At 69.9% G+C, this 40,411-nt stretch carries 40 protein-coding genes, 1 pseudogene and 1 riboswitch; of the genes and pseudogenes, 21 read left to right on the plus strand and 20 right to left on the minus strand.

The window, feature by feature from the left end:
- The coding region (locus AC3EGR_RS24125) for a c-type cytochrome (protein ID WP_488549076.1) at positions 1–376 on the plus strand (376 nt) is incomplete at its 5' end.
- Between the two features lie 45 nt (positions 377–421).
- On the opposite strand, the gene AC3EGR_RS24130 is transcribed toward AC3EGR_RS24125, so the two are convergent.
- Together AC3EGR_RS24130 and AC3EGR_RS24135 are read right to left on the minus strand one after the other, a co-directional pair.
- Positions 422–964 (minus strand): DUF2946 family protein, encoded by a 543-nt coding sequence (locus AC3EGR_RS24130; RefSeq protein ID WP_488549077.1) that lies wholly within the window; start codon positions 962–964, stop codon positions 422–424.
- Between the two features lie 24 nt (positions 965–988).
- On the minus strand, positions 989–1,747 hold the full coding sequence (locus AC3EGR_RS24135) for a sulfite exporter TauE/SafE family protein (RefSeq protein ID WP_488549078.1): 759 nt from the start codon (positions 1,745–1,747) through the stop codon (positions 989–991).
- Positions 1,748–2,161: 414 nt separating this feature from the next.
- On the opposite strand from AC3EGR_RS24135, the gene AC3EGR_RS24140 reads away from it, so the two are divergent.
- Positions 2,162–3,220 (plus strand): hypothetical protein, encoded by a 1,059-nt coding sequence (locus AC3EGR_RS24140; RefSeq protein WP_488549079.1) that lies wholly within the window; start codon positions 2,162–2,164, stop codon positions 3,218–3,220.
- Positions 3,221–3,227: 7 nt separating this feature from the next.
- Positions 3,228–4,037, plus strand: a complete 810-nt coding sequence (locus tag AC3EGR_RS24145) for a hypothetical protein (protein ID WP_488549080.1) — start codon at positions 3,228–3,230, stop codon at positions 4,035–4,037.
- Here the strand turns inward: AC3EGR_RS24145 and AC3EGR_RS24150 are convergent.
- The 3 genes from AC3EGR_RS24150 to AC3EGR_RS24160 are packed head-to-tail and all read right to left on the minus strand — an operon-like array spanning position 4,034 to position 9,055.
- Positions 4,034–5,662, minus strand: coding sequence for a GMC family oxidoreductase (locus AC3EGR_RS24150; RefSeq protein WP_488549081.1), 1,629 nt, complete (start codon positions 5,660–5,662; stop codon positions 4,034–4,036). The two genes, AC3EGR_RS24145 and AC3EGR_RS24150, sit on opposite strands and share 4 nt — an antisense overlap.
- A gap of 41 nt (positions 5,663–5,703) precedes the next feature.
- Positions 5,704–7,245 (minus strand): CoA-acylating methylmalonate-semialdehyde dehydrogenase, encoded by a 1,542-nt coding sequence (locus AC3EGR_RS24155; RefSeq protein WP_488549082.1) that lies wholly within the window; start codon positions 7,243–7,245, stop codon positions 5,704–5,706.
- A gap of 28 nt (positions 7,246–7,273) precedes the next feature.
- Entirely contained in the window at positions 7,274–9,055 is a 1,782-nt protein-coding gene (locus AC3EGR_RS24160; RefSeq protein ID WP_488549083.1) for an acyclic terpene utilization AtuA family protein, read from the minus strand.
- 101 nt (positions 9,056–9,156) lie between these two features.
- On the opposite strand from AC3EGR_RS24160, the gene AC3EGR_RS24165 reads away from it, so the two are divergent.
- The 6 genes from AC3EGR_RS24165 to acuI are packed head-to-tail and all read left to right on the plus strand — an operon-like array spanning position 9,157 to position 14,245.
- Positions 9,157–10,275, plus strand: coding sequence for an MlaE family ABC transporter permease (locus AC3EGR_RS24165; RefSeq protein ID WP_488549084.1), 1,119 nt, complete (start codon positions 9,157–9,159; stop codon positions 10,273–10,275).
- Entirely contained in the window at positions 10,275–11,093 is an 819-nt protein-coding gene (locus AC3EGR_RS24170; RefSeq protein WP_488549085.1) for an ABC transporter ATP-binding protein, read from the plus strand. The genes AC3EGR_RS24165 and AC3EGR_RS24170 overlap by 1 nt, the downstream gene beginning before the upstream one ends.
- Positions 11,094–11,113: 20 nt before the next feature.
- Positions 11,114–12,067: an MlaD family protein gene (locus AC3EGR_RS24175; protein WP_488549086.1), complete on the plus strand. Its 954-nt coding sequence runs from the start codon at positions 11,114–11,116 to the stop codon at positions 12,065–12,067.
- Positions 12,064–12,687, plus strand: coding sequence for an ABC-type transport auxiliary lipoprotein family protein (locus AC3EGR_RS24180; RefSeq protein WP_488549087.1), 624 nt, complete (start codon positions 12,064–12,066; stop codon positions 12,685–12,687). Before AC3EGR_RS24175 ends, AC3EGR_RS24180 begins: the two co-directional genes overlap by 4 nt.
- Positions 12,688–12,699: 12 nt before the next feature.
- Complete coding sequence (locus tag AC3EGR_RS24185; protein ID WP_488549088.1) at positions 12,700–13,251, plus strand: Crp/Fnr family transcriptional regulator; 552 nt, start codon at positions 12,700–12,702, stop codon at positions 13,249–13,251.
- Between the two features lie 13 nt (positions 13,252–13,264).
- Complete coding sequence (acuI, locus tag AC3EGR_RS24190) at positions 13,265–14,245, plus strand: acrylyl-CoA reductase (NADPH) (RefSeq protein ID WP_488549089.1); 981 nt, start codon at positions 13,265–13,267, stop codon at positions 14,243–14,245.
- Between the two features lie 147 nt (positions 14,246–14,392).
- Here the strand turns inward: acuI and ribB are convergent, their stop codons facing one another.
- The gene (gene ribB / locus AC3EGR_RS24195) at positions 14,393–15,031 is read right to left on the minus strand and encodes a 3,4-dihydroxy-2-butanone-4-phosphate synthase (protein ID WP_488549090.1); all 639 of its coding nucleotides are present in this window, start codon (positions 15,029–15,031) and stop codon (positions 14,393–14,395) included.
- A gap of 102 nt (positions 15,032–15,133) precedes the next feature.
- A riboswitch (FMN riboswitch) is annotated at positions 15,134–15,280 on the minus strand.
- A gap of 78 nt (positions 15,281–15,358) precedes the next feature.
- Here ribB and AC3EGR_RS24200 point away from each other — a divergent pair.
- Entirely contained in the window at positions 15,359–16,306 is a 948-nt protein-coding gene (locus AC3EGR_RS24200) for a DMT family transporter (RefSeq protein WP_488549091.1), read from the plus strand.
- An 84-nt stretch (positions 16,307–16,390) separates the two neighbouring features.
- Here the strand turns inward: AC3EGR_RS24200 and AC3EGR_RS24205 are convergent, their stop codons facing one another.
- Positions 16,391–17,296, minus strand: coding sequence for a 5'-nucleotidase (locus tag AC3EGR_RS24205; protein ID WP_488549092.1), 906 nt, complete (start codon positions 17,294–17,296; stop codon positions 16,391–16,393).
- 3 nt (positions 17,297–17,299) lie between these two features.
- Positions 17,300–18,523, minus strand: coding sequence for a type II secretion system inner membrane protein GspF (gene gspF, locus AC3EGR_RS24210; RefSeq protein WP_488549093.1), 1,224 nt, complete (start codon positions 18,521–18,523; stop codon positions 17,300–17,302).
- 115 nt (positions 18,524–18,638) lie between these two features.
- On the opposite strand from gspF, the gene AC3EGR_RS24215 reads away from it, so the two are divergent.
- The 5 genes from AC3EGR_RS24215 (at position 18,639) to AC3EGR_RS24235 (ending at position 22,269) form a co-directional block, all read left to right on the plus strand.
- On the plus strand, positions 18,639–18,848 hold the full coding sequence (locus AC3EGR_RS24215; protein ID WP_488549094.1) for a DUF3606 domain-containing protein: 210 nt from the start codon (positions 18,639–18,641) through the stop codon (positions 18,846–18,848).
- A 7-nt stretch (positions 18,849–18,855) separates the two neighbouring features.
- A complete protein-coding gene (locus tag AC3EGR_RS24220) occupies positions 18,856–19,359 on the plus strand; it encodes a hypothetical protein (RefSeq protein ID WP_488549095.1) in 504 nt (167 codons plus the stop codon).
- A gap of 19 nt (positions 19,360–19,378) precedes the next feature.
- Positions 19,379–19,924, plus strand: a complete 546-nt coding sequence (locus AC3EGR_RS24225) for a GNAT family N-acetyltransferase (protein ID WP_488549096.1) — start codon at positions 19,379–19,381, stop codon at positions 19,922–19,924.
- A gap of 80 nt (positions 19,925–20,004) precedes the next feature.
- Entirely contained in the window at positions 20,005–21,018 is a 1,014-nt protein-coding gene (locus AC3EGR_RS24230) for an ABC transporter substrate-binding protein (RefSeq protein ID WP_488549097.1), read from the plus strand.
- Between the two features lie 51 nt (positions 21,019–21,069).
- The gene (locus AC3EGR_RS24235; protein ID WP_488549098.1) at positions 21,070–22,269 is read left to right on the plus strand and encodes a multidrug effflux MFS transporter; all 1,200 of its coding nucleotides are present in this window, start codon (positions 21,070–21,072) and stop codon (positions 22,267–22,269) included.
- Here AC3EGR_RS24235 and AC3EGR_RS24240 read toward each other — a convergent pair.
- Both AC3EGR_RS24240 and AC3EGR_RS24245 read right to left on the minus strand, forming a co-directional pair.
- The gene (locus AC3EGR_RS24240; protein WP_488549099.1) at positions 22,250–23,875 is read right to left on the minus strand and encodes an AMP-binding protein; all 1,626 of its coding nucleotides are present in this window, start codon (positions 23,873–23,875) and stop codon (positions 22,250–22,252) included. The two genes, AC3EGR_RS24235 and AC3EGR_RS24240, sit on opposite strands and share 20 nt — an antisense overlap.
- Positions 23,872–24,351, minus strand: a complete 480-nt coding sequence (locus AC3EGR_RS24245) for a MarR family winged helix-turn-helix transcriptional regulator (RefSeq protein WP_488549100.1) — start codon at positions 24,349–24,351, stop codon at positions 23,872–23,874. Before AC3EGR_RS24245 ends, AC3EGR_RS24240 begins: the two co-directional genes overlap by 4 nt.
- A 135-nt stretch (positions 24,352–24,486) precedes the next feature.
- Between AC3EGR_RS24245 and AC3EGR_RS24250 the strand changes: the two genes are divergently transcribed.
- Both AC3EGR_RS24250 and AC3EGR_RS24255 read left to right on the plus strand, forming a co-directional pair.
- Positions 24,487–25,749, plus strand: a complete 1,263-nt coding sequence (locus AC3EGR_RS24250) for a class I SAM-dependent methyltransferase (RefSeq protein ID WP_488549101.1) — start codon at positions 24,487–24,489, stop codon at positions 25,747–25,749.
- A gap of 3 nt (positions 25,750–25,752) precedes the next feature.
- Positions 25,753–26,076, plus strand: coding sequence for a DUF1840 domain-containing protein (locus AC3EGR_RS24255; RefSeq protein WP_488549102.1), 324 nt, complete (start codon positions 25,753–25,755; stop codon positions 26,074–26,076).
- Between the two features lie 69 nt (positions 26,077–26,145).
- Here AC3EGR_RS24255 and AC3EGR_RS24260 read toward each other — a convergent pair whose 3' ends face one another.
- The 9 genes from AC3EGR_RS24260 to AC3EGR_RS24300 form a co-directional block, all read right to left on the minus strand.
- Positions 26,146–27,159, minus strand: a complete 1,014-nt coding sequence (locus AC3EGR_RS24260; RefSeq protein WP_488549103.1) for a Bug family tripartite tricarboxylate transporter substrate binding protein — start codon at positions 27,157–27,159, stop codon at positions 26,146–26,148.
- 90 nt (positions 27,160–27,249) lie between these two features.
- A complete protein-coding gene (locus AC3EGR_RS24265; protein WP_488549115.1) occupies positions 27,250–28,221 on the minus strand; it encodes a tripartite tricarboxylate transporter substrate-binding protein in 972 nt (323 codons plus the stop codon).
- A 162-nt stretch (positions 28,222–28,383) separates the two neighbouring features.
- The gene (locus tag AC3EGR_RS24270) at positions 28,384–29,634 is read right to left on the minus strand and encodes a phenylacetate--CoA ligase family protein (protein WP_488549104.1); all 1,251 of its coding nucleotides are present in this window, start codon (positions 29,632–29,634) and stop codon (positions 28,384–28,386) included.
- A gap of 15 nt (positions 29,635–29,649) precedes the next feature.
- The gene (locus AC3EGR_RS24275; RefSeq protein WP_488549105.1) at positions 29,650–30,453 is read right to left on the minus strand and encodes an ABC transporter ATP-binding protein; all 804 of its coding nucleotides are present in this window, start codon (positions 30,451–30,453) and stop codon (positions 29,650–29,652) included.
- 142 nt (positions 30,454–30,595) lie between these two features.
- Positions 30,596–31,909: an ABC transporter substrate-binding protein gene (locus tag AC3EGR_RS24280; RefSeq protein WP_488549106.1), complete on the minus strand. Its 1,314-nt coding sequence runs from the start codon at positions 31,907–31,909 to the stop codon at positions 30,596–30,598.
- A gap of 21 nt (positions 31,910–31,930) precedes the next feature.
- Positions 31,931–33,007: a branched-chain amino acid ABC transporter permease gene (locus AC3EGR_RS24285; RefSeq protein WP_488549107.1), complete on the minus strand. Its 1,077-nt coding sequence runs from the start codon at positions 33,005–33,007 to the stop codon at positions 31,931–31,933.
- Positions 33,008–33,019: 12 nt separating this feature from the next.
- Complete coding sequence (locus AC3EGR_RS24290; RefSeq protein WP_488549108.1) at positions 33,020–33,949, minus strand: branched-chain amino acid ABC transporter permease; 930 nt, start codon at positions 33,947–33,949, stop codon at positions 33,020–33,022.
- A 1-nt stretch (position 33,950) separates the two neighbouring features.
- Positions 33,951–34,841 (minus strand): ABC transporter ATP-binding protein, encoded by an 891-nt coding sequence (locus AC3EGR_RS24295; RefSeq protein WP_488549109.1) that lies wholly within the window; start codon positions 34,839–34,841, stop codon positions 33,951–33,953.
- A 16-nt stretch (positions 34,842–34,857) separates the two neighbouring features.
- Complete coding sequence (locus tag AC3EGR_RS24300; protein WP_488549110.1) at positions 34,858–36,792, minus strand: AMP-dependent synthetase/ligase; 1,935 nt, start codon at positions 36,790–36,792, stop codon at positions 34,858–34,860.
- Positions 36,793–36,907: 115 nt separating this feature from the next.
- On the opposite strand from AC3EGR_RS24300, the gene AC3EGR_RS24305 reads away from it, so the two are divergent.
- From AC3EGR_RS24305 to AC3EGR_RS24320, 4 genes are all read left to right on the plus strand, one after another.
- Positions 36,908–37,633 carry a Crp/Fnr family transcriptional regulator gene (locus AC3EGR_RS24305; RefSeq protein ID WP_488549111.1) on the plus strand — a complete coding sequence of 242 codons (726 nt, stop codon included), beginning with the start codon at positions 36,908–36,910 and terminating at the stop codon, positions 37,631–37,633.
- A complete protein-coding gene (locus tag AC3EGR_RS24310) occupies positions 37,626–38,405 on the plus strand; it encodes a pseudouridine synthase (RefSeq protein ID WP_488549112.1) in 780 nt (259 codons plus the stop codon). The genes AC3EGR_RS24305 and AC3EGR_RS24310 overlap by 8 nt, the downstream gene beginning before the upstream one ends.
- A 114-nt stretch (positions 38,406–38,519) precedes the next feature.
- Positions 38,520–38,906 carry a photoactive yellow protein gene (gene pyp, locus AC3EGR_RS24315; protein WP_488549113.1) on the plus strand — a complete coding sequence of 129 codons (387 nt, stop codon included), beginning with the start codon at positions 38,520–38,522 and terminating at the stop codon, positions 38,904–38,906.
- Entirely contained in the window at positions 38,903–40,120 is a 1,218-nt protein-coding gene (locus AC3EGR_RS24320) for an AMP-binding enzyme (RefSeq protein WP_488549114.1), read from the plus strand. The genes pyp and AC3EGR_RS24320 overlap by 4 nt, the downstream gene beginning before the upstream one ends.
- Here AC3EGR_RS24320 and AC3EGR_RS24325 read toward each other — a convergent pair.
- Positions 40,117–40,411: pseudogene (locus AC3EGR_RS24325) on the minus strand (hypothetical protein); the annotation flags it as partial. The gene AC3EGR_RS24320 and the pseudogene AC3EGR_RS24325 sit on opposite strands and share 4 nt — an antisense overlap.

The following is a 40,411-nucleotide window of genomic DNA, read 5'->3' on the forward strand; positions in this document are numbered from 1 at the left end:
TGCTGCCGGTGCTGCTGCCGGTGCTGCTGCCGCGCCCGCCGCCGCTGCTGCGCCTGCCGCCGCGCCGGTCGCGGTTGCCGCCGCCACGCCGGCTCCCGCTGCCGCGCCTGCGGCTGCCGCGGCCCCGACCGCCGCTGCCGGCAACGGCCAGCAGGTCTACAACACCGTCTGCATGGCCTGCCATACCGCGGGCGTGGCAGGCGCGCCCAAGCTCGGCGACAAGGCCGCGTGGGCGCCCCGCGTCGCGCAAGGCCTGCCCGCGCTGTACAACTCCGCCCTCAAGGGCAAGGGCGCCATGCCGCCCAAGGGCGGCAGCCCGGCGCCGGACGCCGACATCAAGGCCGCCGTGGACTACATGGTGAGCGCCGCCAAGTAAGCGGACCGCGCACGAGAAAAAAAGCCGGCCTTGCGCCGGCTTTTTTCATGCTTCCGCGCGCGTGATCGGCCGCCCTTGCGCGGGGTTGCGCACGAAGCCGTAGCGTCCCGGCAGGTCTTGCGCGTGCACCTCCTGCGGCTGCCAGCGTCCGGACTCGATCGCATCGGAGGCCTGCACCATGTCCTGCGTGTGCACGAGGCCGATGCCCAGGTCCGTCTCGAGATAGACGCGGCCGCTCTCGTCGACCAGGCACGCCCGCGGCTGCGCCGGCGCGCCGGTGTGGCTGCTGACGCTGCCGTCGTCCGCCAGCCGCCAGATCCACGGCGTGGCCTGCAGCTCCACGTACACGCGCTGGGGCCCGTTCTGGAAGAACCACTGACCCTGCTCGTCGCGCTCGTAGTTGCGGTGGATGAAGGCGATGAGCTTGTCGTGCCGCAGCAGCGAGCCCTTCGCCTGGGGGAAGGGCCCGGCCAGCTGCACGCGATCGTCGCGCATGTACCAGTTGCCGCGCTCGTCGAGCGCGAGCCACCCGTAGCAGTGGGGCACGTTGGGCCACTTGGCCATGGCCTGGCGAACGATGTCGTCCATGCCGGCGATTATCGGCGCGTCCGCTCAGCGCAGGAAGGCGTCGTAGCCGGTCTTGCAGATGAGCGCCGACACCACCAGGATGAACACGATGCGCACGAAGGATGCGCCGTGCTTGAGGGCCAGGTGGGTGCCGACCAGGCTGCCGGCGACGTTGGCGATGGCCAGCACGACCGCGTACTGCCACCACACATGCCCTTTGAGTGCGAACAGCAGCAGCGCGGCAAAGTTGGTGGCCGTGTTGAGCAGCTTGGCGGCGGCCGAGGCGTTGAGGAAGTCGTACCCGAGCAGGCGCACGAACAGGAACACGAAGAAGCTGCCGGTGCCGGGGCCGAAGAAGCCGTCGTAAAAGCCCAGCAGCAGCCCGATCGCGCAGGCCACCGCCGTCTGGGTGCGGCCCGCCAGGCGCGGCGCATGGTCGCGGCCCATGTCCTTGCGCACGAGCGTGTACAGGAGCACGCCCAGCAGCACGACGGGCAGCAGCTTGCGCAGGAAGCCGGAGGGCAGCACGGTCACCGCCCACGCGCCGAAGAATCCGCCGACGAGTCCCGCGAGCGCGGCCGGCAGCAGGGCCGGCCAGTGCATGTCGACACGCCGGCTGAACTGGCGCGCGGCGAAGGCGGTGCCCCAGATGGACGCGGACTTGTTGGTGCCGAAGAGTGTGGCCGGATGCGTGGTCGGGAACACCGCGAACAGCGCGGGCACCAGGATCAGGCCGCCGCCTCCCACGATCGCATCGACGAACCCTGCCAGCACCGAGGCCAGCGACACCAGCAACAACTCCATTGCGTCGATTGTCGCAGTTGGTGCACCAGGCCTTCGGCGACCCGGCCGCCCAAAGAAAAAGCGCCGCGAATGCGGCGCCTTGGAGGGGGTTCGGCCCGCTTTTGCGGTGCCGCGCTGGTCTTCGAATTCTGTGCGGGGTTTGTCTCCTCGGTCCCTCGTTCCGTCTTGCCTTGGGGGGCGCGACGCGAGTGCAAGGACTCTAGCAGTGCGCACGATCGCGGTGCATCGGGACTTTCCCGCCTCGCGCCTGCCCACTTCGTGGCCCTCGCACGCAACCTTTCTGCTGCATCGTGGTGCGGAACCTACGCTTTATATGTGCGTATGTCACTCCTTTGGGCAAGCACAAGCGGATTCCTTAACCTCGACGGTAAGCTGCGCGCGTTGACTGGAACCCTGATGGGAGAGGAGAACTTCATGCAGAACATTTCCATGCGCCACGCGCTGCTCGTCATCCCCGCCATGCTGCTGGCCGCCTGCGGCGGTGGTGGCGGCGGCGGCGGCGGCGCCGCTGCCCCGGCCCCCAGCGGTTCGACCGCGGTGGCTTCCACGCTGGTCATTTCCGCCGGCAACTCCAAGCCGGTGGCCGCCGACGGCCTCGATGCGACGACCAACTCCGGCAGCGGCTCCGCGGGCGCGAGCCTCGTGACCGGCGTGCAGGTCACGGGCGGCAACGGGGACGCGGCTCCCGTGAAGCTGTCCTCCGTGGCGATGGTGCTGGCCTCCAAGGCTGCGCAACGCACCGCGCTGGCCACGGGTGTGGCCGTCAACGAGTCGGGCGCCTGCAGCCTCGGCGGCACCATCAGCATCACCGGTGAAGTCTCCGGCGGCTCCGCCCTCGTGGCCGGCGACCGGCTGACGATCACCGCCACCAACTGCGTGGAAACCGTCGACAACGTCGCCTCCACGATGTCGGGCATCCTGAGCCTGAAGGTGAACTCCGGCAGCTTCAACCCGGACTCGCAGACCTTCCCCAAGCAGATCTCGATGACGCTCACGCTCAACGACCTGCGGGTGCAGAGCGGCGGCATCAGCAATGCGTCGACCGGTGACATGACCATCGACCTGGTGCAGAGCGCGCAGGCGGCCTCGCGCAGCACCCTGTCCGGCACCTCGATCGCGAACACGGTCAGCGGCAGCGGCGTGCCGCGGACCTCGACCCTGAAGAACTACAGGATCGTGCAGGAGACGGTCGGCACGCAGACCTCGATCAACATCGCGGCCGCTTCCGTGATCACGACCAACCCGAGGCTCGGCGCGAACGTGGTTTACCAGCTCAGCACGCCCACGCCCATCGTCACCGAGCTGTCGGTCGTTGCGCGCGGCAGCGTCCGGATCACCGGCGTGAACTCCGGCCTGCTGCTGACGACCACCAGCTCGCCGAACAACTTCACCCTGCAGGTGGATGCCAACGGCGACGGCACGTACGAGTCCTCGTCGACCACGACGACGGCCGAACTGCGCGACCTGCTCTGACGTGCGCTTGACCAGCTCTGCGCAGCGCGGCGTCGCCGCGACTGCGCTGGCGCTTTCCGTGCTGGGGAGCGCAGGCAAGGCGGCGGCGCAGGCCGCCGTTTTCACGTGGGACGTGTCGGCCGGCGCCATGCACCGGCGGCTCGTCGAGCGCGCCGACGACGGCCGGCAGCTCGTGAAGGAAACCGGGCCCATGCTGCGCCTGTCGCTGGCCGGCCAGGTGAACCTGTCCAGCGGCGGCGCGCTGCGCGGCGAGCTGGCTGCTGCCGGCGGCGAGCTCGACTACCAGGGGCGGACCCAGGGCGGCGTCCCGCTGAACACCGACTCGCGCCACCGCGACCTGGAAGCCACGCTGGCCTGGCGCCCGTTCGCGCCTGCCAACTGGGGCGAGGGCTGGATCGTGCTGCGCACGCTGCAGCAGCGCCGGCAGATCGCGTCGACGCCCACGGTGGGCGGCCTGGACGAGACCGCCACGCTGGTGCTGCCCGGCATCCGCTGGGTCGGCGATTTTCAGGCGGCTTCCTGGCGCCTGCGCCCCTCGTTCGAGCTGCGCACCAGCGTGCATCACAGCGTGGACGTGGACTATCGCGGCGTGTTCGACGCGCAGGAACTCGATGGCGGCCACCGCGACGAGCTGCAGCTGGGGGTCGAGGCGTCCGCGGCCGGTTCGCCCTGGAGCTGGTCGCTCGCCTGGACGCGCGCACGGCAGAAGGCCAGCGACACCGACACCGTGCGCCGCGCCGGCGTCGCCGTCGGCACGGTGCGCCAGCCGCGCATCGAGATCGACGACGTGATGCTGAGCGTGCGCCGCAGCTTCTAGGCCGCGTCGCGCACGATCCACTCCGCGGCCTTCTCCGCCATCATCAGCACCGGCGAGTTCGTGTTGCCGCTGGTGATGGTGGGCATGGCCCCGGCGTCGACGACGCGCAGGCCGGCGATCCCGCGCACGCGCAGCCGCGCATCGAGCACCGCGTTCGGGTCACCGTCCGGCCCCATGGCCGTCGTGCCCACCGGGTGGAAGATGGTGGTCGCGATGTCGCCCGCCAGCCGCGCGAGTTCCTCGTCGCTCTGGTACTGCGGGCCGGGACGCCACTCCTGCGGCTTGTACCGGGCCAGCGCGGGCTGTGCCGCGATGCGCCGCGTGACGCGCAGCGAATCCGCCGCGACCCTGCGGTCCTCCGGCGTGCTCAGGTAGTTCATCGTGATCGCCGGAGCGTCCTCGAAGCGCGGGCTGCGGATGCGCACCCAGCCGCGGCTGGTGGGGTTCAGGTTGCAGACGCTGGCCGTGAACGCGTTGAAGCCGTGCAGCGGCTCGCCGAAGGCGTCCAGGCTCAGGGGCTGCACGTGGTACTCGATGTTCGGGTAAGGCTGGTCGGGGGCGCTGCGCGTGAAGGCGCCCAGCTGCGAAGGCGCCATGCTCATGGGGCCGCTGCGCTTGATCGCGTACTCCATGCCGATCTTCGCCTTGCCCCACCAGCTGTTGGCCAGCGTGTTCAGGGTCGTCACGCCGTCGACCTTGTAGACGGCGCGGATCTGCAGGTGGTCCTGCAGGTTGGAGCCGACACCGGGCAGGTCGTGCACCACCGCGATCCCGTGCTGGTGCAGCAGCGCCGCGGGCCCGATGCCGGAGAGCTGCAGGATCTGCGGCGAGCCGATGCTGCCCGCGCACAGCAGGGTCTCGCGCGCGGCCTGCGCCTTCAGCAGCTTCTGGCCGCTCCAGACCTCGGCGCCGGTGCAGCGCTTCGTGCCGTCGGGAAGCGTCTCGAACAGCAGGCGCGTCACGTGCGCGCCGATCCACATCTCGAAGTTGGGACGGCCGTAGCAGGCCGGCCGCAGGAAGGCCTTGGCGGTGTTCCAGCGCCAGCCGTTCTTCTGGTTCACCTGGAAGTAGCCGACGCCCTCGTTGTCGCCGCGGTTGAAGTCCTCGCTGTGCGGGATGCCGGCCTGCTGCGCCGCCTGCGCGAAGGCGTCCAGGATGTCCCAGCGCAGGCGCTGGCGCTCCACCCGCCACTCGCCGCCGGCGCCGTGCAACGGGTCCGCGCCCTTGTAGAAGTCCTCGTGCTTCTTGAAGTGCGGCAGGCAGTTGTCCCAGCTCCAGCTCTCGTCGCCCACATGGCGCGCCCAGCCGTCGTAGTCGCGCTTCTGCCCGCGCATGTAGATCATGCCGTTGATGCTGGAACAGCCGCCCAGGGTCTTGCCGCGCGGATAGCGCAGCTTGCGGCCGTTCAGGCCCGAGTCTTCCTCGGTGTAGTACAGCCAGTCGGTGCGCGCGTTGCCGATGCAATAGAGATAGCCGACCGGAATGTGGATCCAGTGGTAGTCGTCCTTGCGCCCCGCCTCGACCAGCAGCACGCGCCTGCGCGGATCCGCCGAAAGCCGGTTCGCCAGCAGGCACCCCGCCGTACCGCCGCCGATGATGATGTAGTCGAACGCCGTGTCGCTCAATTGTCGTCGTCTCCCCCGCGCCCCGGCGGTGAATGTCTTGGCTACTGCGCCGTCGGCATCACGAACTCCGCGCCCTTGCCGATCGAATCGGGCCAGCGTTGCATGATCGACTTCTGCTTGGTGTAGAAGCGCACGCCTTCCTCGCCGTAGGCGTGCATGTCGCCGAACAGGCTCTTCTTCCAGCCGCCGAAGCCGTGCCATGCCATCGGCACCGGGATGGGCACGTTGACGCCCACCATGCCCACCTGCACGCGGCGAGAGAACTCGCGGGCCGTGCCGCCGTCGCGGGTGAACAGCGATACGCCGTTGCCGTACTCGTGGGCGTTGATCAGGTCCACGGCTTCCTTCAGGTCCCTGGCGCGCACGCATCCGAGCACGGGTCCGAAGATCTCTTCCCGGTAGATCTTCATGTCCGGCTTCACGTCGTCGAACAGCGTGCCGCCGATCCAGAAGCCGGCGTCGCAGCCGGCGCCGGCCATCGCGCCCTGGAACTTGCGGCCGTCGACGACCAGCTTCGCGCCTTCCGTCTCGCCCTGGGCGATGTAGCCGGTGATGCGCTGGTGCGCCACGTTGGTCACGATGGGCCCCATCTCCGCGTCCGGCTCCGTGCCGTTCTTCACCTTGAGCGTCTTGGTCCGCTCCGCCAGCTTGCCCATGATCTGGTCCGCGGCATCGCCCACCAGGATGCCGACGGAGATCGCCATGCAGCGCTCGCCGGCGGAGCCGAAGGCCGAGCCGATCAGCGCGTCCACCGCCTGGTCCATGTCCGCGTCGGGCATCACCACCATGTGGTTCTTGGCACCGCCCAGGGCCTGCACGCGCTTGCCGTGCCTGGCGCCGGTCTCGTAGATCTTCTGCGCGATCGCGGTGGAGCCCACGAAGGAGACCGCCTTCACGTCCGGGTGCTCCAGCAGCGCGTCGACGGCGTCCTTGTCGCCCTGGACGACGCTGAACACGCCATCGGGCAGGCCCGCTTCCTTGAGCAGTTCGGCCATGCGGATCGCCGGGGTCGGGTCCAGCGGGCTGGGCTTGAGGATGAAGCAGTTGCCCGCGGCGATCGCCACCGGGTACATCCACATCGGCACCATCACCGGGAAGTTGAAAGGCGTGATCCCCGCCACCACGCCCAGGGGCTGGCGCATCGTCCAGTTGTCGATGCCGGTGGAAACCTGGTCCGTGTAGTCGCCCTTGAGCAGCTGCGGGATGCCGCAGGCGAACTCCACGATGTCGATGCCGCGCGTGACCTCGCCCTGCGCGTCGGTGAAGACCTTGCCGTGTTCGGCGGTGATCATCCGAGCCAGTTCGTCGCGATGCCTGTTCAGCAGTTCCAGGAACTTGAACATCACGCGCGCCCGCCGGATCGGCGGCGTGTCCGCCCAGGCCGGGAAGGCGGCCTGCGCGGAGGCGACGGCCTGCGCGACTTCCGCGGCATTGGCGAGCGCGACGCGGCCCGTGACCTGCCCGGTGGCGGGATTGAACACGTCGCTGCGCCGGCCGCTCTGGCCGGGCACGAGGCGGCCGCCGATCCAGTGTTCGATGGAGGCCTGCGTCGCGGCCGGACGGTTCTTGTCGGGAGCGTTCATGGGTGGGTCCTTCGGAGAGAGGGTCAGTCTACCGCCAGCCCGGCGGCACCGCGACGGGCATGGCCAGGAGGATCTGCGCCATGCCCTTGCCGAGCGGGTCGTTGCGCAGCGACGCCATGCCGCCGCCGTCGAGCGCGTCGGTACACAGAAAGTTCATGGCGTGGATGCCGGGCACGTCGTAGCGCAGCACTTCGCCTGCGACGAGGTGGCCCAGCCACGCCTTCACATGCTCCGGCGTGAGCTGCCCGCGCAGCCAGGGCAGCCACTCGGGCCGCCGGGCGATGACGCCGATGTTGGAGTGGTTGCCCTTGTCGCCGCTGCGCGCCCACGCAAGCTGCAACAGCGGCACCTGCGGCCAGTCGGCGCGGGGCAGCACCGCGTCCACGGCCGGCACCGGCTCCGGCGGCGGCACCGGCGACTGGCCGGTGGGCACGCGCACGGCCTGCGTCTCGCCGCCCATGTGCAGCTGCGGCTTCAGCAGGCCCTTGTCCACCAGGAAGGCGAACTGGCAAATCGCCGGCGACGGGCTGGGCCGTCCGCCGGCACCCGTGGTGCCGGGCGACCAGCTCGTGCCCGCCGGGGCGATCTCGCGCGCGAACAGTTCCAGCGCCTCCTTCTGCGGATGCATCACGGCCACCTGCAGCACGGCCTCGCGCACGTCCTGCGTGCGCGCGTGCGGCCCGTAGTTGGCCAGCTCCGCGCCGAGCACCTCGATGCGCGTGCGGGTGTAGGGCAGCCAGCGCCGCTGCACGAAGAGGTCGCGCGTGCGCGCCAGGATGGCCTCGCCCGTGCGCTGCGCCTTGCGCGCCGCGTCGAAGCCCACGATGGTGAGCTGTCCCGTGCAGCGCCAGCCGTCCATGAAGGTGGCCGAGACCTTGTACTGCGGCCCCGGCGGCAGGCCGCGCGCGCCGGTGACGCGCACGCGCTGCTCGCCCAGATGCTCCAGGCGCACCCCCGTGAAATCGCAGCTCACGTCCGGCAGCAGGTAGCGGCGGGGATCGCCGATCTCGTACAGCATCTGTTCCGCGACGACCGCGGTGTTCACCAGGCCGCCGGTCCCGTTCGGCTTGGTCACCACGAAGCTGCCGTCGCCGTGGCACTCCACGATCGGGTAGCCGATGTGCGCCCAGTCCGGCACCTGTTCCCAGTCCGTGTGCAGGCCGCCCGTGGCCTGGCAGCCGCACTCGATCACGTGGCCGGCGAGGCTGCCTTGCGCCAGCCGGTCCCAGTCGTCTTCGCGCCAGCCGTACGCATGCATCAAGGCGCCCAGCGTCACGGCACTGTCCACGCAGCGGCCGGTGACCACCACCTGCGCGCCCGCCGCCAGCGCGTCGCGGATCGGCAGCGCGCCCAGGTAGGCATTGGCGGTGAGCAGGCGCTCCGGCAAGGACGCCCCGCTCTGCAACTCGCGCACCCCCAGCTCGCGCAGCTGCGGCACGAGCGGCAGCACGTCGTCGCCGGTCACCACCGCGACCTTCAGGGCCACGCCTTGTTCGGCGGCGAGGGCCTGCAGCGCCGCGGCGCAGGCCTGCGGGTTCACGCCGCCCGCATTGCTCACGACCCGCGTGCCCCTGGCGACGACGTCCCGCAGGATGGCCTTCATGGTCACCTGCACGAAGTCCGTCGCGTAGCCCAGGGCCGCGTCCTTGCCGCGCGCCGCGGCCAGCAGGGACATGGTCAGTTCGGCCAGGTAGTCGAACACGAGGTAGTCGACGCCCGCGGCCACCAGCTGCGGCGCGCCCACGCTGCTGTCGCCCCAGAAGCCCGAGGCGCCCCCGATGCGGATCGTGCGGTCCGTGTTCAGCGTCATCGCCGGTCTCCTTCCGCAGCCGTTATACCTTCGGGCCGCGGCGGCCCGTTCTCCTACACGACAGGACGTGGCTCTGCCGTTACGATGCGCCCCTGTCAGCCATGACCGATGCCACGCCCCGCTTCGAACATGCGCCTGCGCCCCAGGGGCGGGCCATCCGCCTGCTGGGCGAGTGGACCGCCGCGCAGTTCGCCAACGGGCGCCTGTTCCGCGAGTTGCGGCGCACCCTCCCGCGCCCGGCGGCCGGGCAGGGCTGGGACCTGCGCCAGGCGGCGCAGCTGGACCACGTCGGCGCCCAGATGCTCTGGGACCACTGGGGGCAGCGCTGGCCCGAGCAGCTGGAGCTCCTGCCTTCGCAACGGACCATCCTGGAGCGGGTCGCCGAATTCACCTGCCGGCCGGAGCGGCCGGCGCGCCGGGGCCTGTGGGAGTGGTACCTGGCCTTCGGCGCGGGCACGCTGCGCGCGCTGGGCCACGCCAAGGACTTCATCCGCCTGATCGGCCAGCTGACGCTGGACCTGCGCGAGCTGGCGCGCGCCCCGCACCGCGCGCCCTGGCGGGACTTCTCCGGCCACCTGTACCACATCGGGGCGACGTCCCTGCCGATCACGGCGCTGGTGGGCGGGCTGATCGGGGTGGTCCTGTCGTACCTGACCGCCCAGCAGCTCAAGCAGTTCGGCGCCGATGCGTACATCGTCGACATCCTGGGCATCGCCCTGATCCGCGAGCTCGGTCCCATGCTGGCAGCCATCCTGATCGCGGGCCGGTCCGGCTCGGCGATCACGGCGCAGATCGGCGTCATGCGCGTGACGGACGAACTGGACGCGATGCGCGTGATGGGGATCTCGCACACCTATCGGCTGGTCATGCCGCGCGCGATGGCCTTGTCGATCGCGATGCCCCTCATCGCCGGCTGGACCACGGTGGCCGGCCTGATCGGCGGCATGATCGCCTCCCAGCTGTCGCTGGGCATCAGCTTCATCTTCTTCCTCAAGGCACTGCCGGCGGCGGTGAGCCTGCCCAACCTGGTGCTGGGCATGAGCAAGTCGGTGGTGTTCGGCATCCTCATCGCCCTCATCGGCTGCCACTTCGGCCTGCGGGTGCAGCCCAACACCGCGAGCCTGGGCGAAGGCACCACGGCCTCGGTCGTGACGGCGATCACCATGGTGATCCTGGTGGACGCGCTGTTCGCGATCCTGTTCAGCAGCGTCGGCATCTGATGGCCAACCACACCCTGTCCACCCTTCCGCCCGACGGACCCGTGGTCGAGATCCGCCACCTGTCCTCCGTCTTCAACCTGCCGGACCGCAAGCTGGTCGTGCACAAGGACCTGAGCCTCACCGTCGAACGCGGCGAGGTGCTGTCCATCGTCGGGGGCTCGGGGTCCGGCAAGACCGTGCTGCTGCGGCAGATCCTGGGCCTGGAGCGGCCCGCCGGCGGCGAGGTGCGCATCATGGGCCAACCGGCGGAGGCGCTGTCCCGCCACGGAGCTTCCAGCCGGGTGGGCATGCTATTCCAGCACGGGGCGCTGTTCTCCGCGTTCACCGTGCTGGAGAACGTCGCCTTTCCCCTGCGCGAGCTCAAGACCCTGCCGGCCCGCCTGATCGAGGAAGCGGCGATGGTGAAGCTGCAGATGGTGGGCCTCAAGCCGGGCGACGCGGCGAAGATGCCGTCCGAACTGTCCGGCGGGATGATCAAGCGCGCGGCGCTGGCGCGGGCCTTGATCATGGACCCGCCGCTGCTGCTGCTGGACGAGCCCACGGCGGGGCTGGACCCCGACAGCTCGGACGGCTTCGTGCGCCTGCTGCGCTCGCTGCACCGCGACCTGGCGCTCACGGTGGTGATGGTCACCCACGACCTCGACACCTTGTTCGAGCTGTCGACGCGCATCGCCGTGATTGCCGAGCAGCGCGTGATCGTCGCGGCCCCGCCGCGCGAGGTGGTCGCCTTCCGGCATCCCTTCATCGAGGAGTTCTTCCTCGGCGAGCGGGGCCAGCGGGCGATGGAACTGCTGCGCGAATTCCCCTTCGCGATCTGAAGACGAGGTAGAAACACACCATGGAAAACAAGGCCCATGCCCTGGCCGCCGGCATCTTCGTCGCGCTGCTCAGCGCGCTGGTGCTGGGACTGGCTGCCTGGCTCACGCGCGAGACCGGCGTGCGCGACGTCTACGAGATCTCCACCAAGGAGACGGTCACCGGCCTGCAGGAGCAGGCGCCGGTGCGCTTTCGCGGCGTCGACGTCGGCAAGGTCACGCGCATCGGCTTCGACCCCAAGGCCACGGGCGCCGTGCTGGTGCGCATGGAGGTCGACCGCGACACGCCGCTGACCACCGACACCTTCGCCACCCTCAGCTACCAGGGCGTGACGGGTCTGGCCTTCGTCCAGCTCGCCGACAACGGCAAGCCCGCGCCCAGGCTGGCGCCCAACGACGAAGTGCCGCCGCGCATCCCGCTGCACCCCGGCCTGCTGTCGCGGCTGGAGGAAAAGGGCGAGGCGATCCTCGAGCGCGTGGAGGAGGTGACGCAGCGCGTGAACAACCTGCTGAGCGACCCGAACCAGAAGCGCATCGCGACGGCGCTGGAGGACATCAGCCGCGCCGCGACCGGAACGCAGAAGCTGGTGGCCAACGTGGACAAGACCGTGACCCAGCGGCTGGACCCCGCGCTCGCCCAGTTCACGGTCACCTTGCGCGGCGCCCAGCGCGCGGTTGACGAGATCGGCGGCACCGCCGCGGAATTCCGGCAGACCGCGCAACGCCTGAATGCGCCGGGCGGCGCCATCCAGCGCGTGACCGACGGGACGGACGCGCTGGCGCAGACCATGGAAACCTTCAGCGCCGGCACCCTGCCGCGCCTGAACCGCGTGGCCGACGAAACCACGCGCACCGTGCGCACCCTGAACCGCTCGATCAACGACCTCACCGAGAACCCCCAGATGCTGATCTACGGCGATGGGCCGGCGCAGCCCGGCCCGGGCGAGCCGGGCTTCCGCAGCGGAGGGCGGCCATGAAGCGGCGGACCTTCGTGGCGATCGGCGCCGCCGCGCTCGCGGGCTGCAGCGCCTTGCCGGAAAAGCCCAAGGGCCGGCAGACCATGTACGACTTCGGCCCGGTGCCGGCGGCGGAAACCCCGGCGACCTTGTCGCGCGCGGCGCTCGTGCTGCCGGAGGTGGAGGCCGAAGGCATCCTGGAGACGCCCGCGCTGCTGTACCGGCTTGGTTACGAAGACCCGTTCCAGCTGCGCCCTTATGCGCTGGCGCGCTGGAGTGCGCCGCCGCCGCAGCTGCTGCGCCAGCGCCTGCGCGAGGTGCTCGGGCGCGAACGGGCCGTGCTGGACAACGCCTCGGCGGCGGCGCTGGTGCGCCGGGGCGCCGAGCGTCCGCCGGTGCTGCGCGTCGAGCTGGAGGAGTTCAGCCAGATGTTCGACTCGCCCGCCGCCAGCCGGGGCATGCTGCGGCTGCGCTGCACGCTGCTGGAGTCGCGCGGGGGCGGCGAGCGCCTGGTGGCCCAGCGCGGCTTCGCCCTGGACCGCCCGGCGCCGAGCGCGGACGCGCCCGGCGGCGTGCGCGCGCTCACAGCCGCCGTCGATGCGGCGGCGCTGGACATCGCGCGCTGGCTGCAGCAACCCTGAGGCACGACGGCCATGGGCACCATCGAGGAGCAGATGCGCACCGCGGGGCTGGAGGTGACGGGCTGCTGCGAGCGGCTGTCCAAGTGGCCGGGGCTGCTGGAACACAGCGCGCTGCTGGAGGACTTCAAGCCGGACGAAGCCGACGTGCTGGGCGCCCTCATGCTGCACGTCAAGGCCAAGCCCGGCCAGATGCTGATCACCGAGGGCGACGTCGACGACTGGATGATGCTGCTGCTGCGCGGCACCGTGGACGTGGGCAAGCGCATCGGCCTGGACGCGGAACGGGAAGTGCGCGGCGACAACACGCGCCTGGCCGTGCTCCGCCCCGGTGCCGTGCTGGGCGAGATGTCCATGTTCGACGGCGAGCCGCGCTATGCGAGCTGCTGGGCGCTGAGCGAAGTCGAGGCCGCGGTGCTGGATCGTGCCTCGGTCGCGCGCCTGATCAAGTCGCGGCCGGAGATCGGCGCCAAGCTGCTCGTGAAGCTGACGCAGCTGCTGGCGCAACGCCTGCGCAACACCAGCAGCCAGCTGGTCAAGGTCCTGCGCCAGCAGACCACTACGTAGAGAGGAGAACCCCATGTTCCAGGCACTGGTGCTCGAGAAGGAACCCGCGTTCCGCGCGGAAGTGCGCTCCGTCGACGACGGCTTCCTGCCCGAGGGCGACGTCACGGTGGCCGTCGACTATTCGACGATCAACTACAAGGACGCGCTGGCCATCACCAACAAGTCGCCGGTGGTGCGCAGCTGGCCGATGGTGGCCGGGATCGATGGCTCGGGCGCGGTGCTGGAAAGCAGCGCGCCGGGCTGGAAGGCCGGCGATCCCTTCGTGCTCAATGGCTTCGGCGTGGGCGAGACGCACAAGGGCTGCCTCGCGGCCAAGGCGCGCCTGAAGTCGCAGTGGCTGGTGCGCCGGCCCGCGGCGCTGGACGCACGGCAGGCGATGGCGATCGGCACCGCGGGCTACACCGCGATGCTGTGCGTGATGGCGCTGGAGCGGCACGGGCTGCGCCCCGGGGACGGCGAGGTGCTGGTCACGGGCGCCACCGGCGGCGTCGGTTCGGTGGCGGTGGCGGTGCTCGCGCAGATGGGGCACCGGGTCGTCGCGGCCACCGGCAAGGCCGCCGAGGCGGACTACCTGAAGGCGCTCGGCGCGTCGGCCGTCATCCCCCGCGAGGAGCTCTCCGCACCCGGCAAGCCGCTGCAGAAGGAGCGCTGGGCGGGCGTGGTCGATGCGGTGGGCAGCCACACGCTCGCCAACGCCTGCGCGCAGGTGCGCTACGGCGGCGCCGTCGCGGCCTGCGGCCTGGCGCAAGGCATGGACCTGCCCGCGACGGTCGCGCCTTTCATCCTGCGCGCGGTCGCGCTGCTCGGCGTCGACAGCGTGATGGCGCCCATGCACCTGCGCGAACAGGCGTGGCATCGGCTGGCGCGCGACCTCGACCCGAAGCTGCTGGAGAGGATGACGACGGAAGTCGGGCTGGGGCAGGCGGTGGAGGCGGCCCAGAAGCTGATGGCGGGGCAGGTGCGGGGGCGGATCGTGGTGAAGACGAAGGGCTAGCGCGTCGCGGCGGTGGGGTCACCGTCCGCGGCTGGTCGCCGCGCCACCCGCGCGTGGTTTGCGCGGGGCGGCGGCGTGTTCACGCGTCGCGTGGTGTCTTGCAGGGTGGTGGTGAGCCAGCGAAGCGGCGAACCCCACCGGCCCGCGTCAAACCCCTGCGCGGTACTTGCGAATCGCCTCCACCGTGGTGCACAGCAGACCGTTGTCACGCGCGAACCTTGCGACTTCGTCGCCGCGCGCCATGGTCCCGTCGGGATTCATCAGCTCGCACAGCACCCCCGCCGGCTGGCAGCCGGCCAGCTCCGCCAGGTCCACGGCCGCCTCCGTATGGCCCTGGCGTTCCAGCACGCCCCCGGCCTTCGCCACCAGCGGAAAGACGTGACCCGGGCTGACGATCTCGCTGCGTTCGAGCGTGCTGCGCAGCGCGCACTGGATGGTCTGCACGCGGTCGGCGGCGGAGACGCCCGTGCTGATGCCGAACGCCGCCTCGATCGATTGCGTGAAGGCGGTCGCGTAGCGCGAGCGGTTCACCTCCACCATCGGGCGCAGCTTCAGCGCGCTGGCGTGCTCCGGGCGGATGCACAGGCACACGATGCCGCTGCCCTCGCGGATCAGCATGGCCATGGTGGCCGGGGAGATGCGGTCGGCGGCGACGATGAGGTCGGCCTCGTTCTCGCGGTCGGCGTCGTCGAGCACGAGCACGGGTTCGCCGGCGGCGATGCGCGCGAGCACATCGGGCACGGGGCTGAGCGCGATCGCGCTGGGAGAGAGGGTGGCGGTGGTCATGAAACGCTCCTGTTGGTGGACAAAGGCGCTCCAAGGCGGCAAGAACGCACGGGCCGTCCCTCGCGGGCAGGCTCGCGCAGCAACGCGCCACCCTGCGGCGGCGCGCATCTTCTTCCATCCGGACTGTGACCGTCGGCCCCGGCATTCGACCGGGTCTGCTGACCCCCGCACGGGTGCGGGGCGCTCGCGGGCTCGCGGCTTGCGCCGCCTACCGCCGGTGGGGAATTGCACCCCGCCCTGAAGACCCGCACATCTTAGGAGAGGACGGACGTCCTTGCTGGCGGCCCAGTCACCGGGGCGTCAGCCTGCCGCCCTATAGTCGGCGCCATGGGGAGAAGCGCACAGCCCGCCGCCCGCGGCAAACGGCACCGGTTCGTGCGGCATGCAGCCGTGGCGCACTGGCGCGCCGGGCGCCTCGCCGCGACGCCGCGCGCGCTGCTCTGGTCGGCGGCTTCCGGGCTGTTGTTCGTGCTGCTCAACACCGTCATGCGCGGCCTGTCGATCGCGCTCGATCCCTTCCAGACCCAGTTCCTGCGCTACCTGATGGGGTTCTTCGTGATGCTGCCGCTGGTGCTGCGCAGCGGTGTGGCGGCGTACAAGCCGCACAACACGCTGGGCCAGTTCACCCGCGGCGCCGTCCACACGATCGGGCTGTGCATCTGGTTCACGGCCATCCCGCACATCAGCATCGCCGACACCACGGCGATCGGCTTCACCGGCCCGATCTTCATCATGCTGGGCGCGGTGCTGGTGTTCAAGGAGCCGATGCGCTGGGAGCGCTGGGTGGCGGCGGGGCTGGGATTCGCCGGCGTGCTGATCGTGGTCGCGCCCAAGCTCACCGGCAGCGGCGGCCTGTACAACCTGGTGATGCTGGCCTCGGCGCCGGTGTTCGCCGCTTCCTTCCTCATGACCAAGGCCCTCACGCGCTACGAGCGCACCGAGGTGATCGTGGTGTGGCAGGCCATTTCCGTCACGCTGTTCTCGCTGCCGCTGGCCTTGCTGCACTGGCAGTGGCCCAGCGCGGCGCAGTGGGCGTTGTTCCTCCTGTGCGGCCTGCTGGGAAGCGCCGGCCACTACTGCCTGACCAGTTCCTACGCCGCGGCCGACATCTCCGCGACGCAGTCCGTGAAGTTCCTGGACCTGGTATGGGCGACGACGATCGGCTGGCTGGTGTTCGCGGATGCGCCCAGCCAGTCCACCTTGATCGGCGGCGTGGTGATCTGCGGGTCGACGATCTGGATCGCGCGGCGGGAGGCGCGGGGACCGCAGGGGTAAGCGAGGGCGGGCCGTGCTGCGAAGTTGCACGGTGGCGCGGCGCGGTCGCGGACGGTGCGCGACCGCGAACCCCACCGCCTCCCCTCAATTCAGCACATTCGCGATCCCGGCCGCCACATGCCCCGACGGCACGTGCAGCGCCGCATGCGCCACATGCCGGGTCTGGTCGTCGAAGAAGAAATCCGGCTCGAACTCGCGCAGGAACTCGCCCTTGGGCAGCCCGCCCAGGAACATGGCCTCGTCGACGTGGATCTTCCAGTCCATCAGCGTGCGGATCGCGCGCTCGTGCGCCGGGGCGCTGCGGGCCGTGACCAGCGCGGTGCGGATGCGCATCCTGGCATTGCCGGCGTTCTGCAGGCGGTGCAAGGCGGTCAGCAGCGGCTTGAACGGGCCATCGGGCAGCGGCTGCGCCGCCTTGGTCAGCTCGTGCTCCTGGAAAGCCTGCAGGCCGCGCGCCTGGAACACCTGTTCCGCCTCGTCGGAGAACAGCACCGCGTCGCCGTCGAAGGCGATGCGCACTTCGTTCGGGTAGCTGTCGTGGGCCAGCACCGACTCGGTGAGCACGCGCGCGGCCGGAAAGCCCGCGGCAAGGGCGCCGCGCACGTCATCCTCGTTGGCCGACAGGAACAGCGTCGCCTTCAGCGGCCGCAGGTAGCCGAAGGGCGAACGGCCTTGCGTGAACACGCCGCGCTGCAGCTGGATGTCGTTGGCCTGGGCCGAGCGGAACACGCGCATGCCCGAGACCGGATCGTTGCGCGAGAGCACGACCACTTCCACCCGTTGCGCGCCGGCGTCGTTGAAGGCGAGCAGCTTGCGCACCAGCGAGAAGGCGATGCCGGGCGCGGCGGGCACGTCCAGCCGCTGCAGCTGCAGCCGCATGTAGCCGTCCGCGTCGCCGCTTTCGAAGACGCGGTTCTCCTCCTCGAAGTCGAACAGCGCCCGCGAGGAGATCGCGACCACCAGCTTGTCGTCCAGGGACATCGCAGCCATGGCCTATCGTACCCACTGGTTGAGCTGGATGATAGGCAGCAGCACCGCCAGCACGATCAGCATCACGACCAGGCCCATGCCCACGATCAGCAGAGGCTCCAGCAGGGTCGCCAGTTGCAGTGCGCGGCGCTGGACTTCGGCGGACAGCTGGTTCGCCGCCCGCTGCAGCATCACCGGCAGCTGCCCGGTCTGCTCGCCCAGGCGGGCGAACATGCCCAGCAGCCCGGGAAAGCGCTTCTTCTGCGCCAGCGCGGTGGCCAGCGGCGCGCCTTCGCGCACCAGCACCAGCGCGTCGAGCGCGTCCGCGCGCATGGCCCGGTTGCCCAGCGTCTCGGCCGCGGCCTGCAAGGCCTTGAGGATGGGCACGCCCGCACCTGCGAGCATGGCCAGCGTGCCGGCGAAGCGGGCCGCGTTGTAGCCGCGCGAGAGCCGGCCGACCAGGGGCAGGTTGAGCCAGCCCGCGTCGAAGCGCTGGCGAAAGGCGTCGTTGCGCAGCGAGATGCGCAGCGCCGCGAAGGCGGCGCCCACGGCCACCAGCATCAGCAGCCCCCAGCTGCGCACGAACGCACTCAAGGCGAGCATCACGACGGTCAGCACGGGCAGCGCGTGCTTGCTGCCGGCGAACACGTTGGCCACCTGCGGCACGACGTAGGTCATGAGCAGCAGCACGATCGCGATCGCGGCCACGGTGACGATGGCGGGATAGAGCGTCGCCGCCAGCAGCTTGGCGTTGAGCGCCTGGCGCTCCTCCAGGTCGTCGGCGAGGCGCTCCAGCACGGCCCCCAGGTGGCCGCTCTGCTCGCCGGCGCCCACGACCGCGACGTAGATCTCGGCGAACTCGCGCGGGAAGCGCGCCAGCGCCTTGGCGAACGAGGAGCCTGCATTGACCTCGGCGCGCAAGGTGGCGACCAGGTGGTGCTGTTGATCGTTGTCGGCCTCTTCGGCCAGTGCCGTCAGGGCGCGTTCCAGCGTCAGGCCGGACGCGACCAGGCCCGCGAGCTGGCGCGTCCAGATCGCCAGCCCTGTGTTGCTGAAGATCGCGCGTCGGAACAGCGCCTTCTGCGCCAGCCCGCCCGTGGTTTCCGTCGCGGCGACGGGCCGGACCTCCAGCGGGACCAGCGAGCGGTTGCGCAGCAGGCCGCGCGCCGCCTTGGCGGTGTCGGCCTCGATGACGCCTTTCTGGGTTCCCCCCTCCGCGTCCAGGGCCTCGAATGCATATGCCGGCATGGGCGGATCATAAGTGGCGCGGACCCAGCCCGGCGGTGCGCGTCTGCGGCGGCGGCCTACAAGTCCGCGCGCGCGGCTGCGCCAGCATGGTGCCCTTCACCAAGGGAGAACCGCCATGCCGAACCCGCCGGGCACCGAGCCGGACCGCATCGACCTGCAGGACCCGCAGGCCCTGGAGCGCTGGGCCAGGCAGCTCGATGCCACGCCGGAGCAGCTGCGCGAAGCCGTGCAGGCCGTGGGCGACCAGGCCGCGGACGTCGAGATGCACCTCAAGGGCAGCCGCAGCAGCAGCAACTCCGACAGGGTGCACGGGGTCGGCGACTGAGCCTGCGATGAAGATCGTCCTGATGGCCTTTGCCGTCGTGCAGGGCCTGATGGCGGCGCTGTTCGCGATTGCCGCCCTGGTGCTCATGGCGGCGGCGGGTCGGGTCGCCTGGGAAGCCGTCGCCGCCGGCCTCGACATGGGCGCGGCGCAGGAGGTGATCGACGCCATCGGCCTGCTGGCCGCCGCAGTGGTCGCCCTGCAGATCGCGCAGACGATCGCCGAGGAAGAAGTGATCCGCGAGGTGCACGTGAGCGCCCCGACGCGGGTGCGGCGCTTCCTCTCGCGCTTTCTCGTCGTGCTGGTGGTGGCGCTGGTGATCGAAGGGCTGGTGGCCACGATCAAGGCCTTGCACGAGGACATGGCGCAGCTGCTGCCCGCATCGCTGCTGGTGCTCTCGTCCGGCGCCCTGCTCGCCGGCTGGGGCGTGTTCATCCGCCTGAACCGCGCCGCCGAGGAACTGGAGCCCGAAGCCATGGAGCAGGCCAAGCAGGAGGACCGCAAGCTGGAGTGAGGACCGCTAGCATGGCTGCATGAGCGTGTACCTGCCCACGCCGCTGGCCGGCTGCTTCCTGCGACCCTGGCGCGCGACCGACAAGCCGCAGCTGGTGCGCCACGCCGACAACCGCAAGGTGTGGCGCAACATGACGCACGCCTTCCCGCATCCGTACACGCAGGAGGACGCGGACGTGTGGCTGGAGATCGCGGCCCGCCCGGGCGCGAGCATCCAGCTCGCGATCGAGTGGCAAGGGGCGGCCGTGGGCGGCATCGGTGCCATCGCCGGCGAGGGCATCCACGTGGCGACCGCGCTGTTCGGTTACTGGCTGGGCGAGGCCGTGTGGGGCCGCGGCATCGCCAGCGCCGCGGCCACGGCGCTGGCCGGGCGCATCGGCCGGGAACGCCTGTTCGCGCGCCTGGAGGCCCAGGTCTTCGCCTGGAACCCCGCATCCATGCGGGTGCTGGAGAAGGCCGGCTTCCTGCGCGAAGGGGTGCTGCGCTGCGCGGCGACGAAGGACGGCATGCTGATCGATACGGTCCTGTACGCGCGGGTTTTCCCGGAGGCCGGACACCGGCGCTGACGCAGCTTTTCGCGCGCCGGAAAACTGTCTTGCGTGCGGCCGCTTGCCGCCCCCGCCGCGGCACGAACACACTCTCGCGCATGAACCAGCCCTCCCTGCAACGCCGCGGCTTCCTGGCCGCAGCCGCCGGCGCCGCCCTGGCCGGCTGCGCGCACACGCCGCTCGAACCGCAGCCGATTTCCGTCATCAGCTTCGGCGGCGGCTTCAACCTGCCGCTGTGGGCGGCGCGCGACCGCGGCTTCTTCGCCCGGCAAGGGCTGGCGCCGACGCTGCAGGTCACGCCGGATTCGCGCAACGTGTTCAGCGGGCTCATGGAAGGCCGCTACCACGTGGCCATCACCGCCTTCGACAACATCGTGGCCTACCAGGAAGGCCAGGGCGAGGTGAAATTCGATCCGCCCAGCGACTTCTTCGCGTTCATGGGCTCGGACGATGGATTCCTGAGCCTGGTCGCCGTGCCCGAAGTGCAGAGCATCGCGGCGCTCAAGGGCCGCACGATCTCCGTCGACGCGATGAGCAACGGCTTCTCCTTCGTGCTGCGCGAGATGCTGGCGCGCGGTGGCGTGGCCGAGTCGGACGTGAAGTGGGCCCGCGCCGGCGGCACCGACCGGCGCTTCGCCGCGCTGATGGAGCGCCAGCACGACGCGACGATCCTGCGCGCGCCTTTCGACCTGCAGGCGCGCAACCGCGGTTTCCGCCAGCTCGCGACCGCGCGCGAGGCGATCGGTCCCTACCTCGGCATCGTCGGCGCCGCGCGCCGCAGCTGGGCGCAGCAGCACCCGGCGCAAGTCGTCGGCTTCGTCCGCGCCTACCGGGATGCGGTGGCCTGGCTGAAGGACCCGGCGAACCGCGGTGAAGCGCAGGCCCTGTTGCAGGCGAACGTGCCCGGCATGCCGGCGCAGGTGGCCGAGCAGTCCTGCGCCCTCATGCTGGACCCGGCCGGCGGCTTCTTCTCCGACGTGGGCCTGGACCCGCGTGGCGTGCAGGCCGTGCTGGACCTGCGCGGCAAGCTGGCGGAGCCGCCGCGGCGGCTGCCCGATCCCGACAAGTACGTGGACCGCCGCTACTGGCGCGAGGCGCTGGGACGTTCCTAGGGCAGCAGCACGCGCCAGCCTGCCGCACTGAGCTCCGCGACAATCGCGCGGATGTTCCGTTCCTTCTTCGGCCTGGCGCTCGTGCTGGGCCTGATCTCCGCCGTCGGCCCCTTCGCCATCGACATGTACCTGCCGGCGCTGCCGCGCATCGGCCAGGCGCTGGGCGGCTCTCCGGGCGCGGTGCAGGCCTCGCTGATCGTCTTCTTCCTCGCGCTCGGCGCCGGCCAGGTCGTGTACGGCCCGGTGTCGGACATGGTGGGCCGCAAGAAACCCCTGTACTTCGGGCTGGTGCTGTTCGGCATCGGCAGCGTGGGTTGCGCGCTGGCGCCCGACATAGGCACGCTCATCGGCTGGCGCTTCCTGCAAGGGCTGGGTGCCTGCGCAGGCATGGTGGTGCCGCGCGCCGTGGTGCGCGACCTGCACACGGGCACGGAGGCCGCGCGGCTGATGTCGCTGCTGATGCTGGTGTTCAGCGTCTCGCCCATCCTGGCGCCGCTGACCGGCAGCCTGCTGATCGACGCCTTCGGCTGGCGCGCCGTGTTCTGGGCGGTGGCGGGCACGGCGGTGTTCTCGCTGGTGCTGCTCGCCACCAGCCTGGCGGAAACGCGGCCGCCCGAGGACCGCGTGGGCAGCAACTTCCGCAGCGCCGTGCAGGGCTACGGCATCCTGCTGGCGGACCGGCACTTCCTGGGGCTGTCTCTCATCGGCGGCTTCGGCGTCGCGAGCTTCTTCGCCTACTTGGCGAATTCCTCCTTCGTGCTGATCGACCACTACGGGCTGACGCCCCGGCAGTACAGCATCGCCTTCGCGGCGAACGCCGCCTCCTTCATCGGCGTGTCGCAGCTCACGGCGCGCCTGGGGCAGCGCTTCGGCCTGGCCGCCATGGTGAAGGTGGCGGCCACCGCCTATGCGCTGGTGATGCTGCTCGCGCTGCTGCTGCAGCTGGCCGGCGTCGACAGCCTGGCGGTGATGCTGGGGCTGCTGTTCGTCGGTTACGGCGCGCTCGGGCTGGTGGTGCCGGCCAGCATGGTGCTGTCCATGGAGGCGCATGGCGCCATCGCGGGCACCGCCTCGGCGCTGGGCGGCACGCTGCATTTCGTCTGCGGCATCCTGGTGATGGGACTGCTCACGCCCTTCGCCAACGGGGCGCCGCTGCCCATGCTCATCGGCATCGCCGGCAGTGCCGCGCTCACCTGCGCCTTGACCTGGGGGACCTTGCGCGGTCCCGCCCTCACATCTGCCGCAGCCTGAAGCGCTGCAGCTTGCCGGTTTCGGTGCGCGGCAGGCTGGGAACGAAGGCGATCTCGCGCGGGTACTTGTAGGGCGCGATCGTCGCCTTGACGTGCTGCTGCAGCGCCTTGACCAGCGCCTCGTCGCCCTGGTGGCCCGGGCGCAGCACGCAGAAAGCCTTGACGATCATGCCGCGCTCCTCGTCGGGCTGGCCGATCACGCCGCACTCGGCCACGGCCGGGTGTTTCAGCAGCGCGTCCTCGACCTCGGGGCCGCCGACGTTGTAGCCCGCCGTGATGATCATGTCGTCCGCCCGGGCCTGGTAGACGAAGTAGCCGTCCTCGTCCTGCACGAAGGCGTCGCCGGGATAGTTCCAGCCGTCCTTCACGTAGTTGGCCTGGCGCGCGTCGGCCAGGTATTTGCAGCCGGTGGGACCGACCACGGCCAGCTTGCCGACCGTGCCGCGCGGCACCTCGCGGCCTTCGTCGTCCACCACGCGGGCGGTGTAGCCCGGGACCACCTTGCCGATCGCCCCGCGCCGCACGTCCTCGCCGGCGGCGGAGATGAAGATGTGGAACATCTCGGTGGCGCCGATGCCGTCCACCATCTCGAGGCCGGTCGCATCCTTCCACAGCTGCCGGGTCGCATCCGGCAGGCCCTCGCCGGCACTGACGCTCACCCGCAGCTTGCCCACGCCGCCGGCGCGCGCGAACGGCGCCGCCTGGCGGTAGAAGGTGGGTGCCGTGTAGCAGATGGTGGCGCCGACTTCACGGATGACGTTCACCAGCGACTCCGGGGTGTACGGGCCTTCCGGGAAGTACACCGAGGCGCCGGCCCACATCGGGAACACGAGCAGGCCGCCCAGCCCGAAGGTGAAGGCCAGCGGGGGCGTGCCGACGACGATGTCTTGCGGCGTCGCACGCAGCACGTGGCGCGGCCAGGCCTCGCACGCGGCCAGCACGTCGCGGTGCGTGTGCACCGCGGCCTTGGGCTGCCCGGTCGTGCCGGAGGTGAAGGCGAGCAGGGCGATGTCGTCGGCAGCGGTCGGGCAAGCGGCGAATCCCGCCGCCTTGGCGCCGGCGCGCGCCTCCAGCGAGGCCGGATCGGCCGGTGCGTGGAAGGGAAGGACCGTCTTGAGCACCGGGCGCTGCGCACGCGCGAGCTCCAGTTCGTCCAGCAGCCGCGCGTCGCACAGCGCCAGCGTCGGCTGCGCCTTGTCGATGATGTCGCCCAGCTCGCGCGCGCGCAGCAGCGGCATGGTCGCCACCGCGATGCCGCCGGCCTTGATGACGGCCAGCCAGGCCAGCGCCATGACGACGGAGTTGCCGCCGCGCAGCAGCACGCGGTTGCCCGGCACCAGCCCCAGGTCTTCCACCAGCAGGCGGCAGCAGCGGTCGACCTGCTCGCGCGCCTGCGCATAGGTGAGCGTGCCTTCGCGGGAGCGCAGCATCGGCCGGTCGCCCCAGCCCTTTTCGCCGGCGCGGTCCAGGAGCTCCGTCACCAGGTTCACTTGCGGCGGCAGTTGCAGCTCGGGCAGGTCGTAGCGCAACTGCGGCCACTGCTCCGGGGGCGGCAGCCGGTCATGCACATAACGGTCCGGCTGGGCGGATGCGGCCGTGGCCTTCATGCGGGAGCCTCCTGGCCGGACTGCGTGGCGTGCTCCTTCACCTTCCCCAGCAGCTTGTGCAAGGTGGCGATCTCCCGGTCCGACAGGCCGGAAAAGGCATCGACGATCCAGGCCTCGTGCTGTTGTGCCATGTCGTTGAACTGCTTGCGGCCCTTGGGGGTGAGCCGCACGCGGTAGGCGCGCCGGTCTCCCTGCACGTCGATGCGCTCCACCAGCCCTTCGGATACGAGCTGGTCGGTGATGCCGGTGACGTTGCCCCCGGTGACCATCATGCGGCGTGACAGCTCGTTCATCTTCAGGCCCTCGGGGGCGCGCTCGAGTTGCGCCATCAGGTCGAACCGCGGCAGGGTGGTCTCGAAGCGCTCCCGCAGCTGGGTGCGCACCTGCTTTTCGACCAGCTGGGTGCAGGTCAGGAGGCGCAGCCACAGCCGCAAGGCTTCGGGATGCTCGCCGTGGGCGCGCGCTTCGATGTCCATGGGATCCTTTGCTTGGGTCTAAATAGTTTAGACATGAACAAATGGGCACGCAACCGGTGGACCCCGCGAAGAAAGCGCTACCGTCCTACAGCCCTTCGGTTGACGGGGCTTCTTGCGGCTGGCAAGAATCGGCGCATGGAACCCCTCCTCAGGAAGCTCGGATCCCAGCTGGCGGCGCTGCCTGTCCCGGCGGCTCTGGAGCTGCCGGGAGGAAGGCTGCTGGGAGCCGCCGATGCCGCGCTGCGGCTGGCCTTCAAGGACTGGTCCGGGCTCGCCACGCTGGCCGCCGGGCAGATCGGCAAGGTGGGCGAAGACTTCGTCGAGGAGCGCGTGCGCATCGAAGGGTCCATGCGCGACCTGATGCGGGCGGCCGCCGCCATGTTGCCGGGCACGCCGGTGGCGAGCGACACCAGCTGGTGGACGCAGGTGCTGCGCCGGGCCAAATCGATCGCCTCGCACACGCCGCAAAAGGATTCGGAGCAGATCCGCTTCCACTACGACGTCTCGGACGACTTCTACGCGCTGTGGCTGGACCCGCGCCGCGTCTACTCCTGCGCCTACTACCGCGAGGCCGGTCTGTCGGTGGCGCAGGCCCAGGAGGCCAAGCTGGACCACATCTGCCGCAAGCTGATGCTGCGGTCGGGCGAGCGCTTCCTGGACATAGGCGCCGGCTGGGGCGGGCTGCTGTTGTGGGCGGCGGAGAACTACGGCGTGAACGCCACCGGCATCACCCTGTCGCACAACCAGCACGCGTACGTGAACCGGCTGATCGAGCGCAAGGGCCTGCAGTCGCGGGTGAAGATGCTGCTGCTCGACTACCGCGAGCTGCCGGAGGACACGCCCTTCGACAAGATCGCCTCCGTGGGCATGTTCGAGCACGTCGGCCAGGCCAACATGCCGGCCTACTTCACCAAGATCCACCGGCTGCTGGTGCCCGGCGGACTGGTGCTGAACCACGGCATCACCGCAGGCAGCTTGGAGCCGGCGCAGCTGGGTGCGGGCATGGGAGATTTCATCGGCAAGTACATCTTCCCCGGCGGCGAACTGCTGCACCCCAGCCTGGTGCTGCGCGACCTGGCCGTCGGCGGCCTGGAGATGGTGGACACCGAGAACCTGCGGCCGCATTACGCGCGCACGCTGTGGGCGTGGTCGGATGCGCTGGAGTCGCGGCTGGACGAAGCCCGCGAGGTGCTGCGCAAGACCCATGGCGAGGCCGGCTCCGGCCGCCTGCTGCGCGCCTACCGGCTCTATCTCGCAGGCGCCGCGATGACCTTCGAGCAGGGCTGGATCGCGCTGCACCAGATCCTGGCGACGCGGCCCGACGGCAACGTGCACACGGGCACGCTGCCGGGCGCGCAGTCGGCCTATCCTTTCAACCGTGATTACATGTATCGCTGAGCCATGCTCTACAAATTCAAGTCGAAGGCGGCCGGTGACCTGATCATGCTCGAGCCCAATGGCCGGCGCGTGCTGGACATCATCGGCAAGGACGCGGGCCCCAAGGGCATCATCCTGCCGGAGGACATGCCGGGCGCGATCGCCAAGCTGGACGACGCGATCGCCCGGGAAGAGGCCGAGCACCAGGCCGCCGTCGACGAAGCGAAGGCCAAGGGCCAGGTGCCGCCGAAGTTCGACGCGGTGTCCCTGCGGCAGCGCGCGGTGCCTTTCATCGACATGCTCAAGCGCTGCTCGCAGGCCGGAAAAGAGATCGTCTGGGGGGTGTGAGCGAACAAGCGGCCTGACGGCCGCTTTGCTCGTGAGGCGCTGGGTTCCCGCCTGCGCGGGAAGGACGGCTCAGTCGACCTTCGCGCCGGACGCCTTCACCACCGGTCCCCACTTCTTCAGCTCCCGGTCGATCAGCTGCGCGAACTGCGCGGGCGTGTTGCCGCTGGGCATCGCGCCTTGCGCCAGCAGCCGCTCCTTCATCGCCGGCGTGGCCAGGGCCTTCGCGGTTTCCTGCTGCACGCGGTTGACGATGTCCATCGGCGTGCCCGCGGGCGCGAGCAGGCCGAACCAGGAGCTGGCCTCGAAGCCCTTGAGCGAAGGGCCGCCGGCTTCTTCGACCGTGGGCACGTCGCGCAGCGCCTGCGAGCGGCTGGAACTCGTCACGGCGAGCGCCTTGAGCTTGCCGGACTTGATGTGCGACATCGCCGAAGGCAGGTTGTCGAACATGACGTCCATGTCCCCGGACATGAGGCTCAGGAGGGCGGGGTTGGAGCCCTGGAAGGGGAAGTGCGTCAGGAAGACGCCCGTCATGGTCTTGAACAGCTCGCCCGCCAGGTGGATCGAGGTGCCGTTGCCGCTGGAGGCCATGTTCAGCTTGCCCGGGTTGGCCTTGGCGTACTTGATGAAGTCCTGCACGGAGTTGATGTGGCGCTCGCGCGCCTTCTCCGTGTTGACCACCATCACGTTGGGCACGCCGGCCACCAGCGTGATCGGCTGGAAGTCCTTCTGCGGGTCGAAGGGCATCTTGGCGTACAGCCACTTGTTGATCGACTGCGTGCCGACCGTTCCCATCAGCAGCGTGTAGCCGTCCGGCGCCGCCTTGGCGACGATGTCCGCGCCGATGTTGCCGCCGGCGCCCGGCTTGTTGTCGACCACGAAGGACTGCCCCAAGGATTTGGTCAGCTCCTGCGCCACCGCGCGCGCCAGGATGTCCGTGGTGCCGCCGGCGGCGAAGGGCACGACCAGGCGCACGGGCTTGGCCGGCCAGGCGCCCTGCGCGAACGCGGCCAGCGGCGCGAACGGGGTGCAGGCCAGGAGGGTGGCGGACGCCAGCAGGCGACGGCGGGATGCGAAGCGGTTCACGAGGCGTCTCCAACGAAGTTCTTGCGGGCCATGATGCCAAAAAAAAGCCGCCCGGGCGGGCGGCTTGCTGTCGCGCGCGGACCGCGGACCTTATTCCACGTAGACGTTGGCGGCCTTGATCAGCGGGCTCCACTTGTTGATCTCGGACTGCACGAACTTCTTGTGGTCGGCCGGGTTCACGCGGTTGTCGTGCACCACGACGGCACCCAGGCCTTCTTCCCGCTTGACGAACTCGGGGTCCTTGAGCGCGACCTTCAGCGCGTCGTTGAGCTTCTTGAGCACCGGGGCGGGCGTGCCCTTGGGCGCGTACAGGCCGTGGAAGATGGACACGTTGAAGTCCTTCACGCCCAGCTCCTGCATGGTGGGCACGTCCTTCAGGGCCGGCGTCGTCAGGCGCTTGGGCGTGCTGACGGCGAACACCTTGACCTTCTTTCCTTCGATGGCGGAGGTGGTGTTGGTGGTCTGGTCGCACATCAGGTCGATCTGGCCGCCCATCAGGTCGGTCATCGCCGGCGCGGTGCCCTTGTAGGGCACGGCGGTCATGTCCACGCCCATCGCGTGCTGGAACAGCATGCCGCACAGGTGCGAGGCGGAGCCGACGCCGGCGTTGCCCAGGTTGATCTTGCCCTTGTTGGCCTGGATCCAGGCGGTGAGCTCCTTCCAGTTGTTGGCGGGCAGGCCGGGCTTGCCGATGATGGTCATCGGCACGTCGTTGATCAGGCCCAGGTACTCGAAGTCGCTTTCCACCTTGAACGGGATGTTGCGCACCAGGGTGGGCATGGTGGCCATGCCGATGTGGTGGACCATCAGGGTGTAGCCGTCCGGCTGCGCCTTGGCGACCTTGTTGGCGCCGATGGAGCCGCCCGCGCCGGCGGCGTTGTCCACGATGATCGTGGCGCCGTTGAGCGGCTTGCGCAGCGCTTCGGCCAGGTCACGCGCGACCTTGTCGGTCGGGCCGCCGGCCGCGAACGGCACGACGATGGTGATCGGCTTGGTGGGGAAGTCCTGCGCCAGGGCGGACACGGAGGCCGCGGCGAGCGCCAGCGGGAGCAGGGATTTCAGCAACTTCGTCATGGGGGTCTCCAAGGGTCAAACCGGACGATCATACGGACCCGCGCGGGATCGTGCAGCCCGGCCGTGGCGCACGGCTGCCCACGATCAACGGATGAGGGAGCCTCGCACGGTGGACCTCGGCGGCGGGTCGGGCGCCGCCAGCGACCAGCTTTACTTGTAGCTGCGCGCGTCCTCGATCACCTTGCCGTCGTTGGGAAGCGTGCCCGGCGCGACCACTTCCACCGCCGCCCGCAGCTTGGTGACGTCCCGCACGGCTTCGCCGATGCGCGCGTCCAGCCCCTGGGAGGGCGCGGAGCTTTCGACCCTGAAGGTCATCACGTCGTTGGCCATTTCGCCGCTGACCACCAGCCGTGCCCGCACCACTTCCGGAAAGCGGCGCGCGATGTCCGCCACCTGGCCCGGGTGCACGAACATGCCGCGGATCTTGGTGGTCTGGTCGGCGCGTCCGAGCCAGCCGCGGATGCGCATGTTGGTGCGTCCCGTGGGGTCCGCGCCGGGCAGCACCGCGGACAGGTCGCCGGTGCCGAAACGGATCAAGGGGTAGGCGGGATTGAAGGTGGTGACCACCACCTCGCCCACCTCGCCGGGCGCCACGGGGTCGCCGGTGCCCGGGCGCACGATCTCCACCAGCACGCCTTCGTCGACCACCATGCCCTCGCGCGCGCGCGTCTCGTAGGCGATCAGGCCCAGGTCCGCCGTCGCGTAGCTCTGGAAGACCTGCAGCCCGCGATCGCCGAACCAGTCGCGCAGGCTGGGCGGCAGGGCCTCGCCGCCCACGAGACCCTTGCGCAGGCTGGACACGTCGACGCCCGTCTCGGCGGCTTTCTCCAGCAGGATGCGCAGGAAGCTGGGCGTGCCGGTGTAGGCATTCGGGCGCAGGGCCGCGATCGCTTCGAGCTGTTGCTCGGTCTGTCCCACGCCGGCCGGGAAGATCGAGCAGCCGATGGCGTGCGCTGCCGATTCGAAGATGAAGGCCCCCGGGGTCATGTGGTAGCTGAAGGCGTTGTGCACCAGGTCGCCGGCGCGGAATCCGGCCGCGAACAGCGAGCGGCCGCAGCGCCAGTAGTCGCGCGTGCCGCCGTCCGGCTCGAAGATGGGGCCGGGCGAGGCGAACACGTGCGGCATGGACGGGCCGCGCACGAGGGCGGAGAAGCCGCCGAAGGGGTCCTCGGCGCGGCGCGCCTTCTGGCGCTCCAGCAGCTCGCCCTTGCGCGTCACGGGCAGCCTGGCCAGCGCCTCGCGCGAGGTGACGTGTGCCGCGTCGATGCCGGCAAGGATCTCGCCGAAGGCGGAGGTGTTGCGCTGCGCGTGGTGCACCTGCCCGGGCAGCGCCGCCAGCAGCTGCGCCTCGCGCTGCAGCGGGGTGCGCGTCTCCAGCGCGTCGTAGAACTCCTGGTCCATCTCTCCCTGTCCCTCCTAGGCCAGCCAGCGCTTGCGGCGCTTGTAGCTCTTGACGTCGCGGAAGCTCTTGCGCTGGCCGGTGCCGACGCCCAGGTAGAACTCCTTGACGTCCTCGTTGGTGGCGAGGTCGGCGGCCGGCCCGTCCATGACGATGCGGCCGCTCTCCATGATGTAGCCGTAGCCCGCGTACTTGAGGGCCATGTTCGTGTTCTGCTCCGCCAGCAGGAAAGTGACCTTCTCCCGCGTGTTGAGGTCCTTCACGATCTCGAAGACCTCCTCCACGATCTGCGGCGCGAGGCCCATCGAGGGCTCGTCCAGCAGCACCAGGCTGGGGCTTGCCATCAGGGCGCGGCCGATGGCGCACATCTGCTGCTCGCCACCGGAGGTGTAGGCCGCCTGCGACTCGCGCCGCTGCTTCAGGCGCGGGAAGTAGGCATAGACCTTTTCCAGGTTGGCTGCGACCTCGACCTTGCTGCGGCGCGTGTAGGCCCCCGTCAGCAGGTTCTCCTCGATCGTGAGGTGGGCGAAGCAGTGCCGGCCCTCCATCACCTGCACCACGCCGCGCTGCACCAGGTCGGCCGGCGTGAGGTTCTCGATGCGCTCGCCGCGCAGCTCGATGGAGCCCTTTGTGACCTCGCCGCGCTCGCCCTTGAGCAGGTTGGACACGGCCCGCAGCGTGGTCGTCTTGCCGGCCCCATTGCCCCCGAGCAGCGCCACGATGCCGCCTTGCGGTACCTGCAGCGACACGCCCTTGAGCACGAGGATCACGTGGTTGTAGATGACCTCGATGCCGTTGACGTTCAAGACGATGTTGCTCATGGCGCTCCGGTGTGGACCAATCGAAAGGCCGCGGCCTTTCGATTGGCGGCTCCCTTGGAGCCGCGTCCCCTCCCGGCTGGCGGGAGGGGCAGGGGACGGTGCTGTCGGTGGCCGCGTGCGGCGGCGGACTGACTGCCGGTCCTCAGGACTGGCAGTCGGACGCCGGCCGCCGCTCCAGCTTCTTGTCCGCCAGGTACTTGTCCGCACCCGCCTTCACCATCGGCTTGATGATCTGTTCATCGGCCTGGTACCAGTCGCTGGAGAACTTCCACTGCTTGCCGTCCCAGGTGTGGATGCGCGCCCAGGTGGAGCCCATGTGGTCCGTGCAGGACGTGCTGATCGGGCGCAGCACGCCGCCGAAGCCCATCGCGTCCAGCTTCTTCTGGTCCAGCGACAGGTTCTCCAGGCCCCAGCGCACCTGGTCGGGCGTCATGACCTTGCCCTTGCCGAAGCGTTCCTGCGCGCGGCGCACGGCCTCCACGCCCAGCATCTGGATGATCACCCCGCGGGTGTACAGCACGGAGCCGACCTCGTCGCGCGGGCCGGTGCCCTGCCCCTTGTCGTGGACGTTCTTCAGGATGTCCTGGATCACCTTGGGCTGCTGGCCGGAGGTGTTGAGCGCCAGCGCGTTGTAGCCCTTGGCGCCTTCGCCCACGTCCTTCACGTCGGGTTCCGCGCCCGACCACCACACGCCGTACATCTTCTCGCGCGGGTAGCCCGTGGCCTGCGCTTCCTTCAGCGCGGTGGAGTTCATCACGCCCCAGCCCCACAGCAGCACGTAGTCGGGACGCTGCTGGCGCACCTGCAGCCAGGCCGACTTCTGCTCGACGCCGGGCGCCGTGACGGGGATCAGCTCCAGGTTGAAGCCGTGCATCTTCGCGCGCTCCTGCAGCAGCGGGATCGGCTCCTTGCCGAAGGGCGAGTCGTGGTAGACCAGCGCGATCTTCTTGCCCTTGAGCTTGTCCCAGCCGCCATTGGTCTTGGCCAGGTGCTGCAGGATGATGTCCGCGCCCGTCCAGTAGCTGCCCATGATCGGGAAGTTCCACTTGAAGGCGGTGCCGTCCTGCGCCACCGACAGGCCGTAGCCCAGGGTGATGAGCGGGATCTTGTCGGTGGCGACCTTCTCGGTCAGCGCGAAGGTGATGCCGGTGGCCTGCGGGTCGAACAGCGTGACGCCCGGGCGGGACTTCAGACGCTCGTAGCACTCCACGCCCTTGTCGGTGGCGTAGCCGGTCTCGCATTCCTCGAACGTGAGCTTCACGCCGTTGATCCCGCCGTCCCGGGCGTTGATCATCTTCAGGTAGTCCTGCTTGCCGTTGGCCCAGGGCGTGCCGTTGGGTGCGTACGGGCCGGTGCGGTAGGACAGCAGCGGGAAGAACTGCTCCTTCGCCTGCGCGAAGGCTCCCGCCGCGGCTGCGCCCAGCAGCGCGGCGACCAGAACGGAACGTAACTTCATTGCATGTCTCCTTGTGATGAATCAGTGCGGGAACGGCCACAGGCGCAGCTTCTGCTTGCCCGTGGCCCAGAGGCGGGCGAGCCCATGCGGCTCGACCACCAGGAACCAGACGATCAGGGCGCCGAAGATCATGAGCTGCGCGTGCTCGATGCCGGCGGTGCCTATGGTCGCGCCCACCAGCGAGGCGGCCGCCGGCAGGTAGTTGGCGAGGAAGATCGGCAGCACCACGATGAAGGCCGCGCCGAAGAAGGCGCCGGTGATGGAGCCGAGGCCGCCGATGATCACCATGAACAGCAGGCGGAAGGACTGTTCGACCGAGAAGGCGGCCGGCTCCCAGGCGCCGAGGTAGATGAAGGCCCACAGCGCGCCGGCCATGCCGACGATGAAGGAGCTGACGGCGAAGGCGGTGAGCTTCGCGTACATGGGGCGGATGCCGATCACCGCGGCGGCCACGTCCATGTCGCGGATCGCCATCCACTCGCGGCCGATCGCGCTGCGCACCAGGTTCTTCGCCAGCAGCGCCGTGAGCACGAGGAACGTGAGGCAGAACCAGTAGCGGGCCGCATCGCTGTCCAGCGGCAGGCCGAACACCTGCAGGTTGTTCACGGAGACCGAGCCCGAGGACGAGTCGTTGGTCAACCACTTCACGCGCAGGAACATCCAGTCGGCGAAGAACTGCGCGGCGAGCGTCGCGACCGCGAGGTACAGGCCCTTCACGCGCAGGCTGGGCAGGCCGAAGAGGATGCCGAACAGCATCGCGCACACGCCTCCCAGCAGCACCGCGGGGATCAGCGGCATGTCCGGGATGCGCACGAAGAAGTTGTAGGCCCCGTAGGCGCCGACGGCCATGAAGGCACCCGACCCGAGCGAAATCTGGCCGCAGTAGCCCACCAGGATGTTCACCCCCAGCGCAGCGAGCGCCATGATCAGGAAGGGAATCAGCACGGCCGGGAACAGGTAGGGGCTGGCGAGCAGCGGCACCGCACCGTAGGCCAGCAGGATGAGCGCCACGATCGCCCAGCGGTCCTGCAGGATCGGGAAGATCTGCTGGTCGGCGCGGTAGCTGGTCTTGAACTGGCCGTTTTCGCGGTAAAGCATGCGTCGTCCCCTCTACACGCGGTCGATGATCTTCTCGCCGAACAGCCCCTGCGGCCGCACGAGCAGGAAGCCGAGCGCCAGCACGTAGGCGAACCAGATCTCGATGCCGCCGCCCACCAGCGGCCCGATGTAGACCTCCGAGAGCTTCTCGCCGACGCCGATGATCAGGCCGCCGACGATGGCGCCGGGCACCGAGGTGAGGCCGCCGAGGATCACCACCGGCAGCGCGCGCAAGGCGATCGTCGCCAGCGAGAACTGCACGCCCAGCTTGCTGCCCCAGATCATTCCGGCGACCAGGGCGACGACGCCCGCGACGCACCACACGATCACCCAGATGCGGGCGAGCGGGATGCCGATGGACTGCGCGGCCTGGTGGTCGTCGGCGACGGCGCGCAGCGCGCGGCCGGTGGAGGTCTTCTGGAAGAACACGCTCAGCAGCAGGACCAGCGCGGCGGAGATGAGCGCCGCGATCAGGTCTTCCTGGTTCACCAGGATGCCCCCTTCGAACACCTTCTCGAAGGCGATCACCGGGTCCTTGGGCATGCCGATGTCGATCTTGTAGATGCTGTTGCCGAACAGCGCCTGCCCCAGCCCTTCGAGGAAGTAGGTGATGCCCAGGGTGGCCATCAGCAGGGTCGCGCCCTCCTGGTTGACGAGGCGGCGCAGCACCAGCGCCTCGATGATCCAGGCCACCACGAACATGATCGCGCCGGCGATCACGAAGGCCACGACGTTGGCGAACACGCGGCTCTGGATGCCGGTCCACGCCGGGATCCACTCCGCGAAGCGCGCCATGGCCAGCGCCGCGAACAGCACCATGGCGCCTTGCGCGAAGTTGAAGACGCCCGAAGCCTTGAAGATCAGCACGAAGCCGAGCGCCACCAGCGAATAGAGCATGCCGGCCATGAGGCCGCCCAGGAGGGTTTCGAGGAAGAAGCCCATGTCAGTGCGCCGTTCCGAGGTAGGCCCTGACCACGTCCGGGTTGCCGCGGACTTCCTCCGGCGGGCCGTCGCCGATCTTCTTGCCGTAGTCCAGCACGACGACGCGGTCGGAGATGTCCATCACCACGCCCATGTCGTGCTCGATCAGGACCACGGTGGTGCCGAACTCGTCGTTCACGTCCAGGATGAAGCGGCACATGTCCTGCTTCTCCTCCAGGTTCATGCCGGCCATGGGCTCGTCCAGCAGCAGCACCTGCGGCTCCATCGCCAGCGCCCGGCCCAGGTCCACGCGCTTTTGCAGGCCGTACGGCAACTGCCCCACGGGCACCTTGCGGTAGGCCTGGATCTCCAGGAAGTCGATGATCTTCTCGACCTCCTCGCGGTGGCGCATCTCCTCGCGCTCGGCCGGGCCGATGCGCAGGGCCTGCAGCAGCAGGTTGCTGCGGATGCGCAGGTTGCGGCCGGTCATGATGTTGTCCAGGACGCTCATGCCCTTGAACAGCGCCAGGTTCTGGAAGGTGCGCGCGATGCCCATCTCCGCGACCTGCCGGCTCTTCATGTGATGGAAGCGCTTGCCGCGGAAGGTGATGGTGCCCTGCTGCGGCTGGTACACGCCGTTGATGCAGTTGAGCATGGAGCTCTTGCCGGCACCGTTGGGGCCGATGATGGCCCGCACCTCGTGTTCGCGCACGTCGAAGGAGATGTCGGTGAGCGCCTTGACGCCGCCGAAGGCCAGCGAGATGTTGCGCACGTCGAGGATGACCTCGCCGAGCCGCCGTCCCGCTGCCGCCGCCGGGCTGTTGGCTGCAATCTCCGGCCGTGCCGGGAGGGCGACATCGGCATCGCCGGCGAGCGTGGAGAACGGGGTGGCCAGGATGGGGGCGGTGCTCATGACATGGGTCCTGTCCTCAGGCCGCGGCCTTCAGGGGCGGGAAGGTGCGTGCGTCCCGGATCTTCAGCGTGGCGTTGACGGTGCCGGTGCGACCGTCCTCGAACTTGACCTGCGTCTGGATGTACTGCTCGTCCTTGCCGGCGTAGAGTGCGTCGACGAGCTCCTGGTACTTCTCGGCGATGAAGCCGCGGCGGACCTTGTTGGTGCGCGTCAGCTCGCCATCGTCGGCATCGAGTTCCTTGTGCAGCACCAGGAAGCGGCGCACCTGGCTGCCGGCGAGCTTCTCGTCGCCGGCCAGGTCGGCATTGACCTTCTCGATGCACTCCTGGATCAGCTGGTAGACCTCGGGCTTCTGTGCCAGGTCGGTGTAGCCGGCGTACGGCAGGTTGTGCCGCTCGGCCCAGTTGCCCACCGCCTCGAAGTCGATGTTGACCAGGGCGCAGACCTTGTCGCGCCGGTCACCCACGGCCACGGCTTCCTTGATGTGCGGGAAGAACTTGAGCTTGTTCTCGATGTACTTGGGCGCGAAGAGCGAACCGTCGGCGAGGCGGCCGACGTCCTTGGCGCGGTCGATGATCTTCAGGTGCCCTTGCGCGTCGAGGAAGCCGGCGTCGCCCGTGTGGTACCAGCCGTCGGCGGTCTTCACTTCCGCGGTGGCCTGCGGGTTCTTGTAGTACTCCTTGAGCAGGCCGGGCGAGCGCACGAGGATCTCGCCGGAGTCGGCCAGGCGGATCTCCACGTCCCGGCACGGGATGCCCACGGTGTCGGCGCGCACCTGGTGGTCCGGCTGCATGCAGACGAACACCGCCGTCTCGGTGCTGCCATAGAGCTGCTTGAGGTTGATGCCGATGGCGCGGTAGAAGGTGAACAGGTCCGGCCCGATCGCCTCGCCGGCCGTGTAGGCCACCCGCACGCGCGACATGCCCAGGTTGTTGCGCAAGGGCCCGTAGACGAGCACGTTGCCGATCGCGTACTTGACGCGGTCGAGGAAGCCGACGGACTGGCCGTCACGCAGCGCCGGCCCGACGCGCCTGGCCACGTCCATGAAGCGCTGGAACATGGCGCGCTTGATCGCGCCGGCGTCTTCCATGCGGATCATCACGCTGGTAAGCAGGCCTTCGAAGATGCGCGGCGGCGCGAAGTAGTAGGTCGGGCCGATCTCCTTGAGGTCGATCATCACCGTGCCGGACGACTCCGGGCAGTTCACCACGAAGCCGCAGGCCAGCCACTGCGCGTAGCTGAAGATGTTCTGGCCGACCCAGGCGGGCGGCAGGTAGGCCAGCACCTCCTCGCGCTCGGTCAGCCGGTCGAACTCGGCGCCGGCGCGCGCGCGGTCCAGCAGCGTGCGGTGCGTGTGGACGACGCCCTTGGGCTGGCCGGTGGTCCCGGAGGTGAAGAACATCGCCGCGACGTCGTCGGGCTGGCCTCTTTCGACTTCGGCGCGCACCAGCGCGGGGTTCTGCTGCGCGACCTGCGCGCCTTCGAGCAGCAGCGCGTCCAGGGATGCGAGCCCCGGCTCGCTGTAGTTGCGCAGCCCGCGCGGGTCGTCGAACCAGATGCGCGTGAGCTGGGGACACTGCGCCCGCGCTTCCAGCAGCTTGTCGACCTGTTCCTGGTCCTCGGCGACGGCGAAGCGGACCTCGGCGTTGTTGATCGGGTAGCTGCATTCGGCGCCGACCGCGTCCTGGTACAGCGGCACGGGAATCGCGCCCAGCGACTGCGCCGCCAGCATCGTCGCGTAGAGGCGCGGGCGGTTGGCGCCGATCACGACCAGGTGCTCGCCGCGCGCGAGGCCCGCCTGGTGCAGGCCGCAGGCGAGGTGTTCCACCATGCGTGCAAGGCCGGCCCACGAGAGGGCCTGCCAGATGCCGTACTCCTTCTCCCGCATCGCCGGGGCTTCCGGCCGCTGCGCTGCGTGCTGCGCGAGCAGCCGCGGGAAAGTGCTGTCCATGCGTTGTCCTTGCATGCGTATGGCGGCCCAATGTAGGCAGTGGTTTGACGTCGATCTGTCTTCGCGACGACATTCCTAGGGATAATCCTCGGAGGGACTACCCCTAGACCAAGCCATGCCTGCCGAACTGACCCTGCACCAGCGCCGCCGCGAGCCGACGGCGCAGGAGCTCGCCGGCATCCCCTGGCTCGCCCTGCTCGGGCCGGCGGAACGCGCCCGCGCCGCGGCGGACATCAAGGTGGGCGATGCCCTCCCGGGCGACTACGTGTGCCGCGTCGGCCGGCCGGTCACCTACTGGTTCGGGGTGGTCGAAGGCCTGCTCAAGATGAGCAACGAGAATGCCCAGGGCCAGACCATCACCTTCAGCGGGCTGCCACCGGGCGGCTGGTTCGGCGAAGGCACGGTGCTCAAGCGCGAGATCTACCGCTACAACATCCAGGCGCTGCGCCGCAGCGTGGTCGCAGGCCTGCCGGCCGACACCTTCCACTGGCTGCTGGACCACTCCATCGGCTTCAACCGTTTCGTGATGAACCAGCTCAATGAACGCCTGGGCCAGTTCATCGCCGCGCGCGAGATCGACCGCATGAGCAATCCGGACCTGCGCGTGGCCCGTTCGCTGGCGGCGCTGTTCAACCCCGTGCTTTTTCCGGGCGTCGGGGAGGTGCTGCGCATCACGCAGCAGGAGCTCGCCTACCTCGTGGGCCTGTCGCGGCAGCGCGTGAACGAGGCCCTGGCCTCGCTGCAGGAGCAAGGCATGATCCGGGTCGAATACGGAGGCTTGCGCATCCTCGACCTGCCCGCGCTGCGTTCCACCCCTTTCCCCAGCCCCACCCATGCCTGATTTCCCGGCCGCACCCAGCGCCACCACCCGCCTGAACAAACGCATGGCCGAACTCGGGCTGTGTTCGCGCCGCGAAGCGGACGACTGGATCGCCCACGGCTGGGTGAAGGTGGACGGCGCGGTGGCGCCCATGGGGCTGCAGGTCGGGCCGCAGGCGCGCATCGAGATCGATCCGCGCGCGCGCGGCCAGCAACGGGAGCAGGTCACCATCCTGCTGCACAAGCCGATCGGCTATGTGAGCGGCCAGGCGGAGGACGGCTACGAGCCCGCGGTGGTGCTGGTGCAGGGCCGCAACCGCTGGAAGGCCGACATGGCGCCGCAGCGCTTCGCGCCGACGCAGCTGAAGGGACTGGCGCCCGCGGGCCGGCTGGACATCGACTCCACCGGGCTGCTGGTGCTGACGCAGGACGGGCGCGTGGCGCGCCAGTTGATCGGCGAGGACTCCCTGGTGGAAAAGGAGTACCTGGTGCGCGTGAGCTTCGGCCAGGTGACCAGCGACGTGCAGTCCGCCTTTCCGCCGGCGCAACTCGCGCGGCTGCGCCACGGCCTGAGCCTGGACGGCCAGCCGCTCAAACCCGCCAAGGTGGACTGGCAGAACCCCGAGCAACTGCGCTTCGTGCTCACCGAAGGCAAGAAGCGGCAGCTGCGCCGCATGTGCGAGCTGGTGGGCCTGAAGGTGGTGGGCCTCAAGCGCGTGCGCATCGGGCGCGTGACGCTCGGGCACCTGCCCGTGGGGCAATGGCGCTACCTCGCGCCGCATGAGCGGTTCTAGGCAAACGCGTCCTTCATCCACTGAACGGCAGGCTGCCACGGATGGACGGTCCCGCGGATCGCGGACCGGGTTCATAGACTTCCTATCTTGTACTACTACAAAGAAGGAAGCGGCATGTCCGGCATGAACGTCGTGGGTTTCGGCAAGGACGACATCGAGAACGTCCTGTCCAAGATGAGCGCGCAGGAGGTCGACCAGCTCGCCTTCGGGGCCGTGCAGATCGATGCGAAGGGCACGATCCTGCAGTACAACGCCGCCGAGGCGAGCATCACCGGCCGCGTGAAGAAGGACGTGATCGGCCGCAACTTCTTCCGCGACGTCGCACCCTGCACCAACGCGCCGAAGTTCAAGGGCGTGTTCGACGCCGGCGTGCGCAACGGCAACCTGAACACCATGTTCGAGTACGTGTTCGACCACAACATGGCCGCCACGAAGGTGAAGATCCACATGAAGAAGGCGATCGGCGACGACAGCTTCTGGATCTTCGTCAAGCGCCTGTGACCGCCTGGTGGCAGCCGCGGCCGGTGCTGCGGCGCTTCGTCACCGACCTCGTGGCCGGAGAGCTCGCGCAGCTGCGGCGCAGCGCCTTGCCGCGCCCGCTGCCGTGGCCGTGGCCGGACGCACTGCGGCTTGACGCCGACCTGGGCGTCGATTCGCTGGAACTGCTGTCGCTCGCCACGGCGCTGGCGCAAGCGCTGCACCTGCACGAGTCCGGCATCGAGGATGCGCTGCTGGCTCGGCGCTCGCTCGGCGAATGGGTGGACGTGGCCGAAGCGGGCCTGGCGCGCTTCGACGAGCGCCTGACCTTCTGCACCTCCGGAAGCAGCGGCGCGCCGAAGCCGTGCCCGCACCCGCTGGCGACGCTGGCGCAGGAGACGCGGCACCTGGCCACGCTGTTTCCCGCGCGCCGGCGGCTGCTGTGCGCCGTCCCGAGCCACCACATCTACGGCTTCCTGTTCTCCGTGCTGTTGCCGCGCGACCTGGGCCTGGACGCCGGAGCCGTCGTCGACCTGCGTGGCAGCACGCCCGCCTGGCTGGCGCGATCGGCGCAGCCGGGGGACCTGGTCGTCGCCCATCCGGAATACTGGGCGGCGGTTGCGCGCTGCGTGCCGGCGTGGCCGCGGGATGTGCTCGGCGTGACGTCGACCGCTCCTTGCCCCGCACAGGTGGCCGACGCCGTGCGTGCCGCCGGCCTGGCGGCGCTCGTGCAGGTGTACGGCGCGTCGGAGACCGCGGGCATCGCCGCGCGCCGCTGGCACGACGCGCCGTACGAGCTGTTTCCGTACTGGCGCTTCGATCCGGCTGATCCGCGCCGGCTGCTGCGCACCCTGCCCGCGGGCGGCGAGCAGCCGTTCGTGCCGCAGGACGCCCTGGTGCGGGCCGGCGACCGCAGCTTCCAAGTCGGCCCGCGCCACGACGAGGCGGTGCAGGTGGGCGGCATCAACGTCTTTCCCGCGCGCGTGCGCGAGGTGCTGCGCCGCCATCCCGGCGTGCAGGACGCGGCCGTGCGCCTGATGCGACCCGAGGAAGGCACGCGCCTGAAGGCTTTCGTCGTGCCGAGCGCGCAGGCGCCCGCCGACCTGCCGGCGCACCTGCACGACTGGCTCGCGCAGCAACTGAGCGCGCCGGAGCTCCCGAAGGCGATCCGCGTCGGCCCGGCGCTGCCCATTGGCGCCACCGGCAAGCCAGCGGACTGGAGCCTGGCGGCCGACTAGCCGGCCGGCGCGGCCAGGAGCAGGTCGCCGAGCGCGTGCACCGCGGCGGCCGCCTGCGCGTCGCCCTGCATCTGGTCCTGCACCGCGTCGACCATCAGGGGGAAGCCGGGATCGTTCATGAGGCCGCTGCCGAACGCACGCGCGAGTTCCACCTCGAGGACGACGCGCACGGCCTTGCGGCGCCGGTCGGGGTCGGTGCGGTCGATGGCCTGCAGCCGCTGCGCCATCGCGGCCTGCGCCGGCCCCCTTCGCGCCGCGGAGCCGGCCGCCGGCGCGCCCGCGCGGTGCGGC

It is taken from the genome of Ramlibacter sp. G4-7, assembly GCF_057784995.1.

What these genes read in the sequence shown, in the direction of transcription:
- AC3EGR_RS24130 (WP_488549077.1), bottom strand. Translation starts at nt 964, where the DNA reads ATGGACGACATCGTTCGCCAGGCCATGGCCAAGTGGCCCAACGTGCCC.
- AC3EGR_RS24135 (WP_488549078.1), bottom strand. Translation starts at nt 1,747, where the DNA reads ATGGAGTTGTTGCTGGTGTCGCTGGCCTCGGTGCTGGCAGGGTTCGTC.
- AC3EGR_RS24140 (WP_488549079.1), top strand. Translation starts at nt 2,162, where the DNA reads ATGCAGAACATTTCCATGCGCCACGCGCTGCTCGTCATCCCCGCCATG.
- AC3EGR_RS24155 (WP_488549082.1), bottom strand. Translation starts at nt 7,245, where the DNA reads ATGAACGCTCCCGACAAGAACCGTCCGGCCGCGACGCAGGCCTCCATC.
- AC3EGR_RS24160 (WP_488549083.1), bottom strand. Translation starts at nt 9,055, where the DNA reads ATGACGCTGAACACGGACCGCACGATCCGCATCGGGGGCGCCTCGGGC.
- AC3EGR_RS24165 (WP_488549084.1), top strand. Translation starts at nt 9,157, where the DNA reads ATGACCGATGCCACGCCCCGCTTCGAACATGCGCCTGCGCCCCAGGGG.
- AC3EGR_RS24170 (WP_488549085.1), top strand. Translation starts at nt 10,275, where the DNA reads ATGGCCAACCACACCCTGTCCACCCTTCCGCCCGACGGACCCGTGGTC.
- AC3EGR_RS24175 (WP_488549086.1), top strand. Translation starts at nt 11,114, where the DNA reads ATGGAAAACAAGGCCCATGCCCTGGCCGCCGGCATCTTCGTCGCGCTG.
- AC3EGR_RS24180 (WP_488549087.1), top strand. Translation starts at nt 12,064, where the DNA reads ATGAAGCGGCGGACCTTCGTGGCGATCGGCGCCGCCGCGCTCGCGGGC.
- AC3EGR_RS24185 (WP_488549088.1), top strand. Translation starts at nt 12,700, where the DNA reads ATGGGCACCATCGAGGAGCAGATGCGCACCGCGGGGCTGGAGGTGACG.
- acuI (WP_488549089.1), top strand. Translation starts at nt 13,265, where the DNA reads ATGTTCCAGGCACTGGTGCTCGAGAAGGAACCCGCGTTCCGCGCGGAA.
- ribB (WP_488549090.1), bottom strand. Translation starts at nt 15,031, where the DNA reads ATGACCACCGCCACCCTCTCTCCCAGCGCGATCGCGCTCAGCCCCGTG.
- AC3EGR_RS24200 (WP_488549091.1), top strand. Translation starts at nt 15,359, where the DNA reads ATGGGGAGAAGCGCACAGCCCGCCGCCCGCGGCAAACGGCACCGGTTC.
- AC3EGR_RS24205 (WP_488549092.1), bottom strand. Translation starts at nt 17,296, where the DNA reads ATGGCTGCGATGTCCCTGGACGACAAGCTGGTGGTCGCGATCTCCTCG.
- gspF (WP_488549093.1), bottom strand. Translation starts at nt 18,523, where the DNA reads ATGCCGGCATATGCATTCGAGGCCCTGGACGCGGAGGGGGGAACCCAG.
- AC3EGR_RS24215 (WP_488549094.1), top strand. Translation starts at nt 18,639, where the DNA reads ATGCCGAACCCGCCGGGCACCGAGCCGGACCGCATCGACCTGCAGGAC.
- AC3EGR_RS24220 (WP_488549095.1), top strand. Translation starts at nt 18,856, where the DNA reads ATGAAGATCGTCCTGATGGCCTTTGCCGTCGTGCAGGGCCTGATGGCG.
- AC3EGR_RS24225 (WP_488549096.1), top strand. Translation starts at nt 19,379, where the DNA reads ATGAGCGTGTACCTGCCCACGCCGCTGGCCGGCTGCTTCCTGCGACCC.
- AC3EGR_RS24230 (WP_488549097.1), top strand. Translation starts at nt 20,005, where the DNA reads ATGAACCAGCCCTCCCTGCAACGCCGCGGCTTCCTGGCCGCAGCCGCC.
- AC3EGR_RS24235 (WP_488549098.1), top strand. Translation starts at nt 21,070, where the DNA reads ATGTTCCGTTCCTTCTTCGGCCTGGCGCTCGTGCTGGGCCTGATCTCC.
- AC3EGR_RS24240 (WP_488549099.1), bottom strand. Translation starts at nt 23,875, where the DNA reads ATGAAGGCCACGGCCGCATCCGCCCAGCCGGACCGTTATGTGCATGAC.
- AC3EGR_RS24245 (WP_488549100.1), bottom strand. Translation starts at nt 24,351, where the DNA reads ATGGACATCGAAGCGCGCGCCCACGGCGAGCATCCCGAAGCCTTGCGG.
- AC3EGR_RS24250 (WP_488549101.1), top strand. Translation starts at nt 24,487, where the DNA reads ATGGAACCCCTCCTCAGGAAGCTCGGATCCCAGCTGGCGGCGCTGCCT.
- AC3EGR_RS24255 (WP_488549102.1), top strand. Translation starts at nt 25,753, where the DNA reads ATGCTCTACAAATTCAAGTCGAAGGCGGCCGGTGACCTGATCATGCTC.
- AC3EGR_RS24270 (WP_488549104.1), bottom strand. Translation starts at nt 29,634, where the DNA reads ATGGACCAGGAGTTCTACGACGCGCTGGAGACGCGCACCCCGCTGCAG.
- AC3EGR_RS24275 (WP_488549105.1), bottom strand. Translation starts at nt 30,453, where the DNA reads ATGAGCAACATCGTCTTGAACGTCAACGGCATCGAGGTCATCTACAAC.
- AC3EGR_RS24280 (WP_488549106.1), bottom strand. Translation starts at nt 31,909, where the DNA reads ATGAAGTTACGTTCCGTTCTGGTCGCCGCGCTGCTGGGCGCAGCCGCG.
- AC3EGR_RS24285 (WP_488549107.1), bottom strand. Translation starts at nt 33,007, where the DNA reads ATGCTTTACCGCGAAAACGGCCAGTTCAAGACCAGCTACCGCGCCGAC.
- AC3EGR_RS24290 (WP_488549108.1), bottom strand. Translation starts at nt 33,949, where the DNA reads ATGGGCTTCTTCCTCGAAACCCTCCTGGGCGGCCTCATGGCCGGCATG.
- AC3EGR_RS24295 (WP_488549109.1), bottom strand. Translation starts at nt 34,841, where the DNA reads ATGAGCACCGCCCCCATCCTGGCCACCCCGTTCTCCACGCTCGCCGGC.
- AC3EGR_RS24300 (WP_488549110.1), bottom strand. Translation starts at nt 36,792, where the DNA reads ATGGACAGCACTTTCCCGCGGCTGCTCGCGCAGCACGCAGCGCAGCGG.
- AC3EGR_RS24305 (WP_488549111.1), top strand. Translation starts at nt 36,908, where the DNA reads ATGCCTGCCGAACTGACCCTGCACCAGCGCCGCCGCGAGCCGACGGCG.
- AC3EGR_RS24310 (WP_488549112.1), top strand. Translation starts at nt 37,626, where the DNA reads ATGCCTGATTTCCCGGCCGCACCCAGCGCCACCACCCGCCTGAACAAA.
- pyp (WP_488549113.1), top strand. Translation starts at nt 38,520, where the DNA reads ATGTCCGGCATGAACGTCGTGGGTTTCGGCAAGGACGACATCGAGAAC.